The sequence below is a fragment of the Roseateles sp. FW301-B2 genome, assembly GCF_058788955.1.
On sequence record NZ_JBYTBE010000027.1, the window covers coordinates 1 to 55,265 of the forward strand.

Here is a 55,265-nt window from a genome sequence, read left to right on the forward strand (position 1 = left end):
CCCCGCCGCCCCCCACCACAGCCCTGCCGCGCAGGATGAAAACCAGCTGATCACCGAACGCCGCGAGAAACTGGCCGCCCTGCGCGCCAAGACCGCCGTCCCCTTCCCCAACGATTTCAAGCCCCAGCACCGCGCCCTGCCGCTGGCGCAGCGCTATGGCGCGCTGGCCAACGAGGAACTCGAGCCGCAGGCGGTGGCGGTGAGCGTGGCGGGCCGCCTGATGCTCAAGCGCGTGATGGGCAAGGCCAGCTTCGGCACCCTGCAGGACGCCACCGGCCGCATCCAGCTCTTCGTCACCAAGGATGGCGTGGGCGAGGAAAGCTACGAGGCCTTCAAGCACCTGGACCTGGGCGACATCGTCGGTGCCGAGGGCACGCTGTTCCGCACCAAGACGGGCGAGCTGTCGGTGCGCGTCAGCAATCTGCGCCTGCTCACCAAGAGCCTGCGCCCGCTGCCGGACAAGTTCCACGGCATGAGCGACCAGGAGCAGAAGTACCGCCAGCGCTATGTGGACCTGATCACCGACGAGCAGGCGCGCGCCCGCTTCGTGGCGCGCTCCAAGGCGGTGTCCTCGATCCGCAGCCATATGGTGGAGCATGGTTTCCTGGAAGTGGAAACGCCGATGCTGCACCCGATCCCGGGCGGCGCGAACGCCAAGCCCTTCATCACCCACCACAATGCGCTGGACCAGGAGATGTACCTGCGCATCGCGCCCGAGCTCTACCTCAAGCGCCTGATCGTGGGTGGCTTCGAGCGCGTGTTCGAGATCAACCGCAACTTCCGCAACGAAGGCATCTCGGTCCGGCACAACCCCGAGTTCACGATGATGGAGTTCTACGCGGCCTACTGGACGCACCATGATCTGATGGACTTCACCGAGGAGGTGCTGCGCCACGCCGCGCGCGCCGCCACCGGCAATGCGCGCGTCAGCTATGCGGGCAAGGAAGTGCACCTGGACCAACCCTTCGCCCGCCTGTCGGTGCGCGACTCGCTGATCGCCCATGCCGGCCTCACGGCCGCCGAGGCCGACGACGCTAGCGCGCTGCATGCCAAGCTGAAGGCGCTGGGCGAGGAGCCGCCCAAGCACTGGACCCTGGCCGAGCTGCAGTTCGGCATGTTCGAGGCGGTGGTGGAAGAAAAGCTCTGGCAGCCCACCTTCATCATCGACTACCCGGTGGAGGTCTCGCCGCTGGCGCGCGCCTCCGACACCAACCCCAAGATCACCGAGCGCTTCGAGCTCTTCATCACCGGCCGCGAGTACGCCAACGGCTTCTCGGAGCTGAACGATGCCGAAGACCAGGCCGCGCGCTTCCAGGCCCAGGTGGCCAACAAGGATGCCGGCGACGAGGAGGCGATGTTCTACGACGCCGACTTCATCCGCGCGCTGGAATACGGCATGCCCCCCACCGGCGGCTGCGGCATCGGCATCGACCGGCTGATGATGCTGATCACCGATTCGCCGTCGATCCGCGACGTGATCCTGTTCCCGGCGCTGCGCCGGGAATCATGAGGCCACCACGCCGGGCAGCAGCAGGCTGACACGCAGCCCCTGCCCCGGCTCGCTTTCCAGCGTCAGGCTGCCGCCGAGGCGCTGCACCAGGGTGTAGACGATATGCAAGCCCAGCCCGCTGCCGCCCTCGCCGCGGCGGGTGGTGAAGAAGGGCTCCAGCATGCGCGAACGCAGCTCGGCCGTGACGCCCACGCCGTTGTCCTCGAACACATAGCGCAGGCCATCGCCCTGCTGCTGCACCGCGAGGCTCAGCAGCAGGTCCGGGCGGCCGCCATGGATCAGGGCGTTCATCAGCAGGTTGGAGGTGATCTGCGCCAGCATGCCGGCCGCCATGCGCACGCGCAGCCCGGGCGGCACCTGCAGCTGCATGCGGGCCGCATGCTTGCTGATCTCGGCACGGTGGGCCGTCACCAGCGCCTCCAGGTAGTCGGCCAGCACGAACTCGCGCACCTCCTCCGAACTCTGGTCCACCGCCAGGTTCTTGAAGTTGCCGATCAGCTCGGCCGCGCGCTGCAGATTGCGCTCCACCAACTCGGCGGACTGGGCAATCTGCGAGGACAGCGTGGCCAGCCGGCTGCGCGATACCTTCTCGCTGGCCAGCATCTCGGTGATCTCGCCGGCAAAGCGCCGCAGGCCGGATGAGGAGGTGATGGCAACGCCGATCGGCGTGTTCACCTCATGCGCCACGCCCGCCACCAGCCCGCCCAGGGCCGCCAGCTTCTCATGCTCGACCAGGTGCGCGCGCGCCTCCTCCAGCGCGCGCGTGCGCCGCGCCACCAGGGCCTCCAGTTCGGCCTCGCGCGCACGGTGCTGCAGCTCGGCCGCACAGCGCGCCGCAAAAATGGACAGCAGCGACAGCGCCAGCAGGCGCTTGCCTTCGTCCATCGGCCGCACGTCCATCGCCGTCAGGATGCCCAGGGTCTTGCCCTCGGTGCTGACCATGGGCATGCCGATATAGCTTTGCGCCCCCATGTCCACCAGCAGCTGGTCCTGCGGATACTCGGCTTGCACGCCGCTGGGGTGGAAGCACATGTCCTGGCAGCTGACGTTCTGGCAGGGCGTGCCGTCCAGGCCATAGGTGATGTTGGGAATGAAGTCGCTGCCCGCCCACACCGCCAGCGTGCGGGCGGCCTCGCTGCCCTGCACGCTGCACAGCTCGCCGGCGATCACGTAATGCACGTCCAGCGCCTTGGCCAGGTCGCGCACCAGCACGCGGAAGAATTCGTCGCCGCTGACGCGCGAGGTGCTGAGGGTGATGGAGCGCAGCGCCGCCTCGGCCAGCGCGCGCCCCTCATCGACCGAGAACAGCCGCTCGGGTCCGGCGCTGGCAGCCAGGGTGTTGTTCATGCGGCGCTCCTTGCATCATTCGTCAGGCCGGCGACAAGCAGCCGCCGGCGGACAGGATATCGCGGTAGTTGCGCAAGGCCAGCAGGCAGACGCGGTTCAGCAGGCGGTCGGTCAGATCGGTCTTCTGGCAGTACTCGTTGACATCGTGCTGGCGCAGCACCTCGTACTCGGACAGCCTGCCGGCCTGGCCGGTGCGGATGACGATGCGCGCGCGCGGGCTGCGCGACTCGCGGCGTATGCGGGCCACCAGGTCCAGGCCCGCGGTCTCGGTCTCCATCACCACGTCCAGCAGCACCACCGCGATGTCGTCGCGCTGTCGCAGCATGGCCTCGGCCTGACGCGCACTCTGGGCATGCAGCAGACTGACGCCGCGGCCGTCGAGCGCCAGCTCGGCCAGCACCAGGGCGCTGACCTCGTGCACGCCGGGCTCGTCGTCCACCACCAACACCACCCAGGGCGTCAGGCGCTCGTCCCGAGCCGGCGTGTCTTCGTCGGAAAAATACAGGAGATCGTCGTCTGCCACGGTTCCCTCGCACGATGCGGCCAACCATGCCGCCAAAGCGGCCAGGCCGACCCGCATTGAAGCATATGCCGGCCCCAATGAGACACGCCCCGCGAACAGCGGGGCGTGATCAAGGCGGGGTGGCGCCGGTTTACTTGCCGGCCAGCACCGGGGTGCCGCTGATGCCACGCGTCACCGCGAAGTAGCCGGGGCCGCCTTCGGAGAACTGCTCTTCCAGTTCACCGGTTTCGCGGGCACGTTGCAGCTCGGCCACCACCTCGGCGCGGGTCTTGCCCTTGACGGGGGCAGCGGCGGGCAGCGTGGCCGGCTTGACGGCTTCGCTGGCGCTCAGGGTGTGGGCCTTCGGCGCATTCACCGGTGCGGCCAGGGCGCCAACGCCTTCCATCTCGGCGGCACGCTGGGCCAGCTCGCCGCTGGCGCGGGCCTGCTGCAGTTCGGCCAGCACTTGTTCGCGCGTCTTGCTTTGGGCATTGGCACCGGAGGCGACGGCCAGACCGGCCAGCACGAGAGCGACGGAGATCGTAGAGAGCTTGTTCATGACGGGGTCCTTGGGGTTCGTTGACTTGAACCGTGGCGCCTATCGCCGGGTCCATGGAACGAACTGTAGGGACTCCGCCCTAGGGAAAACACTAGTCAAATCGCAAAAGACTATTCCTGTTTAACCAAGAATCTTTTGGAATATGACGAATGACACCCAAGCTGCGTCAACGATGCTGGAAACCCGGCTGGCGCTTGGCGAGGAAGGCCTCCATGCCTTCGCGCTGGTCCTCGGTGCCGAACAGGGCGTGGAAATAGCGCCGCTCCACCGCCACGCCATCCTTCAGCGGGCCCTGGTAGGCCAGGTTCACCAGCTCCTTGATCAGCATCACCGAGGGGCCGCTGAAGCCATTGATGGTCTCGGCCGCGGCCAGGGCGTCGGTCAGCAGCTGATCCGCCGGCACCACGCGCGACACCAGGCCGCCGCGCTCGGCCTCGGCCGCATCCATCATGCGCGCGGTGAGCAGCATGTCCATGGCCTTGCTCTTGCCGATCGCGCGCGGCAGGCGCTGGGTGCCACCGGCGCCCGGGATGATGCCCAGCTTGATCTCGGGCTGGCCGAACTTGGCGCTATCGGCGGCGATGATGAAGTCGCACATCATCGCCAGCTCGCAGCCGCCGCCCAGCGCGAAGCCGGCCACCGCGGCGATCACCGGCTTGCGCACCTGCAGAATGGTTTCCCAGTTCTTCGAGATCAGGCCGCTCTTGAAGGCGCTGATGAAGGTGTGCGGCGCCATCGTCGGGATGTCGGCGCCGGCGGCAAAGGCACGCTCGGAACCGGTCAGCACGATGCAGCCGATGCTGTCATCGGCATCGAAGGCCAGCAGGGCCTGGCCCAGCTCGTCCATCAGCTGGTCGTTCAGCGCATTCAGCTGCTTGGGGCGGTTCAGGGTGATCAGGCCGGTCTTGCGGGCGCCATCGCCGCGCGTTTCGGTCAGGATGCATTCGTAGCTCATGGGGACTCCTTGGATGGGGGATCTGCTTGGGGCTGAACTATAGGCTGGGCGACCGGCTGGGCTTCCTGCAGCGGCGCCTGCTTGAGCATCAGGTCCACATAGGTCTGCTCGTCCTGCACGATGCGCAGGCGCACCGGCAGGTATTGCAGGGCGGGCGCCAGCCACACCTCCGCCTTCAGGTCGCCGCTGGTGTTCTGCACCGTCGGGCGCAGGTGCCAGGTCTTGAGGGGGCCGAGCGGGGTCTCCAGCTCTTCCTCGCCCAGCAGCTCGTAGCGCCAGCGGTAGAGCCGCCGCGGCAGGGCCAGCGGCAGCTCCACCACCCGCCCCGGCTGCAAGGCCTCGCGGCAGGTCAGGAACAGCCAGGTGAGCTGCACGAACTGGCTGGCCGTGTCCTGCACGCCAGCCGGTGCAGCCTCGCGCCGGCCATTCGGAAACTGCAGCGTCTCGCCCTCGAACTGCAGGGTGATGCGGCGGCGCTCGCTGAACAGGATGCGGGTGTCCTCGTCGTAGCGGCGCGGCGCGATGCCCTGCGGCGTGAGCTCGCCCTCGCTGCTCATGCGGCGCGAGATCAGCGGCGCAAAGCTGGGGCCTATCGCCACGTCGAGATGCACCTGGTAGCGGCTGCCCTGGCGCAACCACTGCACCTGGGCACTGCCATGCACCTCGCCGCGGTAGTTGCCCAGCAGGCGGTAGTCCAGTTGGGTGGAAGCGGGCCATTCGGGGCCGGGCTCAAACGCAGCGGCTGATGACGATGCAGATGCCGCCGGCGCGGGCGCCGCGGCGAGCGGGGGCAGTGCGGGCATGGCCGGCAGCGGCTCGGGCGCCGGGGGTGGCAGCAGAGGCAAGGCCGCCGGCGCGGCCGCAAAACGCGTCGGCCGTGGCGCCAGCGCGCGCGCGCGGGCCGCCGGCCGGGTAGGCGTCGCGGGCCGCAGCTCGCGCACGAACGCGGCCTGCAGGCGCGGCGGCATCGCCTCGGTCGGCGCACGCCAGCCCTGCTGCAGCCGGACCACCTGCTCGCTCAGCCAGAGATGGGCCAGCAGCACGCCGGCCAACAGGCCCATCCAAGCCAGTCGATGCTGCCGCCGAGGCCTCGGCTTCAGCCGCCCAGCCATGCCCGGCGCAGGCTCAGCGCGCGCGCCGGCGCCTTGGCCGCAGGGCTCAGCGCCACCGGCGTGGCGGCGGCCTCGCCGGTGGGCAGCTGCAGCAGCAGCGTCAGCACGCGCTGGTCGCGCACCACCAGCCATTCCATGTGCGTCAGCCGTTCGGGCTGCAGGCCCAGCAGCGCGTCTTCCAGCTTGCGCAGGCGCCAGCTATTGCAGGCCAGGATCTCGTCGCCGGCGCAGAAACCGGCGGCCAGCGCGGCCGAGCCCTGCAGCACCTGCTTGACGACGATGCTGCCGTTCTCGGACACGCGCAGCCCGATGCGCTGCGCCAGGCTGGGCTTGTCGGCCGCCCAGCGTAGGCCGAAGCGCTCCAGCAGCGCCGGCAGCGGCAGATCGTCGGTGCCATGCACCCACAGGGTCAGGTCTTGCGCCAGCGCCGCACCGCCCAGCTCGGTCACGGCGGCCATGATGTCGGCCTCGCCGATCGGGCCGCCACCGCTGCGCTGCCACAGCAGGCGCATCACCGCGTCGAGACTTGACGGCCCCGAGTTCCGGGCTGCGCCCTCCCCGCCCCCCGAGGGGGACAAGCAAACTTGGGACGGCCCGGCATTTGCTTGAGCGCGCGGCTTGTCGGCACTGCGCAGCGCCAGGTCCAGCGCCATCGCCACCATGGCTCCCTTGGTGTAGTAGCTCACCACCGCGTTGGGGGTGTTCTCATCCTGGCGGTAGTACTTGACCCAGGCGTCGAAGCTGGACTGCGCCACGCTCTGGTGCTTGCGCCCGGGCGCACCCAGCACGCCGCTGAAGGTACCGGCAATCAGCTTCAGGTAGCGGGCCTCATCGATCAGGCCGCTGCGCACTAGGAACAGCTCGTCGTAATAGGAGGTGAAGCCCTCGAAGAACCACAGCAGCTGGGTGTAGTTCTCCTGGCCGTAGTCGAAGCTAGCGAACACATCGGGCCGCAGGCGCTTGACGTTCCAGGTGTGGAAATACTCGTGGCTGATCAGGCCCAGCAGGCGCACATAGCCCTCGCTCAGCTCGGTCTGGCCCAGGCGCGGCAGGTCGCGGCGCGCGGCGATCAGGGCCGTGCTGGCGCGGTGCTCGAGGCCACCGTAGCTGTCGTCCACCGCGTTGAGCAGGAACACGTAGCGCTCAAAAGGCGGTTTTCCGGGCGGCTTGCCGGCGCGCTTGCCGGGCGGATGGGCGCCGTGCCAGAAATCGATCTGGGCCTCGCAGATGCGCTGGGCGTCGCGCAGCAGGCGATCGCCGTCGAGGATGGGATAGGCACCCGCCACCACGAACTCGTGCGGCACGCCGGCGGCGCTGAACTGGCCGCGCCAGAACTTGCCGAGCTCGAAGGGATGGTCCACCAGTTCGTCGTAGTCGGCCGCCTCGTAGCTGGCCTTGCCGCGGCCCGCGCGCATGCCGGTGGCCACCTGCCAGCCGGGCAGCAGGCCGGCCAGGTCGATGCCATGCGGCTCGCCCTCGCGCCCATGCACGCGCAGGCACAGGCTGGTGCCGTTGAAGAAACCGCGCTGGGCATCGAGAAAGGCCGCACGCACCGAGGTGTCGAAGGCATAGACCTGGTAGCTCAGCACCAGCGCGGCACGGCCGCTGCAGCGCACCTGCCAGGCGCATTTGCTGGTCTGATGCACCGGCAGTTCGCGCTGGCCCTGGCGCGCGCGCAGGCCGCTCAGGTGGCGTGCAAACTCGCGCACCATATAGCTGCCCGGAATCCACACCGGCAGGCTGAAGGCCTGCTCGGCGGACGGCGCGGTCACCGTCAGGGTGACGCGGTACAGATGCGCTTGCGCGTCGGCAATCTCGATCTTGTAGTGGATCATCTCAGGGCCTGTTAACACTGCGTTTGCCCGTGCGAACGGGGCCGGCAGGGCCCAGGTCTAGGCGGACGACGCTGCCCAGGCTTTCTGCCTGGGCAAGGAGTTCAACGACGAGATGGGCCCTGCCAGCCCCGTTCCCTTCGGGTTGCCACCAGAACAGCCGTGCACGTCGTTGCAAAGCCTCGCCGGGGGAGCGACCCCGGCTTCGGTTTGCGCCTAGTTCACGGCTGTTCTGGTGGCAACGCATCGGGCAAGCGCAGTGTTAGCAGGCCCTAACTACCGGCCGCCCCCAGGAAGCAGCTCAGCGCCGCCACGCCGCTGAGCCGGAAGCGCAGCGTCAGCCAGGCACTGGCGCCCAGTGCGGGATAGCTGCGGCGGTCCACTGCATAGCAGGCGATCAGCATCACCCCATGCACCACCAGGCCGGCATAGGGCGGCATCACCACCGCGATCCAGGCGATCAGCGCCGGCACCACGCCCCAGACGAAGGGCTGCGGCGATGGAATGCTCTGCCGGAAGCCCAGGCCCCAGTGGATGCCACCCAGCAAGGAGATCACCACGGCCGCGTAGGCGGACAGCGCGGCCGTCACATAGGGATGGGCATCCTCGCGCACCAGCCAGACCAGCAGCGCGCCGAACACAAAGGGCAGCAGGCCCAGGTAGCCGAGCCGCAGCGCGACGGGATTCAAGGGCAGGTTGCCGGATACAGCAGCAGGCATGAGGGGCGGATCCGCGGGTGGTTCAGGACTTGATGGATTGCAGGCGGCGCTCGACCTGCTCGGCGCTCAGCGCCCCGGGGGCACGCGTGCCGTCTTCGAAGATCACCGCCGGCGTGCCGTTCACATGATGCTTGCGGCTGAAGGCGAGGTTGCGGTCGATGGCGCTGGCGTCACAGGCCTCGGCGCCCGGCTTGGGCAGCGGCGTGCCTTCCAGCATCCAGTTGCGCCAGGCATTGGTCTGGTCCTTGGCGCACCAGACGGCACGCGATTTCTCGGGCGAGTCGCCGCCCAGGATGGGGATCACGAAGGTGTAGACGGTGAGGTCCTTGACGTCCTGCAGGCTGCGCTCGAAACGCTTGCAGTAGCCGCAGTTCGGATCGGCAAACACCGCGATGCGGCGCTTGCCATTGCCGGTCTTCCAGACGATGGCGTCCTTCAGCGGCAGGTTGGCGAAATCGATCGCGGTGAGCTTGGCCACGCGTTCCTCGGTGAGGTTGCGGCGGCCCTTCAGGTCCAGCAACTCGCCCTCGATTAGGTATTGGCCGGTGGCATCGGTGTAGCGGATCTCGTTGCCGATGCGGATCTCCCACAGCCCGGGCATGGGCGAGGGCTTGACCTCGTCGATCTTGGGCGCGCCCACCAGGCGTTCGCCCAGGCTCTTGCGGATCAGGGCCTCGTTGGCATGGGCAAGCAGGGGCGCGAGCGCCAGCGCGGCGGTGCAAATCAGGGAAAGCTTCATGGTGGTGCTCGGTAGAGAATCGGTGCGAGGGCGGTTCAGGCGCCCAGCGCCCTGGAGGTCAGCCAGCGCTTCAGCGGGCCGATTTGATTGAGGAGGCTCAGGCCCTGGTTGCGCAGGCCGCGCAGCGCCGGCGCCTCGCTGGCAAAGCCCTTCAGCAAGGCATCGGTCAGCTCGCCCATGGCCCAGGTGTCGAACTGGCGCCGGCGCACATAGCGGCGCAGCAGGCGCTCGTCGCCCAGCGGACGCCAGGGCTCGCGCGCGGCGATCACGCTGGCCAGCGCCGCCACATCGGCCAGGCCCAGGTTCAGGCCCTGGCCGGCCAGCGGGTGCACCAGATGGGCGGCATCGCCCAGCAGAACCCAGCCGGGGCCGCAGACCGGCTCGGCGCGCGCCAGGCTCAGCGGCCAGGCGCTGCGCTGGCTGGCCAGCGTGAGCGTGCCGGCCGCGCCGCCGCTGGCTTCCAGCAGGGCGGCTTCAAACTCCGCCGTGCCGGCCGCCATCAGCTCATCCGCGCGCTGCTTGGGCAGCGACCAGACCAGGCCGTAGGAACAGCCGGGCTCGGGCCGCTCGAAGGGCAGCAGCGCCAGCACATCGGGCGAACGGAACCATTGGTGGGCCACGCCCTGGTGCGGCTGGCTGGCGCGCAGGCGTGCGGCAATCGCGCTGTGGCCATAGGCATGCACGTCGAAGCGCACGCCCAGGACCGCGCGCGAGGCCGAGTCGCGCCCTTCACACAAGGCCTGCAACTCGGCCGGCACCGGCGCATCGACCAGGCGCACATGGGGCGAGAAGCGCAGCGCGGTGGCGAGCTCGGCCTCCAGCGCGGCGGCGTCGACGATATAGGCCAGCTCGCGCACGCCTTGCTGCCAGGCGCTGAACTCCAGCAGCGCGCCGGCGGCATCGCCGCGCACCTTCATGTCGTAGACGGCTGACACCGCGTCGGCCGGCAGCGCGTCCCAGACGCGCAGCTCGCGCAGCAGGGCCACCGAGGCGGCGTTCAGCGCATAGGTGCGCACGTCCTCGCGCGGCGCCGCCGACGCGCCGCTGGGCTCGGGCTGGCCCAGCAGGGCCACGCGCAGACCACGCGCCGCCAAGGCCAGCGCCAGCGCCCGCCCGACGCAACCGCTGCCGCGCACCAGGATGTCAAATCGTTCCATGGAGCTCATTGTAGGCAAGCCGACTAAAATACCGCCTTTGCCTCCCGGCCAGCCTGCTCCTTCCTGCTTGGCCCCTTTCGAAAGCGTCCCTCATGAGCCTCAAATGCGGCATCGTGGGCCTGCCCAATGTGGGCAAGTCCACTCTTTTCAATGCGCTGACCAAGGCCGGCATCGCCGCCGAGAACTATCCCTTCTGCACCATCGAGCCCAATGTGGGCGTGGTGGAACTGCCCGATCCGCGCCTGCAGAAGCTGGCCGAGATCGTGCAACCCGAGCGCATCCTGCCCGCCATCGTGGAATTCGTGGACATCGCCGGTCTGGTGGCGGGTGCCTCCAAGGGTGAGGGCCTGGGCAACCAGTTCCTCTCGCACATCCGCGAGACCGACGCCATCGTCAACGTGGTGCGCTGCTTCGAGGATCCCAACGTCATCCACGTGAACGGCAAGGTCGATCCGATCTCCGATATCGAGGTGATCCAGACCGAACTCTGCCTGGCCGACCTGGGCACGGTGGAGAAGAGCCTGCACCGCTACAACAAGGTGGCGCGCGCCGGCGACAAGGAAGCGATCGCGCTGGTCAAGGTGCTGGAGAAATGCCAGGCCGCGCTGGACCAGGCCAAGCCGGTGCGCGGCATCGACTTCAGCAAGGAGGAGCTGACCATCCTCAAGCCGCTGTGCCTGATCACCGCCAAGCCGGCGATGTTCGTGGGCAATGTGGCCGAGGACGGTTTCGAGAACAACCCCTTCCTGGAGCGCCTGAAGGAATACGCCGCGGCCCAGAACGGCCCGGTGGTGGCGATCTGTGCCAAGACCGAGGCCGAGCTCTCCGAGATGGAGGACGAGGACAAGGCCATGTTCCTGGCCGAGATGGGCCAGGACGAGCCCGGCCTGAACCGCCTGATCCGCGCCGGCTTCAGCCTGCTGGGCCTGCAGACCTACTTCACCGCCGGCGTGAAGGAAGTGCGCGCCTGGACCATCCACAAGGGCGACACCGCACCGCAGGCGGCCGGCGTGATCCACACCGACTTCGAGCGCGGCTTCATCCGCGCCCAGACCATCGCCTACGAGGACTTCATCGCCTACAAGGGTGAGCAGGGCGCCAAGGACGCGGGCAAGATGCGCGCCGAGGGCAAGGACTATGTCGTCAAGGATGGCGACGTGCTGAACTTCCTCTTCAACGTCTAGTCTGACACCGTCCTTTCGCATGGCGTCGCGCCATGCCGACAGTCAAACGCCCGGCCCGTTCAGTCTTCTGGCGCCGGGCGTTTTTGCATTAGGCTCATGGCGCAGTGGCACCGCCCTGCCACCGAGCCCTCCCCTTCTTCATGCCGCCTCCGTTCCTCACCTGGGCCCTGCGCAGCCTCTTGCTGGGCCTGGCCTACGCCCTCATCAGCGTGCTGGCGCTGCGCCTGGCGTTGCCGCCCAATTACGCCACCCCGCTCTACCCTTCGGCGGGCCTGGCGCTGGCCGCGCTGCTGTGCTGGGGCTGGCGCATGGTGCCGGCGGTGGTGCTGGGCTCCTTTGCCGCCAATGTGCTGCTGGCGATGGAGCGCGGCCATCCCTCGCTGCTGGGGCCGGCGCTGATCGGCGTGGGCGCTGGGCTGCAGGCCTGGGTGGGCGCCTGGGCCGTGCAGCGCCTGCGCGGCGCGGACCCGGAAGAGCTGAGCCTGACCGAGCCGCGCGACCTGGCGCTGTTCTACGCCCTGGGGGCCGGCCTGTCCTGCCTGATCAGCCCGAGCATGGGCGCGGCAGCGCTGTGGCTCAATGGCGCGGCCACGCTGGCGCAGCTGCCCTCCACCTGGGGCCATTGGTGGGTGGGCGACACGCTGGGCGTACTGATCGGTGCGCCCATCACCCTCACCCTGATCGGCCAGCCGCGTGCCACCTGGGCGCCGCGGCGCATCAGCGTGGCCCTGCCGATGCTGGCCGCCACCCTGCTGATGGTGCTGGCCACCTCCCAGGTGATCAGCTGGGAGACACAGGGCCAGCGCCAGGCCTTCGAGCGCGATGCGCTGGCGGCCGCCAACGCGCTGGAGACCGCGCTGCAGGAGCCGCTGCAGGCGCTGGCAGCCAACCAGGTGCTGTTCAGCATCTACCCGAACCTGAACCGGCGCGAGTTCGAACGCGGCAGCGTGGCGCGGCTGGCCACCGGCAGCCGCCTGCTGGCGCTGGGTTGGGCGGCCAGGGTGGGCCCCAGCGAGCTGGCGGCCTTCGATGCGGCGGCCCGCCGTGACGGCCTGGCCGACTATCGGGTACATGAGCGCCAGCGCGCGGGCGATCTGCGCATCGCCACCGACGAGGACAAGCTGGCGATCCGCCTGATCGAGCCCCTGCAACGCAATGCCAGCGCGCTGGGCGTGAACATCCGCGCGATTCCGCAGGCGCGCCCCGCGCTCGACCACGCCGCGCGCACCGGCCTGCCCGCGGCCACCGCCGGCTTCCGGCTCTCGCAGGACAGCGCCGACAACACCGGCGTGGTGCTGTACCAGGCGGTCTATGCGGGCGAGCCGGGTGAGCCGGACAATCAGGCGCTGCGCCAGCAGGCCTTGCGCGGCATGGTGTTCGCGACCATCCGCCCCGACCAGGTGCTCGACACCGTGGTGCGTGCCAGCGCACCCTACCTGGCCTTCTGCCTGGTGGATACCGACCCGCACACCGCCCGGCCGCTGCTGGCCGGCAAGCCGGGCTGCGCGGCGCAGACGCTGCCACCCCTGAGCCGCGTGCACAAGCTGCAGTTCTCCGGCCGGGCCTGGGAATTGCGTGCCTGGGCCGCCGGCCCCATGCCCAGCCACGACGGCATGGGCAGCCTGCTGTTCGCCGTGGTCGGCCTGATCAGCACGGCCCTGCTGGGTGCCCTGCTGCTGACCGTGACCGGTCGCGCCAAGCGCATCGCCGACCTGGTGACCGAGCGCACCGCCGAGCTGCGCCGCGAGGTGCAGGAACGCGAGCGCGCGGCCGAGGCCCTGCACGCCAGCGAGGAACGCTTTCGCAACATCTTCGAACACGCGGCGGTCGGGCTGGTGTTCACCGATCTGCGCGGCGTGCCGCAGCAGGTGAACCCCTATTTCTGCCGCCTGGTGGGCTTCAGCAGCGCGGAGCTGATGCAGCGCTCCAGCATCGCCATCACCCATCCGGACGACCGCGCCGAAGACCTGCGCCTGGGCCGCAGCCTGTTGCGGGGCGAGATCGACAGCTATCGCCGCAACAAGCGCTACATCACCAAGTTCGGGCAGATCGTGCAGGTGCGCGCCCTGGTGAGCATGCAGCGCGATGCCCGCGGCGAGCCGTTCCGGTTGGTGGGCGTGGTGGAAGACGTCACCGACCAGCTCAGGCTGCGCGAGCTGGAGCGCGCCCGCAGCGCCGCCGAGGCCGCCAACCAGGCCAAGAACGAGTTCCTCTCGCGCATCAGCCATGAATTGCGCACCCCGCTCAACGCCATGCTGGGCTTCACCCAGCTGCTGGAACTGGGCGGCGAGCAGCAGCTCAGCGAGCAGCAGCGCGGCTGGCTGGCGCAGATACGCGCGGCCGGCTGGCATCTGCTGGAGATGATCAACGAGACCCTGGACTGGTCGCGCATCGAGACCGGCGCGCTCAAGCTCGAGCTGGCCCCGCAGGCGCTGGAACCGCTGCTGGCGTCGACCTGGGCCATGCTGGAAGCCGACGCCGCCAAGCGCGGCATTGCCTACAGCGTGGAACTGGCGGCCGACGCGCAGCAGGTCTACGCCGATGCCACGCGCCTCAAGCAGGTGTTCACCAATCTGCTCAGCAATGCCGTCAAGTACAACCACCCGCAGGGCCAGGTGCGGGTGAGCAGCCGGGCGCTGGGCGATGAGCGCATCGAAATCACCGTGGCCGACACCGGCCTGGGCCTCAGCGAGGCGCAGCAGGCCCAGCTGTTCCAGCCCTTCAACCGGCTCGGGCGCGAGCTCAGCCAGGCCGAGGGCACGGGCATCGGCCTGGTGATCTGCAAGCGCCTGGTGGAAGCGATGAACGGCAGCCTGACGGTCCGCAGCGCGACGGGCCAGGGTGCGAGCTTTGTGCTCGACCTGCCCGCCAGCGCCGGCGCCATGTCCAGCGCCGCGGACTGAGCACAATGGCCGGGCCGCCGCGGTTTATTGCCGCGGCAGGCCCGGCCCGGCTAGGCACAATAGCGGGCAGCGCGTCCAACCATCGAACCATCCCAAGCCTTCGCCCCATGAGCTCTACCGAACTGGCCACCCGCCCCAACCAAGCGCTGACGCTCGCCGACGATCACAAGTCCTTTGCCAGCCGGCAGTTCCTGACCTTCCGCATCGGCGCCGAGGAATACGGCATCGACATCCTGAAGGTGCAGGAGATCCGCTCCTACGAGGCGCCCACCCGCATCGCCAACGCACCCGCCTTCGTCAAGGGCGTGGTGAATCTGCGCGGCGTGATCGTGCCCATCGTGGACCTGCGCCTGCGCCTTGGCAGCCCGGCGGAGTACAACGCCTTCACCGTCTCCATCGTGCTGAACGTCTGCTCGCGCGTGGTCGGGGTGGTGGTGGACTCGGTGTCGGACGTGCTGGAACTGGGTGCCGACGCCATCAAGCCGGCGCCCGAGGTGAGTGCCGCCATCGACACCCGCTTCGTCACCGGCCTGGGCAAGGTCGGCGAGCGCATGCTGATCCTGCTCGACATCGAAGGCATGGTGGGCAGCCCGGATTTCGGTCTGATCGACTGATCTGAGACCGGTTTCCGCGCAGAAAGTTAGTGCGTACCCTCGCTGAAAGCGTTGAAATAGCTGAGCAAATTTGCTTCTCGGCGACATTTAGCACTCATTCGCCATGAGTGCTAATATTATGGACGTCGAGCCATAGCGGCTGGGAGAGGTAGAAAGCCATGAGCATGATGTCCAACGCCACTGCACTGCAAGTACGCGACCCCTGGGCGCTGCTGCCCTCGCTGGGCAATCTGGATGCCTATATCAGCGCCGTCAACCGCCTGCCCTTGTTGACCCCCGAGGAGGAGCAGTCCTTCTCGCGCCGCCTGCGCGAGCATGGCGATCTGGAAGCCGCCGGCCGGCTGGTGCTCTCGCACCTGCGCCTGGTGGTGTCGATCTCGCGCCAGTACATGGGTTACGGCCTGCCTCAGGGCGACCTGATCCAGGAGGGCAATGTGGGCCTGATGAAGGCCGTCAAGCGCTACGACCCCGACCAGGGCGTGCGCCTGGTGTCCTACGCCATGCACTGGATCAAGGCCGAGATCCACGAGTACATCCTGCGCAACTGGCGCATGGTCAAGGTGGCCACCACCAAGGCGCAGCGCAAGCTGTTCTTCAATCTGCGCTCGATGAAGCACAGCCTGAAGGAAGATGCCGCCGAGGGCCAGACGCACCGCAACACGCTCACCGAAGCCCAGGTGGACCATGTGGCCCGCGAGCTCAACGTCAAGCGCGAGGAAGTGCTGGAGATGGAGACCCGCATGGCGGGTGGCGACGTGGCCCTGGAGCCCCAGACCGATGACGACGGCGAGAGCTTCGCCCCCATCGCCTACCTGGCCGACGACAGCCAGGAGCCGACGCGCGTGCTGGAAAGCCGCTCGCGCGACGCGCTTGCCGGTGACGGCATTTCGCGCGCCCTGGCGGTGCTGGACGAGCGCAGCCGTCGCATCGTCGAAGAGCGCTGGCTCAAGGTCAACGACGACAGCAGCGGCGGCATGACCCTGCATGACCTGGCGGCCGAATACGGCGTCAGCGCCGAGCGCATCCGCCAGATCGAGGTGGCGGCAATGAAGAAGATGCGCAAGGCCCTGGCCGAAACGGCCTGAGCGCGCCGATCGCCCTTCCCCATGCAAAAGGCCCCTCGCGAGGGGCCTTTGTCCTTATGAGCGCTCGTTCAGCAGCAGCTTGATGTCGTCGGCCAGCGCCTGGGCGCCGGCGCCATAGCGGGCGAACACGCGCACCCGGCCCTGGGTGTCGAAGATGAAGCTGGCGGCGGTGTGGTCCATGGTGTAGCTCTCGGGCGTCTTGCCAGGCACCTTGGCGTAATAGACCTTGAACTCGCGCGCCGCATCCTTGAGCTGCTCGGCATTGCCGCGCAGGGCCACGAAGCTCGGGTCAAAGCTCGTCATATAGGGCTTGAGCAGTTCCGGCGTGTCGCGCTCGGGATCGACGGTGATGAACACGCCCTGCACCCGTTCGCCATCCGCGCCCAGCGACTTCTTCACCTGGGCCAGTTCGGCCAGCGTGGTGGGGCAGACATCGGGGCATTGGGTGTAGCCGAAGAACACCACCACCACCTTGCCCTTGAAGTCTGCCAGGCTGCGCGGCTTGCCATCCTGGTCGGGCAGGCTCAGCTGGCGGGCATAGCTGGCGCCGCTCAGGTCCACGCCGCGGAAGGCGGGCTTGGCCGCGCCCCCGATCTGGTCGCAGGCCGCCAGCGTCAGCGCGCTGAGGGCCGCCAGGAACAGTCGTCTCGTGGTGTTGCGTTGCATCTCAGGCGATCCAGGGCATCAGGTAATGGTCCAGCAAGAGCGCCGCGAACAGCAGCGACAGGTGCAGGATGGAGAAGCGGAAGGTGGCGCGCGCCAGCTCGTCCGAATACTGGCGCCAGAGCTTGAAGGCGTAGGCGCAGAAACCCAGGCCCAGGGCCAGCGCGCTGGCCAGATAGATCCAGCCGCTCATGCCGGTGAGGAAGGGCAACAGCGTGGCCACCAGCAGGATCCAGGTGTAGAGGAAGACCTGCAGCCGCGTGAACTCCGAGCCATGCGTGACCGGCAGCATGGGCAGGCCGGCCTTGCGGTAATCCTCGGTGCGGTAGAGCGCCAGCGCCCAGAAATGCGGTGGCGTCCAGAGGAAGATGATGAGGCACAGCATGAGCGCCTCGGGGCCCACCTCGCCGCGCAGCGCCGCCCAGCCCAGCACCGGCGGCATCGCGCCCGAGGCGCCGCCGATGACGATGTTCTGCGGCGTCATCGGCTTGAGGATGACGGTGTAGATGACCGCGTAGCCGACGAAGGTGGCGAAGGTCAGCCACATCGTGAGCGGATTCACCCACACCCACAGGATGGCCGAGCCGATGCCGCACAGCAGGGCCGAGAAACTCAGGGTCTGCACGCGGCTGAGCTCGCCCTTGGCGGTGGCGCGCCAGGCGGTGCGCTTCATCTTCGAGTCGATCTGCTGCTCGATCAGGCAGTTGAAGGCAGCGGCCGCGCCGGCCACCAGCCAGATGCCCACGGTGGCGGCCAGGATCACGCCCCACTCGGGGCCGCTGGGCCAGCCGGGCACCGCCAGCGCCATGCCGATGACCGCGCAGAACACGATCAGCTGCACCACGCGCGGCTTGGTGAGCTGGTAGAACTGCTGCCAGCGCGAGGGCGCGCCGGGGGCAGCGAGGGTGGTGGGGGTCGTGGACATGGGAAGCGTCTATCGTAGGGCAGCGGCGCGCTGCGCTGCGTGCAGGCGCGCCAACATGAAACTCAGGATCAGCAGCAGGGCCGCGGCCCCGCCGGTATGGGCCAGGGCGGCCAGCAGCGGCCAGTCCAGCACCACGTTGGAGAGGCCGGAGAGCAGCTGCCAGCCGGCCACCAGCAGCAGGCGGCGTGCCCACAGCGGGCCCTCGGGCAGCGGCCGGCGGTGCCAGCGCCAGGCCAACCCCAGCAGCGCCGCGAACACCAGCAAAGCGCCGATGCGGTGGCTCATGTGGATGGCCGTGAGGGCCGTGAACGGCAGCCAGCCACCGTCGTGGCCCACGCCCAGCGCGCGCCAGAGCGTGAAGCCATGCTCGAAATCCATCGCCGGCCACCATTGGCCCTGGCATTGCGGGAACTCGCTGCAGGCCAGCACTGCGTAATTGGTGCTGACCCAGCCGCCCAGGCTGACCTGCAGCAGCGCCAGCGCCAGCAACGCCCAGGCGGCCAGGCGCTCGCCGGCCGGCCAGGCCAGCGGCCGCGGCGCATAGGCCTCGGCCTGCCAGGCCAGCAGCATCAGGAGGCCCATGGCGCCCAGCAGGTGCAGGGTGACGATGGCGGGGAACAGCTTCATCGTCACGGTGAGCGCGCCGAAGGCCCCCTGCATGCACACCCACAGCAAGGTGACGGTGGGCCACCAGGGCGAGATCGGGCGCGCCGCGCCGCGCCGTGCCTGCCACCAGCTCAGCACGCACAGCACCAGGATCAGGAAGCCGACCCCGCTGGCCAGGTAGCGATGGATCATCTCCACCCAGGCCTTGCCATGCGTCACCGGCCCGCTTGGCATGGCGGTCTGGGCGGCGTGAATGTCGACGCCGGCGCCTAGCGGCGAGGCGCTGCCATAGCAGCCGGGCCAGTCCGGGCAGCCCAGGCCCGAGTCGGTCAGGCGCGTGAAGGCACCGAACAGCACCAGGTCAAAGGTGAGGAACAGCGTCAGCAGGGTCAGCGCGCGCAGGCGCGGGCCCAGGCCGGCACCGCGATGGCGCAGCCGCCACCACAGCAGCGGCCCGGCACCGATCAGGGTGCCCAGCAGCAGCAGGCGCAGCCAGGGGGTGAAGTCGAAGGCGTTCATGGCAGGCGGGGCGGCGGCGATCAGCGTCCGGGCTTGTCCCAGCCGGCATTGGCCTTGAGGAGGCGGTCCAGGTCCTTCTTGACCTTTGACGGGTCGGGCTGCACCGGCGAGCGCATCATCCAGCGGCCCATCGGGTCGATCAGGAACAGATGCTCGTTCAGGCCATGGCCCTCGGCCGGCTTCAGCCAGGCCTGGATCTGGGCGCGCGGCGCGCGCAACACCGTCACCGGCACGCCGGCGCTGACGGCGGCAAGCACCTCGGGGCGCAGCGGCTGGTCATCGGGCACCAGCCAGAGCTTGTCGATCTTGTCGCGCTCCTTGCCCATCATCTCGCGCAGCTGGCGCTGCATGAAGAGCAGGCGCTCGCAGGCGCTGTCGCAATGCGCATCCTGCACCAGGGTCAGCAACCATTGGCCCTTGAGCGATTCGGCCGGCACCGGCTGGCCGCGCAGGTCCTGCAGGCTCAGGCTGGGCGGCAGGTCCAAGGTGGGCGTGATCAGCTCGCCATAGGCCTTGCCGCGCGGCTGCAGCACGTAGAAGGTGAAGTAGGACGCGAGCACCGGCGCGGCGCACACCGCCACCACCAGCAGCATGCGCAGGCGGCCGGCGCGCTGCTGCGCGTTGGCGGCACCGGCCATCGCGCCGGGCTGGGGCTGGCTGTGCACCGTGAAGGACAGCGGCGCGTCGGCCTGCTCAGGCGATGGGGCGGCGGCGCCGGGGACGGATGACTTGGAACCAGACATAGAGACCTAGAAGCAGCGCACAGAGCGCGAACCATTGAAAGGCGTAACCGTAATGCTTGTGGATGTCGACGGCCGGGGCCGGCCAGTCGCGCAGCAAGCCATCGTCGGCAGCCGCAGCCCGCGTTTGCAGCAGCGCGGCCGGCAGCAGCGGGATGCCGAGCTCGGCCGCATAGGCATCGGGTGCCAGATTCTGCCGGATCGCGCCGGCGCTGCCCTGGCCCAGCTCGTACAGCCTTGAGGGCGACGCGGCCAAGCGCCCCTCGACCTCCACCTCGCCGGCCGGCGTGGCCAGCGCCGGCAGGCGCGTGCGGTCGGCCTGGTCGCGCGGCACCCAGCCGCGTTGCACCAGCAGCGACTCCGCGCGCCCCGCCAGCCGCAGCGGCGTGACGACGAAGAAGCCGACCCGGCCATCCATCGGACGGTTGTCCAGAAACACCGTCTTGTCGGCCAGCCAATGGCCGCGCAACTGCGCGCGCCGGTGCAGTTGCTGCGCATCGCCGCGCAGCTCGGCATTGCCCAGCGGCGCCTGCTGGCCGCGCTGCGCGATGGCCTGTTCGAGCGCACGCTTCTGTGCCGCCCGGTCGAGCTGCCAGAAGCCCAGCGCGGCGGTGATGGCCATGCCCAGCAGCGTGCCCAGCAGCACGATCAGGCGGCGTTGCAGCGGGCTTGCCTCAGCCATGATGGGGAATAATGCCGGCCATGAAATTCATCTTCGCGATCGCCTTCATCGGCATCCTCGGCGCACTCGCGGCCGCCGGCCTGTTCATGCTGAAGAATGGCAGGAAGGAACAGCGCGGCGCCAATATGGCGCGCGCGCTGGCGGTGCGCGTGGGCGTGTCGATCGCCCTGTTCCTGTTCATCTGGATCAGCTACTCACTGGGTTGGATACAGCCGACCGGTATCCCCGTCGGCCGCTAACGCCGGGCTTGCAATGAACGAAAAAAGCGCCGCTGCATGCGGCGCTTTTGCTTTGGCATGGCCAGGGGCTGCAGCAGCCCCCATGCTCACATCCAGTAGACGACCACGTACAGGCCCAGCCACACCACGTCGACGAAGTGCCAGTACCAGGCCGCGCCTTCGAAGCCGAAGTGGCGGTCCTTGGTGAAGTGGCCCTTCTGCAGGCGCAGGGTGATGAACAGCAGCATCAGCATGCCCACGAAGACGTGGAAGCCGTGGAAGCCGGTCAGCATGAAGAAGGTGGAGCCGAACACGCCCGAGCTCAGCTTGAGGTTGAGCTCATGGTAGGCATGCGAATACTCGTAGCCCTGCACCACCAGGAAGGTGATGCCCAGCAGCACCGTGATCCACATGAAGGCGATGGTCTTGCTGCGATTGCCGTCCAGCAGGGCATGGTGGGCGATCGTCAGCGTCACGCCCGAGGTCAGCAGCAGCGCGGTGTTGACCGTCGGCAGGGGCCAGGGGCCCACCGTGCTGAAGGCTTCCACGGTGCCGGCGGGCGAGGCGGTCAGGCCGGCCGCGACGCTGGGCCACAGGCCCTTGAAGTCGGGCCACAGCAGCGCATTCTCCAGGCTGCCCAGGGTCGGCACCGAGTGCACGCGCGCCCAGTACAGCGCGCCGAAGAAGGCCGCGAAGAACATCACTTCCGAGAAGATGAACCAGCCCATGCTCCAGCGGAACGAGACGTCGATGCGCTCGCTGTAGAGGCCGCCTTCGCTTTCGCGGATGGCATCGCCGAACCACTGCTTGAGCACGAAGGCCCACCACAGCAGGCCAAAGGCCAGCGAGTAGGCGCCCCACTGGTGATCGTTGATCCACTGGCCAGCGCCCAGGATCACGAAGAACAGGCCGATGGCGGCCATCACCGGATGCCGCGAGGGCCCGGGCACGAAGTAATAGGGAGTCTTCCCCTGAGTCGTCGCAGCCGACATGATGCTTCTCTCCTCGAACTTCAAACTTTGCAGTTCAAACCAAATGCTTCTCAGTTGCCGGCGACGCCGCTGCCAATGACCCAATTGACCAGCAGCACCAGCACCAGCACGAACAGCGCCGCCCCAATCACCCCGGCAATGATCACATGCACGGGATTGAGTTGCGCCACATCTTTCTCATAACCGGCACCCTTGCGGATGCCGAAAAACGACCAGGCCACCGCCTTCATGGTCTGCAGGAAGCTGCCCTTGCGGGCCACCGCCTGCTTGAAATCCTCACCCGCCTTGCTCATATGCGCGACTCCGGCTTCTTGAGCTCGGCCTGCTTCTTGCCCGGCACCTCGAAGAAGGTATAGGACAAGGTGATGGTCTTCACATCCTTGGGCAGCTTGGGGTCGATCACGAACACCACCGGCCACTGCTTGCTCTCACCCGCGGCGAGCGTGTACTCGTTGAAGCAAAAGCATTCCAGCTTGTTGAAATGCGCCGTCGCCTGCTTGGGCGCATAGCTGGGGATGGCCTGGGCCGACATGGTGCGGCTCTGGATATTGCGGAACTCGTACATCACCGTGGTCAGCTCGCCAGGATGCACCTGCAGATGCGACACCGCGGGCTTGAAGTCCCAGGGGCCGCGCGCATTCGCATCGAACTCGATGCTGATGGTGCGGCTGTAGTCGATCTGGGTGTTCTTCACATCCTCGGCGCGCACCGCATGCTGGCGCTCGGAGAGCGACAGCACGTTGATGCCCAGGGCCGTGCACACGGCCCGGTAGAGCGGCACCAGCGCATAGCCGAAGCCGAACATCAGGCCTACCACGACCAGCAGCTTGCCGACCATGAGCCGGTTGTCCCGGCGCAGGATCTGGCTGACATGCCAACGCGGTGTGTTCATGCGTTCAGAACCCCAGGTAGGCGATCTTGGCCATGAAGCCGATCGCAAACACGGCCGCCACCGAGGCCAGGATGTAGGCCAGGCGTCGGTTGCTCTTGCGTTGCTCGGGGGTCAGGGCCATGGTGCTCAGCCGATGATCTTGGTGGCGCTGGCGTCCAGCTTGGGCGGCTCTTCAAAGGTGTGGAAGGGCGCCGGCGACGGCACTTGCCATTCCAGGCCTTCGGCAGCTTCCCAGGGCTTCATCGGAGCCTTCTCGCCCTTGCCGCGCAGCATCGGCAGCACCACGAAGAAGAAGAAGTACACCTGCATCAGGCCGAACCAGAACGCGCCCACCGATGCCAGGGCGTTGAAGTCGGCGAACTGCAGTGGGTAGTCGGCATAGCGACGCGGCATGCCGGCCAGACCCAGGAAGTGCATCGGGAAGAAGGTCACGTTGAAGCTGATCAGCGAGCCCCAGAAGTGGATCTTGCCGCGCGTTTCGCTGAACATCACACCGGACCACTTCGGGCCCCAGTAGTAGACGCCCGCGAACAGGGCGAACAGCGAGCCGGCCACCAGCACGTAGTGGAAGTGGGCGACGACGTAGTAGGTGTCCTGGATCTGGATGTCGATCGGCGCCATCGCGCACACCAGGCCGGTGAAACCGCCCATCGTGAACACGAAGATGAAGCCCACGGCCCACAGCATCGGCACTTCGAAGGTCATCGAACCGCGCCACATGGTGGCCAGCCAGTTGAAGATCTTCACGCCCGTGGGCACGGCGATCAGCATGGTGGCGTACATGAAGAACAGCTGACCCGTCACCGGCATGCCGGTGGCGAACATGTGGTGCGCCCACACGATGAAGGACAGGATCGCGATCGAAGCGGTCGCGTACACCATCGAGGCGTAGCCGAACAGCTTCTTGCGGGCGAAGGCCGGCACGATCTGGCTGACGATGCCGAAGGCCGGCAAGATCATGATGTAGACCTCGGGGTGACCGAAGAACCAGAAGATGTGCTGGTACATCACCGGGTCGCCGCCGCCGGCGGGGCTGAAGAACGAGGTGCCGAAGTGGCGATCGGTCAGCGTCATCGTGATGGCACCGGCCAGCACGGGCATGACGGCGATCAGCAGGTAGGCGGTGATCAGCCAGGTCCAGGCGAACATCGGCATCTTCATCAGCGTCATGCCAGGCGCGCGCATGTTCAGAATGGTGACGATGATGTTGATCGAACCCATGATCGACGAGGCGCCGAGGATGTGCATCGCGAAGATGCCGGCATCCATCGAGGGGCCCATCTGCAGGGTCAGCGGCGCGTACAGCGTCCAGCCCGCGGCGGGTGCGCCGCCGGGCATGAAGAACGACGACACCAGCATGATGGCGGCAGGAATCATCAGCCAGAAGCTGAAGTTGTTCATGCGCGCGAAGGCCATGTCCGAGGCGCCGATCTGCAGCGGGATCATCCAGTTAGCGAAGCCCACGAAGGCCGGCATGATGGCGCCGAACACCATGATCAGGCCGTGCATGGTGGTGAACTGGTTGAACAGCTCGGGATTGAAGAACTGCAAGCCGGGCTGGAACAGCTCGGCGCGGATGCACAGCGCCAGGATGCCGCCAATCATCAGCATCGTGAACGAGAACAGCAGATACAGGGTACCGATGTCCTTGTGGTTGGTCGCAAACACCCAACGACGCCAGCCCGTCGGGGCATGGTGATCGTGGTGGTCATGAACGTCATGACCGTGATGGTCAAGCACAGCACTCATGTTGATTCCTTCTTTGACGTCCGATGATTACTTGCGCGCGGCCACGACTTCGGCGGGCTGCACCACTTGGCCGGTCTTGTTGGACCAGTTGTTCTTGGTGTAGGTGATCACCGCGGCGATGTCGGTATCGCCGAGCTGCTTCCACGAGGGCATGGCACCGTTGTTCTGGCCATTCAGCAGCACCGCGACCTGCTTGAGCTTGTCGTCGTTCAGCACCACGGGCGAGCCGTCCAGCGGCTTGATCGGGCCGGCGCCCTTGCCGTCGGCCTTGTGGCAGGCCGCGCAGTTGGCGTTGTAGACCTTCTCGCCGCGCGCCAGCAGCGCGGGCAGTTCCCAGACCTTGCTCGGATCATCGGCCTTGGCGGCCAGCTTCTTCTTCTCGCCATCCACCCAGGCGGTGTAGGCCGCGGCCGACAGCACCTTCACATGGATGGGCATGTAGGCGTGCTCCTTGCCGCACAGCTCGGCGCACTGACCGTAGAAATCGCCTTCCTTCTCAGCGCGGAACCAGGTGTCGCGCACGAAGCCGGGGATCGCGTCCTGCTTGACGCCGAAGGCCGGCACCATCCAGGCATGGATCACGTCGTTGGCGGTGGTGATGATGCGCACCTTCTTGCCGACCGGCACGACCAGCGGGTTGTCCACCTTCAGCAGGTAGTTGTCCACCGCCTCGGGCTTGCCCGAGTTGGACATCTCGCGCTGCGCCACGTCCAGGGTGGAGAGGAAGCCGATGCCCTCGCCCTCGCCCTTCAGGTAGTCATAGCCCCATTTCCACTGGTAGCCGGTGGCCTTGATGGTGAGGTCGGCATTGGTGGTGTCCTTCATCGCCACCACCACCTTGGTAGCCGGCAGCGCCATGCCGATCACGATGATGAATGGCACGATGGTCCAGGCGATCTCGACCTTGACGCTCTCGTGGAAGTTGGCCGACACCGCGCCCTTGGACTTGCGGTGCTTGAAGATGGAATAGAACATCACGCCGAACACGGCAACGAAGATCGCCAGGCAGACGAGCAACATCATGTTGTGCAGCCACATCTGCTCCGACGCGATCTTGGTGACCGGGGGATGCAGGTTGAGCTGGTTGACCGCCGGACCGCCCGGCAGGTCGTTCACCGCCAAGGCCGCGTGGCTGGCAAGGGCGGCACCCAGGGTCACCGCCAGCTGGCTCATTCGGCGCCCCAGCTGATGCACTCGTGTGTTCATCATCTTCATGGTCGTCACTTCTGTTCAAAAACTTCGCCACGGACTTTGCGGCAGAGAGCTTGGCGCTCGCTGCCGCAACATCCCAGATTGATCGAGGGTACAGACCGCGCGCGCTGCGCGCCACATGGTCAACACCGACGCTGGACCGATGTCCACCCCATGTCCTGCGTCACCTGCCGCGGCGGCATGCGAGACTTCTTAAACGGGGGTTGACCTCGCTCAACGAGCGCCAGATCGGGATCGATTACCCTGGCGCTGCTGAAATTCAAATCGCGGCGGATTCTAACGTAGCCCCATACCGGGGCTGTGGTCTTTGTGCGTCGCCGTGTGCGGCGTTGATCCGGAGCAAGTCAGCGCGGGCGCTTCACCATCGCGCGCATCTGCTCCAGCGACACCGCCGTTTCGGCCTGCACCTGCAGCTTGGGCGCGGCCTTGAAGGCGTGGCCGTAGACCAGCTCCACCGTCAGGCGCAGGCGGCCATCCGGCCCCTTCAGGCGCTCGAGTGCGCGCAGCAAAGCGCTGCGCCATTGCCGCCCGCGCAGGCCCGCGAAACGCGCCCGCGCGACATTGCCGCCCAGCGCACGCAGGTCGTTCAACAAGGCCTCGCCATCGGCCCAGGTCAGGCTCAGGCGCTCCTGATCCATCACCGGATCGGCAAAGCCGCCATGCACCAGCATGTCGCCGATATCGTGCATGTCCAGCCAGGGCGGCGCCGGCAGGCCCCAACCCAGTTCGGCGTAGAGCGGCCGCAGCTCCACCAGGCTGTCGGGCCCGAGACAGGAAAACATCAGGAAGCCGTCCACCGCCAGGGCCTCGTGCCAGGCGCGCAGCACCGCCTCCGGCTGCGCCTGCGCATGCAAGCTCATATTCGCCCACACCAGCTCGGCCACGCCCGCCGGCACCTGCGCGGGGGTCAGGGCTTGCCCTTGCGCCAAGCCACGCAGGCGCGACCACAGCCCGCGCTTGAGCAGGCCCTGGCTGCGCGCCAGCAAGGCCGGCTCGTCCTCCACCAGCAGCTGCTCCGCCTGGGCGTATTGCGCACGCAGTGCTTGCGCGCTGGCACCCAGCCAGGCGTCCCACAGCAGCACGCTGCGGGGCTGAAGCTTGATGAAGGGCAGGCGTTCGGCCATGCGCTGCGCCACCTCGCGGTGCAGCCAGGGCGCCTCGGGCGCGGCCGCCAGGCGGCTGCGCTGATGCCGCAAGGCGCCAGCATCCAGCTGGGCACCGGCCCGCTGTCCATCGATCACGTCACTCGTCATCGCGGCAGTATATTGAGCCATGCCCGCGCTCGCCCCGCCCCTGGCCGATGCCCTCATCGCGCGCCTGGCAGCGCGGCTGCCGCGTGCGGCCGGCCAATGCGCCGTGTGCCGGCGCTGGTCGCCGCAGCGGCTGTGCAGCGACTGCGCGGCGCGCTACGCCACGCCAGTGCCGCGCTGCCACTTCTGCGCGCTGCGGCTGCCGCCCGGCGCCGGCCCGGCATGCGGCAGCTGCCTGCGCGCACCCCCGCCGCTGAGCCACTGCATCGCGGCGCTGGACTACGGCTTTCCCTGGGACCGGCTGCTGCAGCGCTTCAAGTTCCACGACGCGCTGCATTGGCGCGCGCTGCTGGTCGAGTTGCTGGACCGCGCGCTGCGCGATGCCGAGGCGCCCGACCTGCTGCTGCCCATCCCGCTTGCCGCAAGCCGCCTGCGCGAGCGCGGCTACAACCAGAGCCTGGAGATCGCGCGCGGCCTGGCGCAGCGGCGACAATGGCGCTGCGCCGCCGACCTGCTGCTGCGCGTGCGCGACACCGCGCAGCAGGCCAGCCTGCAGCTCGATGCGCGCCGCGCCAATATGCGGCATGCCTTCGCCGTCGAGCCCGCCGCGCAGGCCGGCCTGCGTGGCGCCAAGGTGGCGCTGGTCGACGATGTGATGACCAGCGGCGCCACCTTGTTCGAGGCTGCCGGCGCCTTGCGTCGCGCCGGTGCAGCGTCCGTGCAGGCCTGGGTGCTTGCGCGCACGCCGGCCGATTGACGAAATCAGGAAGTCCAGACCGCCATGTTCAACATCGTGCTCGTGCACCCCGAGATCCCGCCCAACACCGGCAATGTGATACGGCTGGCCGCCAACACCGGCTGCCGCCTGCACCTGATCGAGCCGCTGGGCTTCCTGATGGAAGACCGCCTGCTGCAGCGCGCCGGGCTCGACTATCACGAGTACGCGGCGGTGCACCGCCATGCCAGCTGGCAGGCCTTTCTCGATGCGGAGAGCCCCGCGCCCGAGCGCATGTTCGCCTTCACCACCCGCGGCAGCCATCTGCTCACCGAGACGGCCTGGCAGCCGGGCGACTTTCTGGTGTTCGGCTGCGAGACCGCCGGCCTGCCGCCGGCGCTGCGCGACGGCTTTCCGGCCAGCCAACGCGTGCGCCTGCCGATGTTGCCGGCGCAGCGCAGCCTCAATCTCAGCAACAGCGTGGCGGTGGCGGTGTTCGAGGCCTGGCGCCAGAACGGCTACGCAGGGGCCGCTGGCTGAGCTACTCGGGCTGCACGCCGGCGGCCTGGATCACGGCCGCCCATTTGAGGCGTTCGCTGCGCATCAGCTGGGCCAGGCCCTCGGGCGAGCTGGCGGTGGCGCTGAAGTACTGGCTCAGCAGGCGGTTGCGCAGCGCATCGCTCTTGATGATGCGCACCAGCTCCTGCGAGAGCCGCGCCACGATGGGCGCGGGCGTACGCGCCGGCGCCAGCACCGCCTGCCAGGAGATCGCCTCGAAACCGGCGTAACCCTGCTCCACCAGGGTCGGCAGCTCGGGCAGGGCCGCGGCGCGACCCAGGCTGGTGACGGCCAGGGCCGTCAGCCTGCCGGCCTTCACCGCACCCATGGCAATACCTGGCACCATGAAGCCGGCCTGCACCTCGCCCGCCAGCAGCGCGTTCACCACCTGCGGGAAGCCCTGGTAGGGCACATGGCCAAGCTCGACGCCGGCGCGCGCCTTGAAGGACTCCATCGCCAGATGGGCGGCACTGCCGTTGCCCACGCTGCCGTAGTTGAGCGCGCCCTTGCGCGCCCGCGCCACGGCGACGAACTCGGCCACCGTGCGCACGCCCAGCGCGGGCGAGACCACCAGCACATTGGGCGAACTGGCCACCAGGCTGATGGGCTGCAGGTCGCGCACCGGGTCATAGGGCAGCCGGCGCGCCAACAGGGGCGCGGTGACCAGCGGCCCCTGGATGGTGAACAGCAGCGTGTAGCCATCGGGCACGGCCTTGGCCACCATGGCCGTGCCGATATTGCCGCCGGCGCCCGGCTGGTTCAGCACCAGCACCGGCTGGCCCAGGGCCGCGCCCAGCGCCTCGGCCAGCGCGCGCGCCACGATGTCGGGCGAGCTGCCGCCCGGAAAGGGCACGACCAGTTTGATCGGTCGGCTCGGCCAGGCCTCGGCCCGGGCCGCGCCGGCGGCCAGCATGCCGACGGCGGCCTGCATCAGCGCGCGGCGGTCCAGCAGCATCATCAATGCTCCGAACGGGCCTGGCGGCCCATCAGCAGGTCCACCGCCGCGGCGGGGCCCAGCCGGCCTTCCAGCACCGCCACCACGGCCGCGGTGATGGGCATGTCGACGCCGCGGTCCTGCGCGCGCTTGAGCACCGTGGGCGCGCTGTAGACGCCCTCGGCCACATGGCCCAGCTGGCGCAGGATGTCGGCCAGGGCCAGGTCTTGCGCGAGCATCAGGCCGACGCGCCGGTTGCGCGAGAGATCGCCGGTCGCGGTCAGCACCAGGTCGCCCATGCCCGAGAGGCCCATGAAGGTCTCGGTGCGCGCGCCCAGCGCCAGGCCCAGGCGCAGCATCTCGGCCAGGCCGCGGGTGATCAGCGCCGCACGCGCATTCAGGCCGGGCGCATTGAGTCGATTCTGTGCGGCATCGCCGCGCGCCTCGGCCGCCAGGCGCAGGCCATCGGCAATGCCCACCGCGATCGCCATCACGTTCTTCACCGCGCCGCCCACCTCCACGCCGACCGGATCGGCCGAGGTGTAGACGCGCAGACGCTCGCTGTGGAAGGCCTCCACCGCCGCCTGCGCCAGCGCGGCATCGAAGCTGGCCGCCACCAGGGCGGTGGGCTGACCCAGCGCCACCTCCTGCGCAAAGCTGGGGCCGGAGAGAATGCCCACCGTCAGCGCGGGCGCGGCCTCGCGCGCGATCTCATGGCCCAGCAGGCCGGTGCCGGCCTCGAAGCCCTTGCACAACCAGAGGCAGCGCGCGCCGGCCGGCAGGGCCGCCAACATGCCGCGCAGCGCCGCCATCGGCGTGGCGATGATGATGAGCCCCTCGCGCGCATGCGCGATCGCCGCCGCCAGGTCGGCGCTCAGTTGCAGCGCCGCGGGCAGGGCCGCCTCCGGCAGATAGCGCTCGTTGCGGCGCGCCGCGCGCATCGCGGCAACGGCGTCCGCATCGCGCGCCCACAGCAGCACCTCGTGCCGCTCGGCGGCCTGTATCGCCAGGGCCGTGCCCCAGGCACCGGCACCCAAAACACTGATCTTCATAGCTGGCTCACGCCCCCATGCCGAGGGCCAAAGTAAAAAAGCGCCCGATGCTCGTCAGCACTGGGCGCCTCCATGCCTTGCGGCGCTGATGCTTGCGCTTTTCAGTTGATGGTCGGTGCGGCGGCCGCGGCTTCGCGCTGGGCCTGCTGGGCTTCGAACATGGCCTGGAAGTTGACTTCCGACAGCAGCACGGGCGGGAAGCCGGCGCGGGTGCAGACGTCCGACACCACGGCGCGCAGATAGGGGTAGATCATCTGCGGGCAGACGATGCCCAGGATGCCTTCGACCTGCTCCTGCGGCAGGTTGCGGATCTCGAAGATGCCGGCCTGCTTGGCCTCGATCAGGAACAGGGTCTTGTCGCCGACCTTGGTGGTCACGGTGGCGGTCACCGAGACCTCGAAAATGCCGTCGGCCACGCCCTCGGCCGCCAGGGCCAGGTTGATGTCGACCTGAGGCTGGGTCTGCTCCAGCAGGATTTGCGGCGAATTCGGTTGCTCCAGCGACAAGTCCTTCAGGTACATGCGCTGGATCTGAAACACGGGGGTGTTGGTCTCGTCGGCCATGGTGTCTTTCCAAATAGTGAAGCCCGCCAGCGTTCTTGCTGCGGGCAGCGGCAGGCATTATGACCCAGGCCATGCGGGGCCCGGAATCCGGGCGGGCTTCAGGCGCCTTGCAGCAGCGGCTGCAGGCCGCCACGGTGGTCCAGCGCGATCAGCTCGTCGCAGCCGCCCACATGGGTGTCGCCGATGAAGATCTGAGGCACCGTGCGGCGCCCGGTGAGCGCAATCATGGCGTCGCGCTGGCCGGGGTCCAGATCCACCCGCACTTCGTCGATCGCTTCCACACCGCGTTGCTTGAGCAGCGCCTTGGCGCGCACGCAGTAGGGGCAGACCTGGGTGGTGTACATCTTCACGGCACGCATCGCGCAAACCTTCTCTTCTTCAACGTCGTTCAGCTCTTCTCGACCGGCAGGTTGGCCTCGCGCCAAGCCTTCAGGCCACCCGCCAGCACCTGCACATTGGCATAGCCGGCCTTGCGAAGAATGCCAGCAGCCTTGCTGGCGCGCGCGCCGCTCTGGCACAGCAGTACCAGGGGCAGGGTCTTGTTGCTGGGCAGTTGCTTGTGGCCCTCGATGCTGTCAAGCGGCACGTTGCGGGCCCCCGCCACATGGCCGGCGGCGTATTCGGCGGCGCTGCAGACATCGATCAGCACCGCCTTCTCGCGATTCACCAGGCGCACCGCCTCGGCGGTGGAGACCGCGCCGGCGCCGGTGCTGCGCGCGAACGTGGTCCACAGCAGCATGCCCCCGGACACCAGGGCAGCAAGGACGAGATACCAGTTGTCGAGCAGGAATTTCAAGGCAGGGTCCGATTCAGGGGAAAGGAGGCGGATTATAGGAAAGCCCGCCCCGCTCCCCCCGGCGGCACGGCTCAGCTCAATTTGAAGGTGGAGACCGCGGTCTGCAGCGCCTGCGCCTGCTGCTCCAGGCTGCTGGCCGCGGCGGCCGCCTGCTCCACCAGCGCGGCGTTCTGCTGCGTCATCTGGTCGAGCTGGGTGATGGACTGGTTCACCTCGCCGATGCCCTGGCTCTGTTCGGTAGAGGCGGCGGTGATCTCGCCGATGATGTCGGACACGCGCTGCACGCTGGCGACGATCTCGCCCATGGTGGAGCCGGCGTTCTGCACCAGGCGGCTGCCGGATTCGACCTTGTCGACGCTGGCGCCGATCAGCGACTTGATCTCCTTGGCGGCCTCGGCGCTGCGTTGCGCCAGGCTGCGCACCTCACCCGCCACCACCGCGAAGCCACGCCCCTGCTCGCCGGCGCGCGCCGCTTCCACCGCGGCATTCAAGGCCAGGATATTGGTCTGGAAGGCGATGCCGTCGATCACGCCGATGATGTCGTTGATCTTCTTGGAGCTGTTGTTGATTTCCTCCATGGTGGTGACCACCTGGGAGACCACCTCGCCACCGCGCTGCGCCACCGCCGCGGCCGAGCCGGCCAGCTGGTTCGCTTGCGCCGCCGCGTCGGCGCTCTGGCGCACCGTCTCGGTGAGGTTCTGCATATTGCTGGAGGTGTGCTCCAGCGAGCTGGCCTGCTTCTCGGTGCGCACCGAGAGATCGTGGTTGCCCACCGCGATCTCGCGCGAGGCCACGGTCATCGAGTCGGTGCCGCTGCGCACATTGCTGACGATCGCCGCCAGGCCCTGCGACATGTCGCGCACCGCCGCCAGCAGGCTGCCCTCGGCGCCGCTGCTGACGCGGATGTCCTGCGACAGATCGCCCTCGGCCATCTGGCGCATCACGTCGCGTGCGTATTCGGGTTCGCCGCCGAGCTGGCGCCACACGCTGCCGATCACCAGGAAGGATCCGACCCCCAGGCACAGCACCACCACCAGGCCGCTGATCACCACCGCCCAGACGCTCGCGGTGACGCCGCGCTTGGCATGCTCGAGCCCCTCGTCGAAGCCCTCGCGGGCCTGGCGCCTGGCGTCCGCCAGCACCGCCTCGAGGTTCTTCAGCGCCGCCTGCATCTTCGGAATGGCGCCGGCCTGGTCGCCCTGCTTGATGCCCAGGAAGAGCTGGGCGGTCTCGGAGGACGCCGCGTAATAGGCCTCGAAGCTGGCGCCCAGCTTGCCGGCCATCTCGCCCTTGCCATCGATGGCCTTGATGGTGGCGAGCGTCTTGCGCATCGCCGCGGCACGCTCATTGGCCTCGTCGAGACGCTTCTTCTCGCCCTCGGCCACCGCGCTCTGGATGGTGGCGCCAAGCGCCTCCAGCTGGGAGGCGAACTGGTTGGTGGCATCCAGATAGGGCGAGTGCACCGCACCCACATCCTGGATCGCGCTGGAACTGCGCGTGGAATAGGCCAACACCACCGCGATCCCGATGGCAAACACGGCCGCGGCCAACACGGGCAGCAGCCAGATTCGGGTCTTGACGTTCATGCACTTCTCCTTGTGGGGCGCGCCCTGGCAGCGCGCCCACGGGGGCATTGACTCAAACCGTCAGTCGACGGTCAACACGGACTTGACGCTGCCGTCCACCGCCGACTTCTCGACGTAGCCGATCGCGTCCGCATTGCCGGCCACGAACTTCTTCACCTCGGCCGAGCTGGCCAATTCCTTCGGTGGCGTGGCCTTGCCCGAGAACACCAGGCGCGACCAGGCCGCCTTCACCTGGGCCGCCTGCTTGCCGGTGACCTTGGTGTAGAACTGCTCGCGCACCGCGGCACTTTCGGGCTGGTCCACCGCGGCCGCGGTGGCACCGCTGGGCAGGGTGTTGCTCTTGCCGAGGAAGATGCTGGCCACCTGGTCGGCCGTCATGCTGGCCGTCGGGCTCTTGGGGTTGACGATCACGGCCACCTGGGCCTGCGCGGCGGCGCCAAGGCTCAGCAGCGCGGCGGTCAGGAGAGCGGAGGATGTCTTGTTGCTCATCATGGGCCTCCTGCCTCAGAACACCAGGTCCACAGCCAGGCTGTAGACATTGACCGAGGCGCCCGTGCCGAAGCCGGGCTGCTGATTGATGAAGAAGCCCGGGCCATCGGGTTTGACGCGATCGACCTGCGCCTTCAGCGCCACATTGCGATAGGCATCCCAGCGCAGGCCCAGCGCCCAGGTCTTCTGCGCGCGGTGCTGGCTGGCCACGAAGCCGTCCACCGTGGCCTTGAGCTGGGCCAGCTGCGGCGTGGCGGCCGGGATCACATTGGTGACGTTGCTGTCCACATGCTTGAGCTGCGACAAGGTGCCATAGGGCGTGAACTTGCCGATGCGGTGGCCCAGGGTCAGGTACCAGGCATCGGTATCGGCGGCATAGGTGTCGGTGCGGCGCTGCGTGTATTCGCCGCTGACGATCCAGTTGCCGCTGTCCCAGGTGGCGCCCAGGCCTGTGAAGGTGGCCTTCTTGTCGGTCGGGTCCAGCTCGTTGGCGGTGCTGGTGAAGGGCGTGGTGCGTATCAGCGCCACCAGGCCGGCCAGCGTGGTGGTGTGGGCCGTCAGGCGGCCCTGCAGATGGCCGACGCGCAGGCTCAGGCCGTTGTCCATCTCGAGCGTGGCATTGAAGCCGAGCATCTTCTTGAAGTCGACCTTGGTGCGCGCCACCGTGGTCCGGCCCTGGCCACCGAAGAGCTGCGCGCTCAGGGTGCCGAGGCCGGTATTGGTCTGGAAGTTGAGGTCCGCGCCATTGAAATTACTGAACGGCACCTGGCCGTAGACGTCCATGGGCGGGCGCACCCAGGTGTTGGCATAGCCGACGTCACGGAAGTCCGAGACCGCGAAGAAGGGGCCGCCCATGCGCCCCAGGCGCAGCGCCAGCGAGGGTGTGATCTGCGCCTTGGCAAAAGCCCATTCCAGCTCGGGCGTGAAGTTGCCCTCGCCGTTCTGCTTGCTCAGCAGCTGCACCGTGCCCGAGAACATCGCGTTGGCCTTGAAGGTGCCCTGCACGCCGAGCTTGGAGTCGACCTCGCCGCTCCAGGACTTGTCGGCGCCGCGCACCTGGCCGTTGCCCGCATATTGGGCCGCGTCGGTGTTGGTGCCAACTACCCCCAGCGTTGCGAAGCCAGAAAAAGAAAAGGCGGACTCGCCGCCTGTTTGCGCCTGCGCACCGATTGCAAAGAAAAGGGCCGCGGCAAGAGGCGCCAAGCGCCACTGCTTCGAACATGTCATGTTGTCTCCTTCTGAATGACTAGCAAGGACTGACCCGGCAGGCGCAATCACACCCCTGCCTGGCACCATGCTAGGCATATCGGCCGGGCCGACCGTGCCTTAAGTCATATTTCTGTCGCAACTGTGGCGCCAAGGCCAACAGCCGCTCAGCTGAGCAGGCCGTAGAGCCGCTCCAGCGGCACCCGCGTGACCAGGGTCTTGTCGGCCTCCACCGCCTTGACGGCGTAGTCGGCCTGGGCGGTGTCGCGGCGCGGCGTCTGCGTGATCGGCAGGCCGCGCTTGTCGGTGAGCGCCGCCACCAGCGGCGTCTGCATGCCGGCCCCGCGCCGTATCACCACCGCCTTCTCGCCGCTCGCCAGCGCCAGCAACTCGCCCGGCGGGTAGATGCCGATCTCCTTGATCAGCGCCGCCACCATCGGGCTGCCGGGCCATTGCGCATAGGCCTGGCGCTCGGCCTCCTTGATGTCCAGCGGCGGGCGGCCCTCGCGCCGGCTGATCTTGGCCAGGAACACATCCGCCAGGCGCAGCAGATGGGCCAGCTCCGACACCGCGGTGAGCCCGCGCGGATAGCCCTGGCCATCGGCATGCTCGTGATGCTCCAGCACCGCCTGCAGCCATTCCTCATCGGCCACGCCGGCGGCACGCAGACGCGCCACCGCCGCTTCGGGGTGGCCGCGCAGCTCGTCGCGCTGCTCCTGCGTGAGGCGGCCGAACACCGCATAGCGGGCCTGCAGCTCCAGGATGCTGAGATTCATCGTCAGCGCCGCCAGCACCGCCGAGCGCTGGCGCTCGGCCGGCCACTCCAGCCGCGCCGCGATCAGCTGGCACAGCGCCGCCACGAACACCGTGTGGGTGAGGCCGTACATGCGGTAGTGGTGGGCCTCCTGGCGCACCATCTGGTAGACGGCCACATCGGGGTCCTGCCGCACCATCGCCATCAGCTCGTCGGCCAGCTCATGGCAGCCCTGCTGCAGGCCGGCGGGCTCCTGGCTGGCATGGGCCAGACGGTCCAGGCTCCAGTAGATATGGTTCCAGCGCGCAAACAGCGTGGGCGGCTGCGCCACCACCTTGCGGCCGGCGGCCAGCGCCTTGATTTCCTCGACGTCGGCAAACATGCCGCGCGCCAGCAGGCTCTGCAACTGGTTGTCGCTGTAGACCAGTTGGCCGCAGGCCAGCAGCAGCCCGCCATGCTCGTCGCGCACATTGAAGGGCAATGGCGCGCCCACCGTCACCTGATTGGCCACCAGCTTGAGCAGTTGCATCGAGTCAGGCCCCGCGCCGGCCTTGCCGGCCAGCACGCCCAATGTTGTTTGTGTCAGCCCAGTCTACGCCAGGCCTCGGCCAATAGCGACACCACCGAGACCGCGTTGCTGGCGTGCGGCACGCTGTTGCTGCTCCAGACATGACGCACACCCGCCGCCTGCAGGGCCGGCAGCGCATCGCCATTGAAGAGCGCATGCGTCACCGCCACGTCGACCGATGCCGCGCCGCGCGCCAGCAGGCCCTGGGCCGCGCCGATCAGGGTGCGGCCGGTGGAGGCCATGTCGTCCAGCAGCACCACCGCCCTGCCCTGCACCGCCAGCTCGGGCAGCGCCAGCGTGACCTGGTGGTCGCCATGGCGCACCTTGTGGCCCACCGCGCAATCCAGGCCGCCGGCCTGCGCGGCCTCGCGCACCCACTGGCCCGATTCCTCATCGGGCCCGATCAGCAGCGCGCCGGGCACGCGGGCGGCGATCCAGCGCCCCAGCACCGGCGCGGCCGAGAGCGCCACGCCGGCACCCTTGGGCATCACCTCGTCGAGGCTGGCGATGCGATGCAGATGCGGATCGATGGTGATGACATGGTCGAACTGCTGGGCCAGCAGGCGCGCGATATGGCGCTGGCTGACCGCCTCGCCGGGCGTGAACTCCATGTCCTGACGCATATAGGCCAGGTAGGGCGAGACCAGCACCAGCCGCTGCGCGCCGAGCTCGCGCGCGGTGGGCGCGGCAATCAGCAGCTCCACCAGCTTCTCGTTGGGTTGCTGCAGGCCGCGCAGCAGCAGCACGCGCGCCGGCAGCGGCTTGGGCAGCACCAGGCGCAGCTCGCCGTCGGGGAAGCGGTGGCGCGTGATGAAGGCCAGCGGTGCGCCCAGCGCCAGGGCCAGGTCTTGCGCCAGGGTGGCCTCGTCGTCGAAGGCCAGCAGCAGGATGTCAGAACTCATAAAGGGTCACAGCGAAAACAGCGAGCCGCTCGCGAACTCGTGCGGCAATTGCTCGGCGGCGCCGATGCGGCAGCCCGGGTCCTTCTGCGCATGGCTGCGCGCGAACTGCAGATCGGCGTCGAACTGGGCATAGATGCGGTAGAGCGGCTCGCCCTTGGCAACCGGATCGCCCAGCTTCTTCAACAGGTCGAGGCCGGCGCCGGGCACCTGCGGCGCGCCGGCGAGGCGGGCAATGCGCGCGATGCGCAGATTGTCCAGCGCCACCAGCACGCCGTCCGCCTCGGCCAGCACCTCGGCCTGCAAGCTGCCCACCTGAGGCGGCTCGGCGCGGCGCCCCTGCGCGTCGACGATGGCGTTCATCTGCGCCAGCGCGCGGCCCGAGTCGAGGATGTCGCGCGCGATCTGGTAGCCCTGGCCGCCGCGCACATCGGGGTCGAACTCGATCATGCGCCCGGCCAGGCGCAGCGCCTTCTGGCGCAGGTCCTGCGGTGCGGCCGGGTCGCCCTGCAGCACCTGCATCACGTCGCGCGCCTCCAGCACCGGCCCGATGCCGCGGCCGATCGGCTGGCGGCCGTCGGACAGCACCACGTCCAGCTGCAGGCGCAGATGGCCGGCCACGTATTCGAACAGCTTCTTCAGGCGCTGCGCCTCGGCCATCGAGCGCACCTTGGCGCTCGGGCCCACCGGGATGTCCAGCACCAGATGGGTGGAGCCGGCGGCGATCTTCTTGGACAGGATCGAGGCCACCATCTGGCCGGGCGAGTCGATCGACAGCGGGCGCTCCACCGAGATCAGGATGTCGTCGGCGGGCGAGAGATCGGCGGTGCCGCCCCAGGCCAGGCAGGCATGGGTGTCGCGCACGATGCTCACCATGCGCTCGAAGCCCAGCTCCACCTCGGCCAGCACCTCCATGGTGTCGGCCGTGCCGGCCGGCGAGGTGATGGCGCGCGAGCTGGTCTTGGGGCACAACATGCCATGCGCGGCGACGATGGGCACCACCAGCATGGAGGTGCGGTTGCCGGGAATGCCGCCGATGCAATGCTTGTCCACCACCAGGCCATGGCCGACCTCGCGCTGCCAGTCGAGCTTGCGGCCCACCGCGATCATGGCCTCGGTGAGGTGCAGCACCTCCTCGCGGTCCAGCTCGTACTGGTTGGTGGCCACCACGAAGGCGGCCAGCTCGATCTTGGAATAGCGCGCCTGGGCGACGTCGCGGATGATGGCGTGCAGGTCGTCCTTGGTGAGGCGCTCGCCATTGATCTTGCGATGCAGGGCGGCGATCGAGCCGGGCGGCTCCGCATGCGCGATGCTGGCCTCGTGGCCCTCGCCCACCGCCAGGCGCGCGAACGCGTCCTCGCTCACGCCCAGCTCGCAGGCGCTGACGATGCGCTCGTCGTCCACCACGTTCAGCACCGCCAGGATGGTCTGGCCATTGGCGTGGATCTCCACCTTGGCCAGGGCCTGGAAGCCCGCGGCGCGCACCACCGGGCAGTCGCGGTGCAGATAGGCCACGTTCTCGCGCCAGGTGTCGATGCCGACGCGCCGGATTTGCAGGTTCATGCGGCAACTGTAGCCTGTCAGGCATACTCGCCCGGCCATCACAGACGCCGGCAGCCGCACGCGTGCGGCCCCAACCCTGCCAAGATGCGTTCCACCAACTGGCGCTTTGCCCGCTTCGAATTGCTGACCCGCGAACGGCTGCTGCGCGCCGATGGCGTGGTGCTGCCGCTGGGCTCGCGCGCCTTCGATCTGCTCACCGTGCTGGTGGAGCGCGCCGGGCGCCTGGTCACCAAGGCCGAGCTGCTCGACCAGGTGTGGCCCGGCCTGGTGGTGGAAGAGAACAATATCGCCGCCCAGATCACCGCCCTGCGCCGGGTGCTGGGCGCCGAGCTGATCGAGACCGTGCCGGGGCATGGCTACCGCTTCACCGTAGCGGCCACGGGCATGGACGCCAGCCCGCTTGCCAATCCGGCCCTGGTGGCGCTTGGCGGCTGCCAGCTGTTCGGCCGCGAGGACGACCTGGCGCGCCTGCTGCGCGCCATGCAGCAGGCCGGCTGCGTGACCCTGCTGGGCCCGGCCGGCGTGGGCAAGACCGCGCTGGCCCAGGCGCTGCGCGACGCCCATGACCTGAGCCTGGACAGCCGCGCCGCGCGCGCGCTCTGGCTGGACCTCGGCGCCCTGTCCGAACCGGGCCAGCTGCTGCCGGCCCTGGCGCGCGCGCTCGAGCTGCACGGGCCCGCCAGCGATGCTGCCCTGCTGGCCCCGGCCCTGGGCGCGCGGCGCCTGCTGATCATGGACAACGCCGAGCATCTGCTGCCGGCCACCGCCGAGCTGGCGGCGCTGTTGCTGGCGGCCGAGCCGAGCCTGCGCCTGCTGGTGACCAGCCAGGCGCCGCTGCCGCTGGCCGGCGGGCGCGAGCAGAGGCTGGAGCCGCTGGAGATCGCCGGCACCGACACGGCCGCCGAACAGGCGCTGCGCAGCGGCGCCATCGGCCTGCTGGCGGCGCGCGCCTGCGCGGCCGACTACCGCCTGCGCCTGGGGGCGGAGCAGCTGCCGCTGCTGCGCGCGCTGTGCAGCCAGCTCGACGGCCTGCCGCTGGCGCTGGAAATGGCCGCCGCGCGCGTGCCCCTGCTGGGCCTGCAGGGCGTGCACGATGCGCTGGCCGAGCGCTTTGCCCTGCTCAAGCGCGGCCACCGCGGCAGCCTGGCGCGCCACCCGACCCTGCAAGCCGCGCTGCATTGGAGCCACGGCCTGCTGGCGCCCGCCGAGCAGCGGCTGTTCCGGCAACTGGGCGTGTTCAGCGGCGGCTTCAGCCTGGAGCTGCTGATGGCCGCCACCGACACCGCCGAGAGCGCGCGCTGGAGCCTGGTGGACGGGTTGGCCGCGCTGGTGGACCGTTCGCTGGTGGTGGCCGAGCTGGCGGCCACCGAGAGCGCGCCGCGCTACCGCCTGCTCGAGACCATGCGCCTCTACGCCCTGACCCTGCTGGACGAGGCCGGCGAGGCCGAGGCGGCGCGTCGGGGCCATGCCAGGGCGCTGTGCCAGCTGATGCTGCGCCTGCGCCAGCAGCAGGACCAGGCCGATGGCGCCGCCAACCCGCGCATCAACGCGCTCTGCTTTGCCGAGCTCGACAACGCCCGCAGCGCCTTGCGCTGGGCCATGCAGCACGAGCCCGACAGCGCGCTGGCCCTGGCCACCTGCGTGGGCATGCTCACCACCTACAGCGCCTGGCGCGGCGAGGTCTATGGCTGGGTCGCAGACTGCGAGGCGCTGCTGGGCGGGCGCGTGTCGGCCGCCACCGAGGCCGACTGGTGGCGCGAGTTCGCGCGCCAGCTGGTGATGCGCGGCAGCCCGCGCGCCAGCGAGGCGGCCACGCGTGCCTGCGCGCAGCTGCGCGCGCTGGGCGCGCTGGGCGACGAGCGCGACCTGCTGCGCGCCCTGGTGAGCCTGGTGCGCGCGGCGCCCTCGGCCAGCCCCGAGGTCGATCGCGCGCTGGCCGAAATCGCCGCGCTGCTGGGCCGGCATCCCGAATGGAGCGCGCGCCTGCGCCTGGTGGCCGCCGCGGCGCGCGGCAGCTACCACCTCAAGTGCGGCCAGCTCGAAGCCGCGCTCAGCGACCACCGCGAGGAGCTGGCGCTGGCGCAGGCGCTGGCCTGGCAGGACGCCGCCGACGTGGCCGAAAGCAATGTGCTGGCCCTGATCTTCCTGCTGGAGCGCCATGCCGAGGCGGCGGCGCTGGCGCGCGCCATGCTCGCCCGGCCGAGCGTGCAGGCCGGCGCCAGCAGCGCCTATGTGCAGTGCTATCTGCTGGCGGCGCTGATCGCCCAGGGGCAATGCGAGGCGGCGCTGCAGGCCTGCGGCCCGGCCCTGCAGCTGGCCCGCCGGTTCGACGTGCCCTACGCCCTCACCCAGCTGCCGCTGCTGGCCTGGGCGCTGCAGCGGCCGCAGGCGGCGGCGCAGCTGCTGGGCCTGGCGCGGCAGCATTTCGAGCAGCGCCAGGCGCGCCCCTATGGCTGGATCGAGCAGCAATGGGCCGCCCTGCAGGCGCAGCTACAGGGCGCCCTGGGCCCCGGCCTGGCGCAGGCGCTGATGCAACAGGGTAGCCAGCTGAGCGACACGGACGCCGAGCGCCTGCTGGCGGCTTTTTCATAGCTTTTTCAGGACTTTCGGCGCGCAGCCGGCCAGACTGCGCGCCATGATCAGCTGCGCGTCTTCTGCTCCGTCCGCCACGCACCCGCCCCATCTGCAGGCCCTGCTGCTGCGGCATCTGCCGGAGCTGCTCGGCGAGATCGAGCCTGCGGCCGTCGAGCTGCTGCTGCAGCGCCTGGAATGGGTGGAGATCGCCGCCGGCCAGCCGCTCATGACCCAGGGCGAGCCGGGCGACGCCATGTACCTGCTCGTCAGCGGCCGCCTGCGCACCTATATCGGCAACGAGTTCGGCGAGCAGCGCGCGGTGCGCGAGATCGCGCGCGGGCAGATCGTCGGCGAGATGAGCTTGTTCACCGACGAGCCGCGCTCGGCCACCCTGGTGGCGATCCGCGACTCGGTGCTGGTGCGCCTGTCCAAGCAGCACTTCAAGCAGTTGCTGGGCATCAGCGAGCAGGTCTCGATCGCGCTGACGCGCCAGATCATCGCCCGCCTCAAGACCGAGGGCAGCCGCTCCCTGCTGGACAAGCCGGTCACGATCGGCCTGGTGCCGATCAGCGCCGGCGTCGATGCGCTGGACTTCGCGCGCCAGCTGGCCGGCCAGCTGAGGCAGCATGGCCGGGTCGCCCTGATCACCGCGGCCGAGCTGGATGCGCAGCTGCTGACGCCCGGCATCAGCGCGCGCCCGCCCGAGGATCTGGATGCGAGCCGGCGCATCGCGGTGCGCCTGGACGAGATCGAATCGCTGCACGACTTCGTGCTGCTGGTGAGCGATGCCAGCGCCACGCCCTGGACGCAGCGCTGCTGCCGCCATTGCGACGAGCTGCTGCTGCTGGCCGATGCCGACCAGCCGGCGCGCCTGCACGAGATCGAGACCGAATGCCTGGTCTGCCGGCCGCCGCGCACCGAGGCCACCGAGATCCTGGTGCTGCTGCACCCGAGCGAGCGGCTCAGCCCGCAGGGCACGGCCGACTGGCTGGCGCGCCGCCCGCTCGCCGACCACCAGCACATCCGCCCGCGCCTGGCCGGCGACATCGCCAGGCTGGCGCGGCTGGTGAGCCGCCAGGGCGTCGGGCTGGTGCTGGCCGGCGGCGGCGCGCGCGGCTTTGCCCATATCGGCATCTACCGCGCGCTGCAGGAGCATGGCGAGCAGATCGACATGGTGGGCGGCACCAGCGTGGGCGCGGTGATGGCGGTGCTGGTGGCGAGCGACCAGCCGCTCGAACTGCTGGTGAACACGGCGCGGCGCGCCTTCGCGCTCAACCCCACCGGCGACTTCAACTGGCTGCCGCTGGTCTCGCTGATCCGCGGCCAGCGCCTGCGCCGCAGCGTCGAGCACAACATCCAGGTGCTCACCGGCCATGCCGCCCAGGCCGAGGACCTGTGGAAGAACTTCTTCTGCGTCGCCACCAACTACTCGCAGGCGCGCGAACAGGTGCTGCAGCGCGGCTCGCTGCTGAAGGCCATCCTCGCCAGCGTGGCGATCCCGGGGGCCCTGCCGCCGGTCATCCACGAGGGCGATCTGCTCTGCGACGGCGGCAGCTTCAACAACCTGCCGGTGGACGTGATGCGGCGCCGCTGGGGCATCGGCCGCGTGATCGCGGTGGACCTGAGCGCCCACAAGCCGCGCCGGCTCGATTTCGACGAGGTGCCGGGGCCCTGGGCGCTGCTGCGCGATCGCCTGCGCCCGCGCGCCCGGCGCCGCTACCGCCTGCCCTCGCTGGCGGCCTATCTGATGAACGTCACCGTGCTCTACAGCAACTCGCGCCAGCGCGAGGCGCGCCAGCAGATCGACCTGTACTTCAACCCGCCGCTGACACGCGTGGGCATGCTGGAGTGGAGCCGCTTCGACGACATCGTCGAACAAGGCTACCAGCATGGCCTCGAGGTGCTGGCGGCCGCTGCCGCTGCCGCTAGGGCCGGTTAACACGACCGGGAACCCCGCATGAACATGACGCCAAACGACGCACGCCACGACCCGGCCCCGGCCACCGCGGCGGGCCTGCTGGCCCGCCTGGCCCATGCCTGGCAGAGCCGCTTCCTCGCCGGCGAACCCTCCGAGCAGCCCGGCGCCGGCCTGGATCCGCGCCTGCTGGCCTGCGCCGAGAAGATCTGCTCGGCCAGCGATGCGCTGCGCCTGATACGGCCCGGCTCGCATGTGTTCGTGGGCACGGCCTGCGCCACGCCGCGCAGCCTGGTGGCGGCGCTGGAGGCGCTCGCGCCGGCGCCGCAGGACGTGGAGCTGCTGCACTTCCTCACCGACCGCGCGGTGCAGCACGACGCCGCCGGCGCGCCGCTCACCAAGTACCGGCATCGCTGCTTCTTCGTCGGGCAGGACATGCGCGCCGCGGTGCGCCAGGGCCTGGCGGACTATGTGCCGATCTCGCTGGCGCGCGTGCCCCAGCTGATCGCGATCGGCCGCATCCCGGTCGACGTGGCGCTGATCCAGGTCTCGATGCCCGACGAGTTCGGCTACGTGAGCCTGGGCGTCTCGGTGGACGTGAGCAAGGCGGCGGTGGCCAAGGCTGGGCTGGTGATCGCCGAGGTCAACCCGCACATGCCGCGCACCATGGGCGACTCGACCCTGCATGTGGGCGAGATCGACCATCTGGTGCCGGTGGACACGCCGCTGATCGAGTACCAGCACCAGGCACCGCAGGGCGAGATCTCGGAGCAGATCGCGCGCTACATCGGCAGCGTGATCGACGACGGCTCGACGCTGCAGATCGGCCTCGGCCGCTTCAGCAACGAGGCGCTCAAGTACCTGGTGGACCGCCAGGACCTGGGCATCCATTCGGACGTCATCACCGACGCCATCATCCCGCTGCTGGAGCGCGGCATCCTCACCGGCCGGCGCAAGAGCCAGCAGCGCGGCAAGATCGTCACGAGCTTCGCGATGGGCTCGCGCCGGCTCTACGAGCTGATCGACGGCAACCCGCTGTTCTCCTTCCAGCCCATCGAGGCGGTGTGCGACGCCTGGACCATTGCCGCCCAGCACAAGATGGTGTCGGTGACGCAGGCCTTCGCGGTGGACCTGACCGGCCAGGTCTGCGTGGACCAGTTCCACGGCGATTTCTACGGCGGCCTGGCGGCGCAGGCCGAGTTCCTGCAGGGGGCCTCGCGCTCGCCCGGCGGCAAGGCCATCATCTGCCTGGCCGCCACCGAGGACGACGGCCTGAGCTCGCGCATCCGCGCCAGCCTGCAGGCCGGCGAGGGCGTGGCGATCGCGCGCAGCGACGTGCACTACGTCATCACCGAGTACGGCATCGCCCATCTGTTCGGCAAGTCGATCCGCGAGCGCGCGGTGGCGCTGATCCAGATCGCCCACCCGGCAGCGCGCCCGGGCCTGCTGGAGGCGGCCCAGGCGCTGGGCTATGTGCCGGCCGACCAGGGCCTGCGCAATCTGCATGCCTATGCCGTGCAGGACGAGCGCCAGCTGCGCTTGAAGGACGGCCGCCCGCTGCTGCTGCGCCCGGCCCAGGCCAGCGATGGCGACGCGATCCGCGCGCTCTTCCATCAGCTGCCCGAACGCGACATCTACACGCGCTTCTTCCGCAAGCTGCGCGGCCTCTCCAACCGTGACGTGCAGCGCCTGTGCAATCTCAACGACGAGAACGAGGTCGCCCTGGTTGCGACCAGCGGCCCGCGCGAGCAGCCGGAGCTGGTGGCGCATGCGATGTACATGGTCGACCCCAGCACCAATCTGGCCGAGACCGCCTTCATGGTGCACCCCGACTGGCAGGGCCAGGGCCTGGGGGGCCGCCTGCAGCAGCGCCTGGCCGAGCATGCGGCCGCGCGCGGCGTGCGCGGCTTCGTGGCCGAGATCCTCGCCACCAACGAGCACATGATCCGGCTGGCGCGCAGCAGCGGCAAGGACGTGAAGGTGGAGCACGAGGGCAGCAGCGTGCGCGTCACGAGCCTGCTGTGAACGCCCAGCACGACACCAAGGCGCTGCTGCTGACCGATGTGGTCGACAGCACCCAGCTCTCCGAGGCGCTGGGCGATGCCGCGATGGCCCGGGTCTGGACCGACCATGACCGCGTCGCGCGCGACCTGCTGCCGCCCTGGCGCGGCCGCGAGATCGACAAGACCGACGGCATGCTGCTGCTGTTCGATGCCGCCGCCGATGCGGTCGGCTATGCCCAGGCCTATCACCGCGCCCTGGCCGCGCTGCCGGTGCCGCTGCGCGCGCGTGCCGGCCTGCATGTCGGGCCGGTGCTGCTGCGCGAGAACGCCGCCGCGGACGTGATGCGCGGCGCCAAGCCGCTGGAAGTGGACGGCCTGGCCAAGCCCACCGCGGCGCGCGTCATGGCGATCGCCCGGGGCGGCCAGACCCTGCTCAGCGCAGAAGCGCGCGCCGCGCTGGGCACGCCCGACGGCTGCCGGCTCGACTCGCACGGGCATTGGATGATGAAGGGCCTGTCGGCGCCGGTGGAGATCTTCGAGGTCGGGCCGCCCGAGCAGCTGCCGACGGCGCCGCCCGATGGCGACAAGGTCTACCGCGTGGTGCAGGTGGACGGGCGCTGGCTGCCGGTGCAGGCCATTCCCAACAACCTGCCGCAGCAGAGTACCCCCTTCATCGGCCGCGAGCAGGAGCTGCGCGACATCAAAGCCCTGCTGGGCAGCGCCCGCCTGGTGACCCTGCTGGGCATGGGCGGGCTGGGCAAGACCCGGCTCTCGCTGCAGGCCGCGGCCGAGCTGATGCACCAGTTCCCCGACGGCGTGTGGTTCCTCGACCTGGCGCCGATCAGCGACCCCGCGCTCGCGCTGGCCGAAGCGGCCCAGGTGCTGGGCGTGCGCGAGGAGCCCGAGCGCAGCCTGCTGCAATCGGTGTGCAGCTTTCTGCAGACGCGCCGCGTGCTGATGGTGTTCGACAACTGCGAACACCTCATCAAGCCGGCGGCCGAGATGGCGCACGCCATCGTCAGGGCGGCCCCGCATGTGCGCCTGGCCGCCTCCAGCCGCGAGGCCCTGCGCATCCCGGGCGAGCATGCCTATCTGGTGCAGCCGCTGCCGGTGCCGCGCGCCGGCGACGACCTCGCCACGCTGCGCCAGTCCACCGCGGTGCGCCTGTTCGTCGCGCGCGCCCAGGCGCACCGGCCCGGCTTCGAACTGGACGAGGCGCAGGCCCCCGCGGTGGCCGAGCTGGTGGCGCGCCTGGAGGGCATACCGCTGGCGCTCGAGCTGGTGGCGGCGCGCCTGCGCACGCTCTCCCTGGCCGACATCAACCGCCGCCTGGGCAACCGCTTCAAGCTGCTCACCGGCGGCTCGCAGGTGCTGCAGCAGCGCCAGCAATCGCTGCGTGCGCTGGTCGACTGGTCCTACGACCTGCTGCCCGAGGCCGAACAGCTGCTCTTGCAGCGCCTCGCCGTGTTCAGGGGCGGGCTGGACATGGAGGCCGCCGAGGCCGTGTGCGGCGGCACGCCGCTCGACGTCGACGCGGTGCTGGACCTGCTGGGCGCCCTGGTGGAGAAATCGCTGCTGATGCAGGCCGAGACCGCCGACGGCATGCGCTACCAGATGCTGGAGACGATACGCGAATACGCGCTTGAAAAGCTCGCCGCCGCCGGCACGCTGGAGGCCATGGGTGGGCAGCATGGCGCGCATTACTTCGCCTTCGCCAAGCTGGGGCGCGACGGCCTGCACGGCCCCCAGCAGGGCTACTGGCTGGGCCGGCTCGAGACCGAGCAGGACAATCTGCGTGCCGCCACCGGGCATGCGCTCGGCCCCGGCAGCAACCCGATTCTGGCGCTGAAGCTGGCCGTGGCCCTGCAGGGCTTCTGGATCCTGCGCGGCTATTCGGGCGAGGGGCGTGCCCTGCTGCGCGGCCTGCTGGCCCTGCCGGCGGTGCAGGCCGACGCGCAGGCCCATGCCCATGCCCTCTACGTGGCCGCGGCGCTGGCCTGGAGCCAGAGCGACCACGCCGCCGCGCTGGCCGATCTGCAGACCTGCCTGGCGCTGCGGCGCCAGCGCGACAACCCCTTCGACGTGGCCGCCACCCTCTCCACGCTGGCGCTGACGCGCCTGGGCTGCGCCGATGCGGCCGGCGCGCTGGCGGCCGACCACGAGGCCCTGCAGCTGTTCCAGCTCTGCGGCAACCAGGTCGGCGAGGCCACGGTGCAGCTGCAGCTGGGCCAGATCCACGCCTGGTGCGGCGCGGCCGCCCAGGCCGCCACGCACCTGCAGGCCGCGCTGCAGCTGGCGCGCCAGATCAAGCATCTCGAGACCGAGGCCGAGGCCGAGCTCTCGCTGGCCCAGCTGGACTTCGAGGCCGGCGCGCTGGGCGCCGCCGAAGCGGGGCTGGCGCGCTCGCTGAAGATCTGCCTGGCGGCGGGCGACCGGCGCGGCGCGGCGCACGCCCTGTGGTGGCTGGGCAAGCTGGACCTGCTGGCCGGCCGCCAGGCGCCGGCATGCGAGCGCCTCGCCGAGGCGCTGAGCGCCTTCAATGCCTTCGACATGCGCGAGCATCTGCTGGGCTGCCTGGAAGACCATGCCGCACTGGGCCTGCTGCTGGAGCAGCCGCAGGCGGCCATCGCGCTGGCCTCCTGCACGCAGCAGTTGCGCGAGAACGCCCGCCTGACGCGTCCGCGCCTGGCCCAGGGGCGCTGGCAGGCCCTGCTGGCGCGCCTGCGCGCGGCCAGCCCCGACGAGGCCTTCTTCGAGGCGCCCTGGCAGCAGGCGCGCGACTGGGATACCGCCCAGGCGCTGCGCCGGGCGCTGACGCTGGCGCTACCCGCCGGGCGCCTGCATTGAGGCGCGCGCGCCGCTCAGGGGCGGCGGCGCGGTATCAGCAGCAGGGCGGCCACCGCCCCCAGCGCCAGGTAAAGCGAGTCGGGCTCGGGCACTTGCTGGCCGCTTCCCGGCAGCGCTGCCTGGCTGTAGACCACAAGCCCCTGGTCGTTGATGGTGCTGCGCAGTCCCAGGTCATGGCCGTTGCCGTCCTTGCCAAGGCGGCCCTGGCCCGCGTCATCCCGGTGGAACACCAGTTGATCGAATCCAAGCAGGTCGGCCTGCACGTCCTCGGCCGACGAGCTTGGATCGGGGTCGTTGCAATGCAGGCAGGTCAGTTGCGGCAGCCCGTAGTCATACTGGAAGGAAAACTGGTTGAAATTGGCCGCGGCAAAGCCATTCAGCTGGTTCGGCGATACCGCGGAGAAGCTGCTCCAGCTGCGCAGGTGCAACAGCGTGCGGTCGATCTCCACCAGGTCCACATGCATATTGAAGCTGGCGCTGACGGCGTTGGCCGGGTTGGCGGTCTCGAACAGCGTGAGGCTCACGCTGGCCCAGATGTTCTCGCCGGTGAGATCGACGAAATCGTTGTTGTGGCTGAGCGCATAGTCCACCCAGCTGTCGGGCAGGTTGAAGCTGAAGCTGCCACGGTAGGAGAGCTCGGGCAGGGTCGGGCCGAACTGCGGGTCGTAGGAACCCACCACGACCCCCGCCTGGGCCGGGCCGAGGCTGGCGCAGGCCAGCGCCAGGGCGGCGAGGCTGGGTAGACGATGCTTGTTCATGGCTGTTCTCCCTGAGGGTTTGCAAGCCACGGACTGTTGCAGCGCAGCGGCAGCGCCGTCTTGAAAAAGCTATGAAATCGGCCGCTGGCGGCCACCCATCCTAGGGGTCAGCCGGCTTCCAGTGCCGCGGCAATTTCGCCGCGCACATGCTCGGCCAGCGCGCGCCGATCGGCATGCGCGGTCTCCATCGCCGGCAGGATCTGCACCGCGATGCCCAGGCCGCGGGCGCTGGCGATGGCCCACAGGCTTTGCAGCAGCGTCATGTCGCCGATATAGCGCGCCGCGCTGCTGAAGCGTTCGCCCGGCTCATGCCAGCGCAGCACCAGGGGTTGGAGCGGGATCTCGGTGGCGATGGCGGCCTGCAGCAGATTGCCGTGGAAGGGCAGCAACTCGGGGCCGGCACCGGTGGTGCCCTCGGGGAACACCGCCACGGTGTCGCCGGCCTTGAGCGCCTCGGCGGTCTGGTGCACCACGCGCAGCGCGTCGCGCTTGCTGGCGCGCTCGATGAAGAGCGTGCCCACGCCGGCGGTCAGCGCGCCGACGATGGGCCAGTGCTTCACATCCGCCTTGGAGACGAAGCGCGCCTCGGGCAGCACCGCGTGCACGGCGGCGATGTCCAGCCAGGACACATGGTTGGCCAGCAGCAGCTTGGCGCCGGGCCGGGCCCGGCCCGTGCAAGCCAGGCGCACCCCCAGCAGGCGCAGCAGGCCGCCCGACCAGCGCTGCACCCGGGCATGGCGCGCGGCCTGGTCCAGGCTGCCGAAGCGCAGCTTGATGAGCAGCAGCCCCCACAGCACGTGCAGGACCATGCGCAGCAAGCGACAAACGGCGATCAGGCTGCGCATCTCAGGCGGCAGCCTGTGCAGCTTGGTCGGCGGCTTCGTGCGCAATATGCCCGGCCACCACCGTGTAGCGCACCCGGGCCGGCAGCTCGAAGCCGGTGATCTCGAAGGCGAACGGCGTGTGCTTGCCCTGGCTCACCAGCTGCTCGGGCGTCACCGCCCAATGCTGGGTCGGATCGAAGATGCACAGATCGGCCACGCCGCCGTCCACCAGGCGGCCGGCGCTGGCCGCCAGCGAGCCCAGCGCCGAGCCCAGCACGCGCACCGGCTCGCAGCTCACCACCGCGAGCGCGCGGGCAAGCGGCTGGCCCTCGTCATGGGCCCATTTGAGCGCCAGGCTCAGGAGCAGTTCCAGGCCGGTGGCGCCGGGCATGGCCTCGGCAAAGGGCAGCGTCTTCTCGTCGCTCTCCACCGGCATGTGGTCGCTCACCAGCGCATCCAGCGTGCCATCGGCGAGCGCGGCACGCAGCGCAGCGCGGTCGCGGCCCTGGCGCAGCGGCGGGTTCAGGCGCATCGCCGGGTTGAAGTAGCCGATGTCCACGTCGGTGAGGTGCAGCGAGTTGATCGACACGTCGGCGGTCACCGCCAGGCCCTCGCGCTTGGCCGCGCGCACCAACTCCACGCCGGCGGCGCTGGAAATGCGGCACAGGTGCACGCGCGCGCCGGTGGCGCGCATCAGCTCGAAGATGGTGTGCAGGGCCACCGTCTCGGCCGTCACCGGCACGCCGGCCAGGCCCAGGCGCGTGGCCACCGCGCCGCTGGCCGCCACACCACCGCCCAGCCAGGGGTCCATGGGATGCAGCCAGACCGTGTAGTCGAAGGTGGCGGCGTATTGCAGCGCGCGCGTCAGGAACTGGTTGTTCTTGATCGGGTGCTCGGCCTGCGAGAAGCCCACGCAGCCGGCCTCGGTGAGCTCGGCCATCTCGGTGAGCGTCTCGCCGGCCAGGCCGCGCGTCAGCGCGCCGAGCGGGAACAGCCGGCACAGGCTCAGCTTGCGGGCGCGGAACTTGAGCATCTCCACCAGGCCGGGTTCGTCCAGCGCGGGGTCGGTGTCGGGCGGGCAGACCAGGCTGGTGACGCCACCGGCCGCGGCGGCGTTGAGCTCGCTCTCCAGCATGCCCTTCTGCTCCAGGCCGGGCTCGCGCAGACGCGCCGCCAGGTCCACCAGGCCGGGCGCGACGATCAGGCCCGTCGCATCGATGACGCGCTGGGCATCGAAGTCGCCCGCCACATCGCCCAAGCCGACGATGCGGCCGGCCGCGATCGCCACATCGCCGATGCGGTCCAGGCCCGAGGCCGGGTCGACCAGACGGCCGTTCTTGATCAGTATCTTCATGCTTCGTTCCCTGCAAGGATGCTCATCACGGCCATGCGCACCGCGATACCGAAGGTCACCTGGGGCAGGATCACGCTCTGGCCGCCATCGGCCACGCTGGAGGCGATCTCGACGCCGCGGTTGATCGGGCCCGGATGCATCACGATGGCATCGGGCTTGGCGAGCGCCAGCTTCTCGGGCGTGAGGCCGAAGTTCTTGAAGAACTCACCGGCGCTGGGCAGCATGGCGCCGCTCATGCGCTCGTTCTGCAGGCGCAGCATGATGATGACGTCGGCATCGCGCACGCCCTCGGCCATGTCGTGGCAGACGCGCACGCCCATCTCGCGCAGGTCACCCGGCACCAGGGTCTTGGGGCCGACCGCGCGGATCTCCGGCACGCCCAGGATGTTGAGCGCATGGATGTCGGAGCGGGCCACGCGCGAGTGCACGATATCGCCCACGATGGCCACCGTCAGGTTGCGGAAGTCCTTCTTGTAGTGGCGGATCGTGTACATGTCCAGGAGGCCCTGGGTCGGATGCGCGTGGCGGCCGTCGCCGGCGTTCACCACATGCACATGCGGGGCGCAGTGCTGGGCGATCAGATAGGGCGCGCCCGACTCGCTGTGCCGCACCACAAACATGTCGGCATGCATGGCACTGAGGTTGGCCACCGTGTCCAAGAGGGTCTCGCCCTTGGCGGTGCTGGACCTGGCGATGTCCAGGTTGATGACGTCCGCCGAGAGCCGCTTGGCGGCGATCTCGAAGGTGGTGCGGGTGCGCGTGCTGTTCTCGAAGAACAGGTTGAACACCGACTTGCCGCGCAGCAGCGGCACCTTCTTCACATCGCGGTCGTTCACCGAGAGGAAGGTGCCGGCGGTGTCGAGGATCTGGTGGATGGTGGCCTGGGGCAGGCCCTCGATGGAGAGCAGGTGCACCAGCTCGCCATGCTTGTTCAGTTGGGGGTTGCGTTTGGAGAGCATCTCAGTCGCCCTTCAGGTCAAAGCTGAAACGGCCGCTCTCGTCGCGCGCCAGGCGCAGGCGCTGTGCGGCGGCCAGGTTGACACGCGCGGCCGAGAAGGCCGGCTCGATCGGCAGCTCGCGGCCACCGCGGTCCACCAGCACCGCCAGCGTGACGCTGGCCGGGCGGCCGAAGTCGAACAGCTCGTTGATGACGGCGCGCGTGGTGCGGCCGGTATAGAGCACATCGTCGATCAGCAGGATGTGGCGGCCCTCCACCTCGAAGGGCAGCTTGGTGTGGTCGGCGCTGGCCGACATGCCCTTGGAGCCGAAGTCGTCGCGGTGCAGGGAGCTGGAGATCACGCCGGGCTCGCCGGCCAGGCTCAGATCGCGCTGCAGACGCTCGGCCAGCCAGGCGCCGCCGGACCAGATGCCCACCAGCACGGTGTCGGGGTGCAAGAGCCTGCTGACGCCCTTCAGCAGGTCGGCGTACAGCGCCTCGGCGTCGAGTAAGAGAGTGCTCATGATGTTGGCTGCTATGAATGCTCGCGAAAGAATTGTTCCAGGATCAGCGCGGCGGCGGCCGAGTCCACATCGCGCGCGCCCTGGGCCTCGGCCTCGACGCTGGTGTAGCGCTCGTCCACCTCGTAGACGGGCAGGCGGAAGCGGCCCTTGAGCTGGCGGCCGAAGCGGCGCGCCGCCAGGGTCATCTCATGCTCGGCGCCATCGGGGTGGAAGGGCACGCCGACCACCAGCGCGTCGGGCTGCCATTCCTTGATGAGCTTCTCGATCGCCGCGAAGCGCTGGGCATCGCCGTCGGCGGCGATATGGCGCAGCGCCTCGGCGGACTTGAGGAAGGCATTGCCGGTGGCGACGCCGATGCGTCGGGTGCCGAAATCAAATGCCAATAGAGATTGTGGAATTCGGGCCGGGGTCTGCACGGCCGGGCTCATGCGTGGCCGGCCTCTTGGCTCAGCATGCGCGGGTCGATGCCCAGCAATCCGAGCGCCTTCTCGTAGCGCTGCTCCACCGGCGTGTCGAAGATGATCTCGGGCGCGGCGTCCACATTGAGCCAGCCATTGCGGCCGATTTCCTCTTCCAGCTGGCCGGCGGCCCAGCCGCTATAGCCCAGCGTGATGAGCAGGCGCTTGGGGCCGGCACCGTTGGAGAGCGCCTCCAGCACGTCGCGGCTGGTGGTCATCTCCAGGCCGCCGGGCACGGCCAGGGTGGCGTTGTAGTGGCCGCCCTGCGCATCCAGCGGCTCGTGCAGCACGAAGCCGCGCTCGGTCTGCACCGGGCCGCCATAGAACACCGGGCGCGCCGCCAGGTCCTCGTCCTCCAGGCTCAGCTCGACCTTCTCGAACAGATTGCCCAGCGTCAGCGAGATCGGCTTGTTGATCACCAGGCCCAGCGCGCCCTTCTCGTTGTGCTCGCACATATAGACCACCGAGCCGGCAAAGCTGTCGTCCAGCATGCCCGGCATGGCGATCAGGAATTGGTTGGTGAGGTCGATGCGGGCCTTGGACATGGGGGCATTTTATTTCATCGACACTCGCGGCCATGGAAAAGATCCACCGACGTGCCCTGGTCTGGTTCCGCCGCGATCTGCGCGCCGACGACCACGCCGCGCTTTACCACGCCCTCAGGCACAGCGCGGAGGTGCTGTGCGTGTTCGTGCTGGACCGCGAGATCCTCGACGCCCTGCCGCGCGCCGACCGCCGCGTCGAGTTCATCCTCGACGCGCTGACGGTGCTGAACGAGGAGCTCGCCGCGCTGCGGCCGGGTGCGGGCCTGATCGTGCGCCACGCGGTGGCGCGCGCGGAGCTGCCACGGCTGGCGGCCGAGCTGGGCGTGGACGCTGTGTTCTGCAACCACGATGACGAACCCCAGGCCCTGGCCCGCGACGCCGCCGTCAAGCAGGCCCTGCATGCCCAGGGCGTGGCCTTCTCCAGCCACAAGGACCACGTGATCTTCGAGCGCAGCGAGATCCTCACCGGACTGGGCCGGCCCTATGGCGTGTTCACGCCCTACAAGAACGCCTGGCTGCGCGCTGTCGATGCCTTCCAGCTGCGCAGCTATGCGGTGGCGCGCCATGCCGCCGCTCTGGCCGCGCTGGCGCCGCACGCGGGCCGGGTGCCGGGTCTTGCCGAGATCGGCTTCGAGCCCGCCGGCCTGCCGGACATCCTGCGCGGCGGCAGCCGTGGCGCGGCGCGGCTGTTCGATGAATTCCTGACGCGCATGGACCAGTACGACCGCACACGCGACTTCCCCGCCGTCAAGGGGCCCAGCTACCTCAGCACCCATCTGCGCTTCGGCACCATCTCGATCCGCCGGCTGGCGCGCGCCGCCCATGCGCGCATGCAGGGCGGCGACCATGGCGCCGAGGTCTGGCTCTCCGAGCTGATCTGGCGCGACTTCTACCACCAGGTGATGCACCACCACCCCCATGTGGTGGAGCGCGCCTTCCGGCCCGAGTACGAGCTGATCGAATGGGAGGACGGCGCGGCCGCCGAGGCCCTGTTCAAGGCCTGGTGCGAGGGCCGCACCGGCTACCCCATCGTCGATGCGGCGATGCTGCAGCTGAACCAGACCGGCTATATGCACAACCGCCTGCGCATGGTGGTGGCGAGCTTCCTGATCAAGGATCTGGGCGTCGACTGGCGCTGGGGCGAGCGCTATTTCGCGCAGCAGCTGCTGGATTTCGATCTCGCCGCCAACAACGGTGGCTGGCAATGGGCCGCCTCCAGCGGCTGCGATGCCCAGCCCTATTTCCGCATCTTCAACCCGGTCAGCCAGAGCGAGAAGTTCGACGCCGAGGGGCGCTTCATCAAGCGCTACCTGCCGCAGCTGGCCAAGCTGCCGCCCAAGCTGATCCATGCGCCCTGGCTGGCCAAGCCGCTGGAGCTGCAGGCCTGCGGTCTGCAGCTGGGGCGCGACTACCCGGCGCCGCTCGTGATCCATGAGCAGGCGCGCACGCGCACCCTCTTGCGCTATGCGGTGGTGAAGTCACGAGCCCTGGCTTAGCCAGCGCGCCAGGATGTCTCGATAGCGCTCCGACCAGCCGCGCAGGCCGTCGTCCCGGCCATCCAGCACGCTGCGCAGAAAGGCCAGGGTCAGGTCCTTGGTGGCGGCCTTGACCTGCGGGTTCAGCAGGGCGCCGCCGGTGCCGGCACGGTCGGTGAACATGCTGTGCGAGCCGCCCTCGAACACCGCCAGGGCCTTGGTGGCGCTGCCGGTGGCCTCGAAGACCCGCACGCGGTCGCGCGCGTCGGAGTAGTAGCCGGGGATGCGGATCACGTCCTCGGTGCTGGTGATGTGCAGGGTCGGGATGCGGATGGCTTGCAGGATGGCCGCCACATCCGGCTCGCCATAGAAGGGCGGCGCCGAGATGATGATGGCGGCCTTGATGCGCGGCTCGCGCAGATCCAGGGCCTGGCCGGCGCGCGTCCGGGGGGCGCGGGCCAGCAGCAGGGTGGTGTTGGCGCCATAGGAATGGCCGGCGGCCACGATGCGCTCGGTGTCGATACGCGCCGCCCATTCGCCATGCAGCATCTGGTCCAGCGCGAAGCGCACATCCCCCACGCGGTTGAGGGCCTCGCGCTCCTGCGCCGCGTCCTGCAGACGCGACACCAGGGTGAGCGGATTGCCGAACCAGAGTTCGCGGTCACTGCCGACATGCTGCACATGCAGGCTGGCAATGCCCTG

Annotated in this window: 53 protein-coding genes (1 of these 53 running past the window's edge); 13 read left to right on the forward strand and 40 right to left on the reverse strand. The window is 69.2% G+C overall.

Features of this window, described 5'->3' with window-relative positions; all coding sequences use genetic code 11:
• Positions 1-1,510: lysine--tRNA ligase (gene lysS / locus AC3WQY_RS17610; RefSeq protein WP_492709840.1), on the forward strand; the 1,510-nt coding region annotated here is incomplete at its 5' end.
• Here lysS and AC3WQY_RS17615 read toward each other — a convergent pair.
• The 9 genes from AC3WQY_RS17615 to AC3WQY_RS17655 form a co-directional block, all read right to left on the reverse strand.
• The gene (locus AC3WQY_RS17615; protein ID WP_492709841.1) at positions 1,505-2,857 is read right to left on the reverse strand and encodes a sensor histidine kinase; all 1,353 of its coding nucleotides are present in this window, start codon (positions 2,855-2,857) and stop codon (positions 1,505-1,507) included. The genes lysS and AC3WQY_RS17615 overlap by 6 nt on opposite strands.
• Positions 2,858-2,879: 22 nt before the next feature.
• Positions 2,880-3,380 (reverse strand): response regulator, encoded by a 501-nt coding sequence (locus AC3WQY_RS17620; RefSeq protein WP_285231021.1) that lies wholly within the window; start codon positions 3,378-3,380, stop codon positions 2,880-2,882.
• A gap of 130 nt (positions 3,381-3,510) precedes the next feature.
• A complete protein-coding gene (locus AC3WQY_RS17625) occupies positions 3,511-3,918 on the reverse strand; it encodes a DUF4148 domain-containing protein (protein ID WP_285231020.1) in 408 nt (135 codons plus the stop codon).
• 166 nt (positions 3,919-4,084) lie between these two features.
• Positions 4,085-4,873 carry an enoyl-CoA hydratase gene (locus AC3WQY_RS17630; RefSeq protein WP_285231019.1) on the reverse strand — a complete coding sequence of 263 codons (789 nt, stop codon included), beginning with the start codon at positions 4,871-4,873 and terminating at the stop codon, positions 4,085-4,087.
• Positions 4,870-5,934: a DUF3108 domain-containing protein gene (locus AC3WQY_RS17635; RefSeq protein WP_492709842.1), complete on the reverse strand. Its 1,065-nt coding sequence runs from the start codon at positions 5,932-5,934 to the stop codon at positions 4,870-4,872. The genes AC3WQY_RS17630 and AC3WQY_RS17635 overlap by 4 nt, the downstream gene beginning before the upstream one ends.
• Positions 5,935-5,969: 35 nt before the next feature.
• Positions 5,970-7,820 carry a M61 family metallopeptidase gene (locus tag AC3WQY_RS17640; RefSeq protein WP_492709843.1) on the reverse strand — a complete coding sequence of 617 codons (1,851 nt, stop codon included), beginning with the start codon at positions 7,818-7,820 and terminating at the stop codon, positions 5,970-5,972.
• A 269-nt stretch (positions 7,821-8,089) separates the two neighbouring features.
• A complete protein-coding gene (locus AC3WQY_RS17645; RefSeq protein WP_285231016.1) occupies positions 8,090-8,536 on the reverse strand; it encodes a DUF3429 domain-containing protein in 447 nt (148 codons plus the stop codon).
• Between the two features lie 22 nt (positions 8,537-8,558).
• Positions 8,559-9,275, reverse strand: a complete 717-nt coding sequence (locus AC3WQY_RS17650; protein WP_285231015.1) for a DsbC family protein — start codon at positions 9,273-9,275, stop codon at positions 8,559-8,561.
• Between the two features lie 35 nt (positions 9,276-9,310).
• Positions 9,311-10,432, reverse strand: coding sequence for an FAD-dependent monooxygenase (locus AC3WQY_RS17655; protein WP_285231014.1), 1,122 nt, complete (start codon positions 10,430-10,432; stop codon positions 9,311-9,313).
• A 92-nt stretch (positions 10,433-10,524) separates the two neighbouring features.
• Here AC3WQY_RS17655 and ychF point away from each other — a divergent pair, with 92 nt between their 5' ends.
• The 4 genes from ychF to rpoH all read left to right on the forward strand — a co-directional run bounded on the left by ychF (position 10,525) and on the right by rpoH (position 16,218).
• Positions 10,525-11,616, forward strand: coding sequence for a redox-regulated ATPase YchF (ychF, locus tag AC3WQY_RS17660; RefSeq protein WP_285231013.1), 1,092 nt, complete (start codon positions 10,525-10,527; stop codon positions 11,614-11,616).
• 140 nt (positions 11,617-11,756) lie between these two features.
• Positions 11,757-14,519 carry a CHASE domain-containing protein gene (locus tag AC3WQY_RS17665; RefSeq protein WP_285231012.1) on the forward strand — a complete coding sequence of 921 codons (2,763 nt, stop codon included), beginning with the start codon at positions 11,757-11,759 and terminating at the stop codon, positions 14,517-14,519.
• 107 nt (positions 14,520-14,626) lie between these two features.
• Positions 14,627-15,133, forward strand: coding sequence for a chemotaxis protein CheW (locus AC3WQY_RS17670; RefSeq protein WP_285231011.1), 507 nt, complete (start codon positions 14,627-14,629; stop codon positions 15,131-15,133).
• A gap of 164 nt (positions 15,134-15,297) precedes the next feature.
• Entirely contained in the window at positions 15,298-16,218 is a 921-nt protein-coding gene (gene rpoH / locus AC3WQY_RS17675; protein WP_425334700.1) for an RNA polymerase sigma factor RpoH, read from the forward strand.
• Positions 16,219-16,272: 54 nt separating this feature from the next.
• Here rpoH and AC3WQY_RS17680 read toward each other — a convergent pair whose 3' ends face one another.
• Genes AC3WQY_RS17680 through AC3WQY_RS17700 form a run of 5 tightly spaced genes read right to left on the reverse strand, consistent with a single transcriptional unit; the run spans position 16,273 to position 20,353 of the window.
• Complete coding sequence (locus AC3WQY_RS17680; protein ID WP_285231009.1) at positions 16,273-16,884, reverse strand: SCO family protein; 612 nt, start codon at positions 16,882-16,884, stop codon at positions 16,273-16,275.
• 1 nt (position 16,885) lies between these two features.
• On the reverse strand, positions 16,886-17,806 hold the full coding sequence (gene cyoE / locus AC3WQY_RS17685; protein ID WP_285231008.1) for a heme o synthase: 921 nt from the start codon (positions 17,804-17,806) through the stop codon (positions 16,886-16,888).
• A 9-nt stretch (positions 17,807-17,815) separates the two neighbouring features.
• The gene (locus AC3WQY_RS17690) at positions 17,816-18,931 is read right to left on the reverse strand and encodes a COX15/CtaA family protein (RefSeq protein WP_492709844.1); all 1,116 of its coding nucleotides are present in this window, start codon (positions 18,929-18,931) and stop codon (positions 17,816-17,818) included.
• Between the two features lie 20 nt (positions 18,932-18,951).
• Positions 18,952-19,674, reverse strand: coding sequence for an SCO family protein (locus tag AC3WQY_RS17695; RefSeq protein ID WP_492709845.1), 723 nt, complete (start codon positions 19,672-19,674; stop codon positions 18,952-18,954).
• Complete coding sequence (locus AC3WQY_RS17700; protein WP_285231005.1) at positions 19,625-20,353, reverse strand: SURF1 family protein; 729 nt, start codon at positions 20,351-20,353, stop codon at positions 19,625-19,627. Before AC3WQY_RS17700 ends, AC3WQY_RS17695 begins: the two co-directional genes overlap by 50 nt.
• 20 nt (positions 20,354-20,373) lie before the next feature.
• Between AC3WQY_RS17700 and AC3WQY_RS17705 the strand changes: the two genes are divergently transcribed.
• Positions 20,374-20,592: a DUF2909 domain-containing protein gene (locus AC3WQY_RS17705; RefSeq protein WP_285231004.1), complete on the forward strand. Its 219-nt coding sequence runs from the start codon at positions 20,374-20,376 to the stop codon at positions 20,590-20,592.
• A gap of 86 nt (positions 20,593-20,678) precedes the next feature.
• Here AC3WQY_RS17705 and AC3WQY_RS17710 read toward each other — a convergent pair whose 3' ends face one another.
• From AC3WQY_RS17710 to AC3WQY_RS17740, 7 genes are all read right to left on the reverse strand, one after another.
• Complete coding sequence (locus AC3WQY_RS17710; RefSeq protein WP_492709846.1) at positions 20,679-21,563, reverse strand: cytochrome c oxidase subunit 3; 885 nt, start codon at positions 21,561-21,563, stop codon at positions 20,679-20,681.
• Between the two features lie 50 nt (positions 21,564-21,613).
• Complete coding sequence (locus AC3WQY_RS17715) at positions 21,614-21,856, reverse strand: DUF2970 domain-containing protein (RefSeq protein ID WP_285231002.1); 243 nt, start codon at positions 21,854-21,856, stop codon at positions 21,614-21,616.
• The gene (locus AC3WQY_RS17720; RefSeq protein ID WP_285231001.1) at positions 21,853-22,455 is read right to left on the reverse strand and encodes a cytochrome c oxidase assembly protein; all 603 of its coding nucleotides are present in this window, start codon (positions 22,453-22,455) and stop codon (positions 21,853-21,855) included. Before AC3WQY_RS17720 ends, AC3WQY_RS17715 begins: the two co-directional genes overlap by 4 nt.
• 4 nt (positions 22,456-22,459) lie before the next feature.
• Entirely contained in the window at positions 22,460-22,576 is a 117-nt protein-coding gene (locus AC3WQY_RS17725; protein WP_492709847.1) for a cytochrome oxidase small assembly protein, read from the reverse strand.
• A gap of 5 nt (positions 22,577-22,581) precedes the next feature.
• Positions 22,582-24,204, reverse strand: a complete 1,623-nt coding sequence (ctaD, locus tag AC3WQY_RS17730; RefSeq protein WP_492709848.1) for a cytochrome c oxidase subunit I — start codon at positions 24,202-24,204, stop codon at positions 22,582-22,584.
• A 27-nt stretch (positions 24,205-24,231) separates the two neighbouring features.
• The gene (gene coxB, locus AC3WQY_RS17735; protein ID WP_492709876.1) at positions 24,232-25,410 is read right to left on the reverse strand and encodes a cytochrome c oxidase subunit II; all 1,179 of its coding nucleotides are present in this window, start codon (positions 25,408-25,410) and stop codon (positions 24,232-24,234) included.
• Positions 25,411-25,760: 350 nt separating this feature from the next.
• On the reverse strand, positions 25,761-26,669 hold the full coding sequence (locus AC3WQY_RS17740; RefSeq protein WP_492709849.1) for a class I SAM-dependent methyltransferase: 909 nt from the start codon (positions 26,667-26,669) through the stop codon (positions 25,761-25,763).
• A 19-nt stretch (positions 26,670-26,688) separates the two neighbouring features.
• On the opposite strand from AC3WQY_RS17740, the gene AC3WQY_RS17745 reads away from it, so the two are divergent.
• On the forward strand, positions 26,689-27,423 hold the full coding sequence (locus AC3WQY_RS17745; protein ID WP_492709850.1) for a ComF family protein: 735 nt from the start codon (positions 26,689-26,691) through the stop codon (positions 27,421-27,423).
• A 24-nt stretch (positions 27,424-27,447) separates the two neighbouring features.
• Entirely contained in the window at positions 27,448-27,921 is a 474-nt protein-coding gene (gene trmL / locus AC3WQY_RS17750; protein ID WP_285230995.1) for a tRNA (uridine(34)/cytosine(34)/5-carboxymethylaminomethyluridine(34)-2'-O)-methyltransferase TrmL, read from the forward strand.
• Position 27,922: 1 nt separating this feature from the next.
• Here the strand turns inward: trmL and AC3WQY_RS17755 are convergent, their stop codons facing one another.
• The 11 genes from AC3WQY_RS17755 to AC3WQY_RS17805 form a co-directional block, all read right to left on the reverse strand.
• On the reverse strand, positions 27,923-28,897 hold the full coding sequence (locus AC3WQY_RS17755) for a Bug family tripartite tricarboxylate transporter substrate binding protein (protein ID WP_492709851.1): 975 nt from the start codon (positions 28,895-28,897) through the stop codon (positions 27,923-27,925).
• The gene (locus AC3WQY_RS17760) at positions 28,897-29,925 is read right to left on the reverse strand and encodes an NAD(P)H-dependent glycerol-3-phosphate dehydrogenase (RefSeq protein WP_285230994.1); all 1,029 of its coding nucleotides are present in this window, start codon (positions 29,923-29,925) and stop codon (positions 28,897-28,899) included. The genes AC3WQY_RS17755 and AC3WQY_RS17760 overlap by 1 nt, the downstream gene beginning before the upstream one ends.
• A gap of 101 nt (positions 29,926-30,026) precedes the next feature.
• Positions 30,027-30,488, reverse strand: coding sequence for a protein-export chaperone SecB (secB, locus tag AC3WQY_RS17765; protein ID WP_285230993.1), 462 nt, complete (start codon positions 30,486-30,488; stop codon positions 30,027-30,029).
• Positions 30,489-30,586: 98 nt separating this feature from the next.
• Positions 30,587-30,847 carry a glutaredoxin 3 gene (gene grxC / locus AC3WQY_RS17770; RefSeq protein ID WP_285230992.1) on the reverse strand — a complete coding sequence of 87 codons (261 nt, stop codon included), beginning with the start codon at positions 30,845-30,847 and terminating at the stop codon, positions 30,587-30,589.
• Between the two features lie 29 nt (positions 30,848-30,876).
• Positions 30,877-31,284: a rhodanese-like domain-containing protein gene (locus AC3WQY_RS17775; protein ID WP_492709852.1), complete on the reverse strand. Its 408-nt coding sequence runs from the start codon at positions 31,282-31,284 to the stop codon at positions 30,877-30,879.
• A 71-nt stretch (positions 31,285-31,355) separates the two neighbouring features.
• Positions 31,356-32,870: a methyl-accepting chemotaxis protein gene (locus AC3WQY_RS17780; RefSeq protein ID WP_492709853.1), complete on the reverse strand. Its 1,515-nt coding sequence runs from the start codon at positions 32,868-32,870 to the stop codon at positions 31,356-31,358.
• A 60-nt stretch (positions 32,871-32,930) separates the two neighbouring features.
• Complete coding sequence (locus AC3WQY_RS17785) at positions 32,931-33,359, reverse strand: type 2 periplasmic-binding domain-containing protein (RefSeq protein ID WP_492709854.1); 429 nt, start codon at positions 33,357-33,359, stop codon at positions 32,931-32,933.
• Positions 33,360-33,374: 15 nt separating this feature from the next.
• On the reverse strand, positions 33,375-34,586 hold the full coding sequence (locus AC3WQY_RS17790; RefSeq protein ID WP_492709855.1) for a porin: 1,212 nt from the start codon (positions 34,584-34,586) through the stop codon (positions 33,375-33,377).
• A 146-nt stretch (positions 34,587-34,732) separates the two neighbouring features.
• Positions 34,733-35,848 carry an HD-GYP domain-containing protein gene (locus AC3WQY_RS17795; RefSeq protein ID WP_285230987.1) on the reverse strand — a complete coding sequence of 372 codons (1,116 nt, stop codon included), beginning with the start codon at positions 35,846-35,848 and terminating at the stop codon, positions 34,733-34,735.
• Positions 35,849-35,901: 53 nt separating this feature from the next.
• Entirely contained in the window at positions 35,902-36,789 is an 888-nt protein-coding gene (locus AC3WQY_RS17800) for a ribose-phosphate diphosphokinase (RefSeq protein ID WP_492709856.1), read from the reverse strand.
• Between the two features lie 6 nt (positions 36,790-36,795).
• Positions 36,796-38,349: a thymidine phosphorylase family protein gene (locus AC3WQY_RS17805; protein ID WP_285230985.1), complete on the reverse strand. Its 1,554-nt coding sequence runs from the start codon at positions 38,347-38,349 to the stop codon at positions 36,796-36,798.
• Positions 38,350-38,433: 84 nt separating this feature from the next.
• Here AC3WQY_RS17805 and AC3WQY_RS17810 point away from each other — a divergent pair, with 84 nt between their 5' ends.
• The 4 genes from AC3WQY_RS17810 to AC3WQY_RS17825 are packed head-to-tail and all read left to right on the forward strand — an operon-like array spanning position 38,434 to position 47,688.
• Positions 38,434-40,941: an ATP-binding protein gene (locus AC3WQY_RS17810; protein ID WP_492709857.1), complete on the forward strand. Its 2,508-nt coding sequence runs from the start codon at positions 38,434-38,436 to the stop codon at positions 40,939-40,941.
• A 43-nt stretch (positions 40,942-40,984) separates the two neighbouring features.
• Positions 40,985-42,862, forward strand: coding sequence for a patatin-like phospholipase family protein (locus tag AC3WQY_RS17815; protein WP_492709858.1), 1,878 nt, complete (start codon positions 40,985-40,987; stop codon positions 42,860-42,862).
• Positions 42,863-42,880: 18 nt separating this feature from the next.
• Positions 42,881-44,863 (forward strand): GNAT family N-acetyltransferase, encoded by a 1,983-nt coding sequence (locus AC3WQY_RS17820; protein ID WP_492709859.1) that lies wholly within the window; start codon positions 42,881-42,883, stop codon positions 44,861-44,863.
• Positions 44,860-47,688 (forward strand): ATP-binding protein, encoded by a 2,829-nt coding sequence (locus tag AC3WQY_RS17825; RefSeq protein ID WP_492709860.1) that lies wholly within the window; start codon positions 44,860-44,862, stop codon positions 47,686-47,688. The genes AC3WQY_RS17820 and AC3WQY_RS17825 overlap by 4 nt, the downstream gene beginning before the upstream one ends.
• A 14-nt stretch (positions 47,689-47,702) precedes the next feature.
• Here AC3WQY_RS17825 and AC3WQY_RS17830 read toward each other — a convergent pair whose 3' ends face one another.
• From AC3WQY_RS17830 to AC3WQY_RS17860, 7 genes are all read right to left on the reverse strand, one after another.
• Positions 47,703-48,446, reverse strand: coding sequence for a hypothetical protein (locus AC3WQY_RS17830; RefSeq protein ID WP_492709861.1), 744 nt, complete (start codon positions 48,444-48,446; stop codon positions 47,703-47,705).
• Between the two features lie 107 nt (positions 48,447-48,553).
• A complete protein-coding gene (locus AC3WQY_RS17835) occupies positions 48,554-49,255 on the reverse strand; it encodes a lysophospholipid acyltransferase family protein (protein WP_492709862.1) in 702 nt (233 codons plus the stop codon).
• A 37-nt stretch (positions 49,256-49,292) separates the two neighbouring features.
• Entirely contained in the window at positions 49,293-50,624 is a 1,332-nt protein-coding gene (locus AC3WQY_RS17840; protein WP_492709863.1) for a dihydroorotase, read from the reverse strand.
• Positions 50,621-51,583: an aspartate carbamoyltransferase catalytic subunit gene (locus AC3WQY_RS17845; protein ID WP_285230977.1), complete on the reverse strand. Its 963-nt coding sequence runs from the start codon at positions 51,581-51,583 to the stop codon at positions 50,621-50,623. The genes AC3WQY_RS17840 and AC3WQY_RS17845 overlap by 4 nt, the downstream gene beginning before the upstream one ends.
• A 1-nt stretch (position 51,584) precedes the next feature.
• On the reverse strand, positions 51,585-52,085 hold the full coding sequence (gene pyrR, locus AC3WQY_RS17850; protein ID WP_492709864.1) for a bifunctional pyr operon transcriptional regulator/uracil phosphoribosyltransferase PyrR: 501 nt from the start codon (positions 52,083-52,085) through the stop codon (positions 51,585-51,587).
• Positions 52,086-52,096: 11 nt separating this feature from the next.
• Positions 52,097-52,513, reverse strand: coding sequence for a Holliday junction resolvase RuvX (ruvX, locus tag AC3WQY_RS17855; protein ID WP_492709865.1), 417 nt, complete (start codon positions 52,511-52,513; stop codon positions 52,097-52,099).
• Entirely contained in the window at positions 52,510-53,088 is a 579-nt protein-coding gene (locus AC3WQY_RS17860) for a YqgE/AlgH family protein (RefSeq protein ID WP_285230974.1), read from the reverse strand. Before AC3WQY_RS17860 ends, ruvX begins: the two co-directional genes overlap by 4 nt.
• A gap of 32 nt (positions 53,089-53,120) precedes the next feature.
• Between AC3WQY_RS17860 and AC3WQY_RS17865 the strand changes: the two genes are divergently transcribed.
• Positions 53,121-54,584, forward strand: coding sequence for a cryptochrome/photolyase family protein (locus AC3WQY_RS17865; RefSeq protein WP_492709866.1), 1,464 nt, complete (start codon positions 53,121-53,123; stop codon positions 54,582-54,584).
• Here AC3WQY_RS17865 and AC3WQY_RS17870 read toward each other — a convergent pair.
• Positions 54,567-55,265, reverse strand: the 3' portion of a protein-coding gene (locus tag AC3WQY_RS17870) for an alpha/beta hydrolase family protein (RefSeq protein WP_492709867.1). It continues 324 nt past the right edge of the window; 699 of the gene's 1,023 nt are visible here — the last part of the coding sequence; the start codon falls outside the window, past its right edge; the stop codon is at positions 54,567-54,569. The two genes, AC3WQY_RS17865 and AC3WQY_RS17870, sit on opposite strands and share 18 nt — an antisense overlap.

Coding starts and splice junctions, on each gene's coding strand:
- AC3WQY_RS17680 (WP_285231009.1), bottom strand. CDS start 16,884: ATGCAACGCAACACCACGAGACGACTGTTCCTGGCGGCCCTCAGCGCG.
- secB (WP_285230993.1), bottom strand. CDS start 30,488: ATGGCCGACGAGACCAACACCCCCGTGTTTCAGATCCAGCGCATGTAC.
- AC3WQY_RS17710 (WP_492709846.1), bottom strand. CDS start 21,563: ATGTCGGCTGCGACGACTCAGGGGAAGACTCCCTATTACTTCGTGCCC.
- AC3WQY_RS17815 (WP_492709858.1), top strand. CDS start 40,985: ATGATCAGCTGCGCGTCTTCTGCTCCGTCCGCCACGCACCCGCCCCAT.
- AC3WQY_RS17640 (WP_492709843.1), bottom strand. CDS start 7,820: ATGATCCACTACAAGATCGAGATTGCCGACGCGCAAGCGCATCTGTAC.
- AC3WQY_RS17700 (WP_285231005.1), bottom strand. CDS start 20,353: ATGGCTGAGGCAAGCCCGCTGCAACGCCGCCTGATCGTGCTGCTGGGC.
- grxC (WP_285230992.1), bottom strand. CDS start 30,847: ATGCGTGCCGTGAAGATGTACACCACCCAGGTCTGCCCCTACTGCGTG.
- AC3WQY_RS17760 (WP_285230994.1), bottom strand. CDS start 29,925: ATGAAGATCAGTGTTTTGGGTGCCGGTGCCTGGGGCACGGCCCTGGCG.
- AC3WQY_RS17615 (WP_492709841.1), bottom strand. CDS start 2,857: ATGAACAACACCCTGGCTGCCAGCGCCGGACCCGAGCGGCTGTTCTCG.
- AC3WQY_RS17665 (WP_285231012.1), top strand. CDS start 11,757: ATGCCGCCTCCGTTCCTCACCTGGGCCCTGCGCAGCCTCTTGCTGGGC.
- cyoE (WP_285231008.1), bottom strand. CDS start 17,806: ATGTCCACGACCCCCACCACCCTCGCTGCCCCCGGCGCGCCCTCGCGC.
- AC3WQY_RS17840 (WP_492709863.1), bottom strand. CDS start 50,624: ATGAAGATACTGATCAAGAACGGCCGTCTGGTCGACCCGGCCTCGGGC.
- pyrR (WP_492709864.1), bottom strand. CDS start 52,085: ATGAGCACTCTCTTACTCGACGCCGAGGCGCTGTACGCCGACCTGCTG.
- AC3WQY_RS17830 (WP_492709861.1), bottom strand. CDS start 48,446: ATGAACAAGCATCGTCTACCCAGCCTCGCCGCCCTGGCGCTGGCCTGC.
- AC3WQY_RS17865 (WP_492709866.1), top strand. CDS start 53,121: ATGGAAAAGATCCACCGACGTGCCCTGGTCTGGTTCCGCCGCGATCTG.
- trmL (WP_285230995.1), top strand. CDS start 27,448: ATGTTCAACATCGTGCTCGTGCACCCCGAGATCCCGCCCAACACCGGC.
- AC3WQY_RS17835 (WP_492709862.1), bottom strand. CDS start 49,255: ATGGTCCTGCACGTGCTGTGGGGGCTGCTGCTCATCAAGCTGCGCTTC.
- AC3WQY_RS17650 (WP_285231015.1), bottom strand. CDS start 9,275: ATGAAGCTTTCCCTGATTTGCACCGCCGCGCTGGCGCTCGCGCCCCTG.
- AC3WQY_RS17755 (WP_492709851.1), bottom strand. CDS start 28,897: ATGATGCTGCTGGACCGCCGCGCGCTGATGCAGGCCGCCGTCGGCATG.
- AC3WQY_RS17800 (WP_492709856.1), bottom strand. CDS start 36,789: ATGAGTTCTGACATCCTGCTGCTGGCCTTCGACGACGAGGCCACCCTG.
- AC3WQY_RS17695 (WP_492709845.1), bottom strand. CDS start 19,674: ATGTCTGGTTCCAAGTCATCCGTCCCCGGCGCCGCCGCCCCATCGCCT.
- AC3WQY_RS17805 (WP_285230985.1), bottom strand. CDS start 38,349: ATGAACCTGCAAATCCGGCGCGTCGGCATCGACACCTGGCGCGAGAAC.
- AC3WQY_RS17725 (WP_492709847.1), bottom strand. CDS start 22,576: ATGGCCCTGACCCCCGAGCAACGCAAGAGCAACCGACGCCTGGCCTAC.
- ruvX (WP_492709865.1), bottom strand. CDS start 52,513: ATGAGCCCGGCCGTGCAGACCCCGGCCCGAATTCCACAATCTCTATTG.
- AC3WQY_RS17670 (WP_285231011.1), top strand. CDS start 14,627: ATGAGCTCTACCGAACTGGCCACCCGCCCCAACCAAGCGCTGACGCTC.
- AC3WQY_RS17795 (WP_285230987.1), bottom strand. CDS start 35,848: ATGCAACTGCTCAAGCTGGTGGCCAATCAGGTGACGGTGGGCGCGCCA.
- AC3WQY_RS17860 (WP_285230974.1), bottom strand. CDS start 53,088: ATGTCCAAGGCCCGCATCGACCTCACCAACCAATTCCTGATCGCCATG.
- AC3WQY_RS17790 (WP_492709855.1), bottom strand. CDS start 34,586: ATGACATGTTCGAAGCAGTGGCGCTTGGCGCCTCTTGCCGCGGCCCTT.
- AC3WQY_RS17785 (WP_492709854.1), bottom strand. CDS start 33,359: ATGAGCAACAAGACATCCTCCGCTCTCCTGACCGCCGCGCTGCTGAGC.
- AC3WQY_RS17810 (WP_492709857.1), top strand. CDS start 38,434: ATGCGTTCCACCAACTGGCGCTTTGCCCGCTTCGAATTGCTGACCCGC.
- AC3WQY_RS17740 (WP_492709849.1), bottom strand. CDS start 26,669: ATGACGAGTGACGTGATCGATGGACAGCGGGCCGGTGCCCAGCTGGAT.
- coxB (WP_492709876.1), bottom strand. CDS start 25,410: ATGAACACACGAGTGCATCAGCTGGGGCGCCGAATGAGCCAGCTGGCG.
- AC3WQY_RS17645 (WP_285231016.1), bottom strand. CDS start 8,536: ATGCCTGCTGCTGTATCCGGCAACCTGCCCTTGAATCCCGTCGCGCTG.
- AC3WQY_RS17690 (WP_492709844.1), bottom strand. CDS start 18,931: ATGAACGCCTTCGACTTCACCCCCTGGCTGCGCCTGCTGCTGCTGGGC.
- AC3WQY_RS17655 (WP_285231014.1), bottom strand. CDS start 10,432: ATGGAACGATTTGACATCCTGGTGCGCGGCAGCGGTTGCGTCGGGCGG.
- AC3WQY_RS17630 (WP_285231019.1), bottom strand. CDS start 4,873: ATGAGCTACGAATGCATCCTGACCGAAACGCGCGGCGATGGCGCCCGC.
- AC3WQY_RS17625 (WP_285231020.1), bottom strand. CDS start 3,918: ATGAACAAGCTCTCTACGATCTCCGTCGCTCTCGTGCTGGCCGGTCTG.
- AC3WQY_RS17635 (WP_492709842.1), bottom strand. CDS start 5,934: ATGGGCCTGTTGGCCGGCGTGCTGCTGGCCCATCTCTGGCTGAGCGAG.
- AC3WQY_RS17745 (WP_492709850.1), top strand. CDS start 26,689: ATGCCCGCGCTCGCCCCGCCCCTGGCCGATGCCCTCATCGCGCGCCTG.
- AC3WQY_RS17820 (WP_492709859.1), top strand. CDS start 42,881: ATGAACATGACGCCAAACGACGCACGCCACGACCCGGCCCCGGCCACC.
- ychF (WP_285231013.1), top strand. CDS start 10,525: ATGAGCCTCAAATGCGGCATCGTGGGCCTGCCCAATGTGGGCAAGTCC.
- AC3WQY_RS17780 (WP_492709853.1), bottom strand. CDS start 32,870: ATGAACGTCAAGACCCGAATCTGGCTGCTGCCCGTGTTGGCCGCGGCC.
- AC3WQY_RS17705 (WP_285231004.1), top strand. CDS start 20,374: ATGAAATTCATCTTCGCGATCGCCTTCATCGGCATCCTCGGCGCACTC.
- AC3WQY_RS17715 (WP_285231002.1), bottom strand. CDS start 21,856: ATGAGCAAGGCGGGTGAGGATTTCAAGCAGGCGGTGGCCCGCAAGGGC.
- rpoH (WP_425334700.1), top strand. CDS start 15,298: ATGATGTCCAACGCCACTGCACTGCAAGTACGCGACCCCTGGGCGCTG.
- AC3WQY_RS17720 (WP_285231001.1), bottom strand. CDS start 22,455: ATGAACACACCGCGTTGGCATGTCAGCCAGATCCTGCGCCGGGACAAC.
- ctaD (WP_492709848.1), bottom strand. CDS start 24,204: ATGAGTGCTGTGCTTGACCATCACGGTCATGACGTTCATGACCACCAC.
- AC3WQY_RS17845 (WP_285230977.1), bottom strand. CDS start 51,583: ATGCTCTCCAAACGCAACCCCCAACTGAACAAGCATGGCGAGCTGGTG.